We start from the raw sequence: 57,671 nt of genomic DNA, 5'->3' as shown, positions 1-57,671 counted from the left end.
CGCTGGCGACACCGTCGGGCAGGACCTCGCCGTCGACCTTGGCCTCCAGGTCGATGGTGACGACGTCGCCGTCCTGGGCGGCGCGCTCGACCGGGGAGGTCGAGGCGAAGCGCTCGCGGAGCTGCTCCACGGACTTCTCGACGTCCTCGTCGGTGACCTCGACCGGGTCGACGGTGACCTCGATGCCGGAGTAGTCCGGGATCTCGATCGCCGGGCGGATGTCCACCTCGGCGGTGAAGGCCAGCAGCTCGCCGTCCTTCAGCTCGGTGATGTCGACCTCGGGCTGGCCGAGCGGGTTGACCTCGGCCTCGTTGACGGCCTCGGTGTAGAACTTCGGGAGCGCGTCGTTGACGGCCTCTTCCAGCACGGCGCCGCGGCCGAACCGCTGGTCGATCACGCGAGCCGGGATCTTGCCCTTGCGGAAGCCCTTGACCGTGACCTGCTGGTTGATCTTCTTGTACGCCGCGTCGAGGCTGTCCTTGAGCTCCTCGAAGGGCACCTCGACAGTGAGCCGAACCCGGGTCGGGTTCAGGGTCTCCACGGCGCTCTTCACGGTTCGGTCTCCTTGTGGCTGATTCCTGGATTCCGCCGGGCCCGCGCGAAGCGGTTCCGGCCGATCGGCCCGGTCAGAAAGACACACGGGCACGCAGCTTGCATAGTAACCGCAAGCGGGAGGACGGCCACAACATGATCAAGAACGCCCGGGGCGGACATACGGTCGTCGTGGTCGGGGTGGCGGGATTTGAACCCACGGCCTTCCGCTCCCAAAGCGGACGCGCTACCAAGCTGCGCCACACCCCGTCGGTGCGACACGTAGGGTACATGCACGGGGACTGTCCGGCGCTCCCTCTTTCGCGGAGCGCGCTCCGGGTGTGCGAAGAGGGGTGCGGACCCGCTACCATGCTCTTCGTGCCGCGGTCCTGGTGACCTGCGGCGCGATGCTGTGCGGGTGTAGCTCAATGGTAGAGCACTAGTCTTCCAAACTAGCTACGCGGGTTCGATTCCCGTCACCCGCTCCACAGGTCCACGGCCCGGTTCGCCTCGCGCGATCCGGGCCGCGGTCGTCTCCCGGCCACGTACCGGCTCCGACCCGTCGGTCCGCGTTGTTCGCGCGCGCTCCCGCCCGGCCGGTGGCTACGTTCTCCCTGGTCGACCAGTCGTCGATCGACGGATCCGGGGAGGGGCCTCATGAGGAAGAGAACGAGAAGATCCACCGCGGTGGCCGCGCTCGCGCTGGCCTGCGCGGCGGGGCTGCTGGGCGGGGAGCCCGCGTTCGCGGCGGAGTTCCCGTACACGGCGGCCGAGCCGACGGCGCGGCCGGGCGGGTGCGTGACGGGCGGCGAGCTGCCCTGGGTGGGGAACACCGACGTCAGCCTGTCCGTCCGGACCGTGGGCGAGACGTCCGACGGGCACTCCCTGGACGCCCGGTTCCGGGTCTGGAAGGAGGGCGCCGCGGAGACTCCCGTCGTCGACGTCGCCGTTGCCACGTCGCTCGGATCGGTGGCCACCCTGGTGGTCCCCAAGGACCGGATCCCGGCGGAGGGCCCGTACTGGTGGCAGGCCCGGGTGGAGCGCGCGGGCGGCGCCTCGGCATGGACCGCGCCGTGCGGGTTCGGCACGGACCAGACCCGGCCCGCCGCTCCCGCGGTCGAGTTCCTGGACACGGCGTCGTACCCGAACGGAGCACCTTCCGGGACCGTCCGAACGGTGCGCGTCAGCCTGCCGGCGGGGACGGAGGCCGCGTACTTCTGCCTCGACCCGCTCGTCGCCACGGGCACCTACGGCTGCGCCGCCGACCGCCGCGTCCCGGTCGGCGCGGACGGCACCACCACCACGACGTTCGTGACCCCGGAGCGCACCGGACCCGCGAGCGTGTGGGTGCGGGCCTTCGACCGGGCGGGCAACCTCTCCGACACCGCGCATGCCGACTACTGGGTCACCTCCCCGTTCATCGAGCCGTTCGGCGACTACGACAGTGACGGCCGTCCCGATCTGCTCGGCGTCGACGCGGCGGGCCGGCTGACGCTGCTCGCGGGCCTGGAGGGCGGAGGCTTCGCGGCCCCGGCCGTGGCCGACACCCGGGACTGGACGGACACGCGGGTGGCACGGGCCGGCCGGCTGATCAACCGGTACGGGCAGCAGGAGGCGAACGATGTACGCAACGACCTCGTGGCGCTGCGGAACGGCCGGCTGTACGCGTACCCGGGCAACGGCGAGGGCGGTTTCGGTGAGCCGGTGGAGATCGCCGGGTTCGACTGGTCCGGCGTCACCCGGTTCGCGCTCAGCACCCAGGACTACGGGAACCCGGGCCTGGTCGTCGTGAAGAACGGGCAGTTGCTCCACTTCGACGTGCACACGAGCGGGAACGGCATCCGCGTCGCGGAGCCGGCGGTCCTCGCCGCGAGCGGCTGGGACACCAAGGAGCTCGTCGCCTCGGACACGAACCCGGGCGCCCTCCCGGGGACGTACTGGGCGCGGGACACCCGCAGCGGCACGCTGGAGTTCTTCGGCGTCGACTACGGGACGGAGACCCCGTACGCGCTGGTCGCGCCGGTGACGGTCGCCGCCTCCGGGTTCGGCGTCCGGCAGGTGCCGTCGCTGGTCGCCGTCGGGGACCTGACCGGGGACGAGCGCATCGACCTGGTCACCGGTGACCGGCGGGGCGGGCTCGCCCTGCGTCCGGTGCGGGCGGACGGGGCTCCGGCCGCCCCCGAGGCGGTCCGGGGCGCGGTACCGGCCGGGACGCGGCTGTTCTGAGCCGACCGGTCCCGCACGAAGGGCCCCGCCGGTCTCGGCGGGGCCCTTCGCCGTGCGCGCGACGCGCCCGCTCAGAACTTGATGGACGCGACCGTCTGCGTTATCGAGTCCAGGAAGCGCTGGATGTCGTCGGCCATCCCGGTGGAGGCGAGGAAGAAGCCGAAGAGGACCGCGACCACGGCGGGACCGCCCTTGAGGCTCCCCCCGCGGATCAGCACCACCATGATGATCGCCAACAGCAACACCACAGACAGCGAAATGGCCACAACAGATCACACCCTCGGTCGGTCCCGCCTTGCCGGCCGGAGGCCGCACGTCACCCGCGCCCCCGATGCCCCCATGGTGCCACCAACCACCCTGCCCGCGCCGCCCGGTGACGAAGCGTCGGGCCGCCGGGGAAACGGATCTCCTCCATGACCCCGGAGAGAGAAAAGGCACAATCACACAACCATGCCCGACTTACCCGCATATGAGGCTTAACCGACGGGAACAAATGACCTAGCAGCGCCCTGTTTGCGCGCATTGCCCCTCTTCGCTCAAGGGGTTCAACCGAAAGTACGGCGCGGTTAGGGTCCGCGAATGTCCTCCGCCACACAGCACAGCACCAGAGCGCCGCTCTCCGAGGAGCGGACGCCGGAGCACGCGCCGACCACGCCGGAACAGGCCGGAACCACCCGCACGCCCACCGCGCGCGATCCGTACTTCGACAACGCGAAGTACCTCGCGATCCTGCTCGTCGTCATGGGCCACGTCTGGCCCACGGTGATCGAGGGAAGCCGCGCCACGCGCGGGCTCTACATGCTGGTGTACACCTTCCACATGCCCGTCTTCATCCTGATATCGGGCTATCTGTCCCGCAGTTACACCGGCCGGCCCGACCAGCTCAAGCGCCTGCTCACCGGTGTCGCCGTGCCGTACGTCGTCTTCGAGGTCGCGTACACGCTGTTCACCCGGTGGGGGACGGGAGCTCCCCGGCCGATCAGCCTGCTCCACCCCACCTACCTGATGTGGTTCCTGATCGCGCTGTTCGCCTGGCGGCTGACCTCGCCGTTCTGGCGGGTCGTGCGGTGGCCGGTGGCGACCTCCCTGGTGATCGCCGGTCTCGCCTCGGTCACCCCGGCCATCGGCGGGGCCCTGGACCTGACCCGGGTGCTCCAGCTCCTCCCGTACTTCGTGATCGGGCTGTGCATGAAGCCGGAGCACTTCGCGCTCCTGCGGCGGCGGCCCGTACGGATCGCCTCGGCCGCCGTGTTCGCCGCCGCGGTGCCGTTCTTCTACTGGCAGGCGCCCGCCTTCTACCTCAACTGGTTCTACCGCTCCCGCAGCGTGCAGGAGCTGAACGCCGGTGTGGTGTGGGGCCTGCTCCTGGTCGGGGTCCTCTTCCTGGGCACGCTGGTGCTGATGGCCGCGTTCCTCTCCCTCGTCCCGGGCACCCGGCGCTGGTTCACGGTCCTCGGGTCCGGCACCATCTGCGGCTACGTCCTGCACGGCTTCCTCATCCGGGGCGCCGACTACCTGGACCTCTTCGAGGACCACCCGTGGCTCACCACGGCGCCGGGCCGGGTGGTGGTCACCCTGGTCGCCATGACGGCGATCACCCTGCTCTGCACCCCTCCGGTGCGCAAGGCCCTGAAGTGGGTGACGGAGCCCGACATGCCCTGGGCCTTCCGCAAGGAGACGGCGCCGGCCAAGCCGGCCTGACCCGCCCTTCCGTACGGCCCCGGACCCTCCCCGCGCGGGACGGTCCGGGGCCGTCGCCGTGTCCGGGGCCCGGGGCCCGGGGCGCCGCCCTCAGTGCGGCCGGCGGCTGATCAGCAGAAGCGCCCGGTCGTCGTTGACGTCCTTGGCGACGGCCTCGATGAGGTGCCGGGCCACGCCCTCGAAGCCCTCGGCGACGCAGCGGTCGGCCTCGCCGGTGAGCCGGTCGATGCCCTCGGCGATGTCCCGGTCGGCGGCCTCGACCAGCCCGTCGGTGAAGAGCATGAGGACGTCGCCGGGGCGCAGGGAGCCCTTGACCGGGTGGAACTCGGCGCCGTCGTAGACGCCGAGGAGCGGGCCCTCGGCGGCCTTCTCCTCCCAGCGTCCGCTGCCCGCGTGGAGCTGGAGGGCGGGCAGGTGCCCGGCGGAGTAGAGCTCGTAGTCGCCGGACTCCAGGTCGAGGACGAGGTGGACGGAGGTGGCGAAGCCCTCGTCCCAGTCCTGGCGCAGCAGGTAGCCGTTGGCGGCGGGCAGGAAGCCGTGCGGCGGGAGCGAGCCGAGGAGGCCGCCGAAGGCGCCGGAGAGCAGCAGGGAACGGGAGGCCGCGTCCATGCCCTTCCCGGAGACGTCGGTGAGGACGACCTCCAGGGTGCGTCCGTCGTGCGTGCGGGCGGCGACGACGAAGTCGCCGGAGAAGGACTGGCCGCCGGCCGGGCGCAGCGCCATCTCGCGGTGCCAGCCCGCGGGGAGCCGGGGCAGGGCACTCTGGACGCGGATGCGTTCGCGCAGGTCGAAGAGCATGGTGCCGCCGCGCCGCCAGGGCACGCCGACGCGGGCCCGGAACTGGGCGATGAGGAGTCCGAAGAAGCCGCAGGCGGCGACGACCAGGACGGTGCCGGGGGTGACCCGGGCGGGGCCCCGCGTGTACGGGCCGAGGACGACGGACTCGACGATGAGGGCGCCGGCGGCGGCCGCGTACAGGCCGAGCAGGCTGGCGGGGCGCAGCAGCAGGCCGCCGGCCACGATGGGCAGGGCGAGGGCGGTGGGCGCGCACCAGACGGGGTTCAGGAGGGTGCCGCAGGCGATGGCCGGGATCATGAGGAGGAGACCGGCGAAGGCGAGCCAGTCGGCGCCGTCCCCCCGGAAGTGGTCGACGGCGGATCTGCGCAGCACGGTGCGGACCCGGCGTGCGCGCCTGCGCGTCCGGGCCGCGTACGTGTCCACTCCCGTGCGGTGTCCCATTGGGCTGGACCCTATCCATCCCGGCCGGTGTCGCGTAGGGGTACCCCGGTGACGGAACGCGGAAGGGCGACGCGGAGGGGGCGTCGTGCCTCCGCTCCGGACCGGCGCCGCCCGCTAGCGGGTCTGGCAGCCGGGGCACCAGAAGAGGTTGCGGGCCGCCAGGCCGGCCGTGCGGACCGCGGTGCCGCAGACGAGACAGGGCAGGTGGGCGCGGCGGTAGACGTAGACCTCGCCGCCGTGGTCGTCGACGCGGGGCGGCCGGCCCATCGCCTCGGGGGTGTGCTCGGGCCGTACGGTGTCGATGCGGTTGAGCCGGACGCCCTCGCGCATCAGTGCGGCGAGGTCGGTCCAGATCGCGTCCCACTCCCCCGCCGTGAGGTCCTTGCCGGCGCGGTACGGGTCGATGCCGTGCCGGAAGAGGACCTCGGCGCGGTAGACGTTGCCGACGCCGGCGACGACCTTCTGGTCCATGAGCAGCGCGGCGATCGTGGTGCGGGACCTCGTTATCCGGCGCCACGCCCTGTCCGGGTCGTCGCCGTCCCGGAGCGGGTCGGGGCCGAGGCGGTCGTGGATCGCCCGCTTCTCGTCGTCCGTGATCAGGGCGCAGGTGGTGGGGCCGCGCAGGTCCACGTACGCCTCGGGGTTCGCCAGCCGCAACCGGACCGTGTCGGCGGGCGGCGGGGCCGGGGCGCCCCCGAAGGCCACCCGGCCGAAGAGGCCGAGGTGGATGTGGACCTGGCCGAGGCCCGCGAAGCCCAGGAAGAGGTGCTTGCCGTGGGCCTCGGTGGTCTCCAGGACGGCACCGTCCAGCAGGGCCGCCGAGTCGGCGAACCGGCCCTGGGGGCTGGAGACGCGCACGGGCCGGCCGCCGAACCGTTCGCGGTGGTCGGCGGCCAGCCGGTGGATGGTGTGCCCCTCGGGCATCAGGCGGTCGGCTCCTGCGGGTGGTGGGCCGGGATCGGGGGCAGCTCGCCGGTGTTCTCGTACGCGGTGAGCATGTCGATCCGGCGGGTGTGGCGCTCGTCGCCCGAGTACGGCGTGTTCAGGAAGATCTCCACGAACTTGGTCGCCTCCTCCCGGGTGTGCATCCGGCCGCCGACCGAGATCACGTTGGCGTTGTTGTGCTCGCGGCCGAGGGCGGCGGTCTGCTCGCTCCAGGCGAGGGCGGCGCGCACCCCCTTCACCTTGTTCGCGGCGATCTGCTCGCCGTTGCCGGAGCCCCCGATGACGATGCCCAGGGAGTCCGGGTCGGCGGCCGTCCGCTCGGCGGCGCGCAGGCAGAACGGCGGGTAGTCGTCGAGGGCGTCGTAGACGTGGGGACCGCAGTCGACGGGCTCGTGGCCGTGGGCCTTCAGCCACTCGACGAGGTGGTTCTTGAGTTCGTAGCCGGCGTGGTCGGAACCGATGTAGACGCGCATGGAGCCGAGTGTGGCACGTCCGGACCCGGGTATCCGGCAGCGGGGTCGGGTCCTCCGCCCGGCCCGGTACGGACCTTCGCCCTCCGGGGAACCGTCCGCGCAACAATCCGGAATGGGGTATTCCGATCATCCCCCTCCACGGGGTTGAATACCGGGGCTCGCGACCCGAGCACCCCCCAGACACGAGGAAGCGTCCATGAACACGCAACCGACCCTGACGAAGGACGGCGGGACGGCCGGCACCCCCGGAACGCCCGACTCCCCCGACGGCCTCAAGGCGGGCCTCAAGAACCGCCACCTCTCGATGATCGCCATCGGCGGCGTCATCGGCGCCGGCCTCTTCGTCGGCTCCGGTTCCGGCATCGCCGCCGCCGGGCCCGCGATCCTCCTCTCCTACGCCCTCGTGGGCGTCATGGTCGTCTTCGTGATGAGGATGCTGGGCGAGATGGCCGCCGCCCGGCCCTCCTCCGGCTCCTTCTCGGCCTACGCGGACCAGGCCCTCGGCCGCTGGGCCGGTTTCAGCATCGGCTGGCTGTACTGGTTCTTCTGGGTGGTCGTGCTCGCCGTCGAGGCGACCGCGGGCGCCAAGATCCTGGAGGGCTGGGTCCCGGCCGTGCCGCAGTGGGGCTGGGCGCTGATCGTGATGCTGGTACTCACCGCCACCAACCTCGCCTCGGTCGCCTCCTACGGCGAGTTCGAGTTCTGGTTCGCCGGCATCAAGGTCGTCGCCATCGGCGCCTTCGTCGTCGTCGGCCTGCTCGCGGCCTTCGGGGTGCTGCCCGGCTCGGACAACCCGGGCGCCGGGTTCGCGCACCTCACCGACACCGGGGGCTTCTTCCCGATGGGCGCGGGCGCGATCCTCACCGGCGTGCTGATGGTCGTCTTCTCCTTCATGGGCAGCGAGATCGTCACCCTGGCGGCCGGCGAGTCGGAGGACCCGCAGCGCGCGGTCTCCAAGGCCACCAACAGCGTGATCTGGCGGATCGCGGTCTTCTACCTGGGCTCGATCCTCGTCGTCCTGACCCTGCTGCCGTGGAACGACAAGGCGATCGTCGAGAAGGGCTCGTACGTCGCCGCCCTCGACTCCATCGGCATCCCGCACGCCGGCCAGGTCATGAACGTGATCGTCCTGACGGCCGTCCTGTCCTGCCTGAACTCGGGCCTCTACACCGCCTCCCGCATGGCCTTCTCGCTCGGGCGGCGCGGCGACGCGCCGAAGGCGTTCGCCCGCGTCAACAAGCGGGGCGTGCCCCGGGCGGCGATCCTCGGCTCGGTCGTCTTCGGCTTCGTCGCCGTCTTCTTCAACTACGAGTGGCCGGACACCGTCTTCGCCTTCCTGCTGAACGCCTCCGGCGCGGTGGCGCTCTTCGTCTGGCTGGTCATCTGCGTGACCCAGCTGCGGATGCGCGGGATCATCCTGCGCGAGTCGCCGGAGAAGCTGGTCGTGCGGATGTGGCTCTTCCCGTACCTGACCTGGGCGACGATCGGCATGATCGTCTTCGTCCTCGGCTACATGATCTACGACGGCGGCGACGCCCGGGAGCAGGTCCTGCTCTCGCTGCTCGTGGCGGCGCTCGTGGTCGCGGTGGCGCTGGTCAGGGAGCGGGTCGCGAAGACCTCCCCGAAGGCCCCCCTGGAGCGGTGACCGCGCCACCGCGCGTGAGAACCGCGTCCGTACGGACGTGAAGAGGGCCCCGGCGCGTTCCGCCGGGGCCCTCTTCACGTGCGTACGGGGCTCAGCCCCTGCGGCCCACGAGCTTCCAGGCGGCCGGGAGGACGCCCATCGCGAGGGCCGCCTTGAGGGCGTCGCCGATCAGGAACGGGGTGAGGCCGGCCGCGACGGCCTGGCCGGGGGTCATGCCGGTGGCGAGGGCCAGGTAGGGCACACCGACCGCGTAGACGATCGCGGAGCCCAGGACCATCGCGCCGGCCGTGCGGAGCACCGAGCGGTCGGCGCCGCGGCGGGCCAGGGCGCCGACGACGGTCGCGGCGAGGAGCATGCCGAGGACGTAGCCGAAGGACGGCATCGCGTAGCCCGACTTCGCCTCGGCGAACCACGGGACGCCCGCCATGCCGACCAGGGCGTACACGGCGAGGGAGAGGAAGCCCCGGCGGGCGCCGAGGGCGGTGCCGACGAGCAGGGCGGCGAACGTCTGGCCGGAGACCGGGACCGGGGAGCCGGGGACCGGGACCGAGATCTGCGCGGCGAGACCGGTGAGGGCGGCGCCGCCGACGACCAGGGCGATGTCGCGGGCGCGGCTCGCGGGGATCAGGTCGGCGAGGACGGTGCCCGCCCGGAGGGAGCGGACGGGGGCGGCGGCGGTGCTCATCGGTACTCCGCGGGGGTGAGGATGGAAGGGACAGGTTGACGCTATGCCAGGAGTGAACGTTCGATCACCGTCAGCGGCCGACAAAGCGGGAGGCGGCCGCTTCATGGAGTTCCGACAAAGAACGGTTCACACGCCGGGCGCCACGTGACCCTCGTCACTGGTCGATCGTCAGGAGACGTCCCTTTTGCGTCCGGGAGGCGTTGACGGGGAGACTGTGGAGTCTCCATAAAGCACCCTCTCCCGAGAACACGAGCCTCCCACCATGCGCGACGCCCCTCCGTCCCCTCCGGCCGCCGAACCGGAGCCCCTCTCCCACGGACTGAAGCGGCGTCACCTGACGATGCTGGGGCTCGGCGGGGTGATCGGCGCGGGCCTCTTCGTGGGGTCGGGCGCCGGCATCGCCGTCGCCGGGCCCGCCATCGTGATCTCGTACCTGATCGCCGGCGCGCTCGCGATGCTGGTGATGCGGATGCTGGGCGAGATGTCGGCGGCGATGCCCGCCTCGGGCGCCTTCTCGGTGCACGCGGAGCGGGCGCTCGGCCGGTGGGCGGGCTTCTCGGCGGGATGGCTGTACTGGTTCCTGCTCGTGGTGGTCCTGGCCGTGGAGGCGACGGGTGCGGCCCGGATCGCGCACGGCTGGGTGCCGGGGGTGCCGCAGTGGGGGTGGGTCCTCGTCCTCATGGTCGTGTTCACCCTCGCCAACCTGACGGCGGTGAAGAACTTCGGCGAGTTCGAGTTCTGGTTCGCCGCGCTCAAGGTCGGCGCGATCGTCCTCTTCCTGGTCCTGGGCGTCCTCGCGATCGCCGGGTGGCTCCCGGACACGGACCCGGTCGGGCTCGCGAACCTGACCGGGCGGGGCGGTTTCCTGCCGAACGGCTGGTCGGGGGTGGTGTCGGGCGTGCTCGTCGTCGTCTTCGCCTTCGGCGGCCTGGAGGTCGTGACGATCGCGGCGGCCGAGTCGGACGACCCGGCGCGGAACGTGGCGCGGGCGGTGCGCAGCGCCGTGTGGCGCATCCTCCTCTTCTACGTGGGGTCGATGCTGGTGATCGTGACGCTGCTGCCGTGGACGTCGATGCGGCCGGGCGAGTCGCCGTACGTGGCGGTCCTGGACGCGATCGGGGTGCCGGCGGCGGGCCGGATCATGAACGTGGTGGTGTTCGTGGCGCTGCTCTCGGCGCTCAACGCCAACCTGTACGGCTCCTCGCGGATGGTGTTCTCGCTGGCCGAGCGCGGGGAGGCGCCGAAGGGGCTGCTCACGGTGTCGGCCGGAGGGGTGCCGCGCCGGGCGGTGCTCGCCTCGGTGGCCTTCGGCTTCGTCTCCGTCCTGCTCAATCTGAAGTGGCCGGATTCCGTCTTCCTCTACCTGCTGAACTCGGTCGGCGCGGTGCTGCTCTTCGTGTGGGGCCTGATCGCGGTCTCGGAGCTGCGGCTGCGGCGCCGGATCGAGCGGGAGGCGACCGGGGCGCTGACGCTGCCCATGTGGGGCTTCCCCTGGCTGACCTGGGCGGCGCTCGCGGCGATGGGGGCGGTGCTCGTCCTGATGCTGTGCGACGGGGGCGCGCGGCCGCAGGTGCTGTGGTCGGGGGCGGCGACCGGGGCGGTGCTGGTGGTGGCGTGGGCGCGTGAGCGGCGCGCGAAGGGCGCGGACCGGGACGGGACGGCGGAGGGGTCCGGAACCGGGTGACGGGGCCGGGGCCGGGTGACGGGGCCTGGACCGGGCGGGGCCGAGACCGGGACCGGGCGGGGCCGGGTGACGGAACCGGAGCCGGGCGGCGGGGCCGGTGACGGAACCGGCCCGCGAACGGGTGCGCGCACGAAACGGAACCGGATCTTCACCTTGCGTGAAGCCCGTGCCCGCATAGCGGACACCTGTTCCTTCCCGGCGGTGCGCCCGCCCAGACTGAGGCGCGTTCCCCCGTCTCAGCCAGTGAACAGGGCGGCCCATGACCCGGACCACCGCGCCCGCGCCCGTCGACCGCGAGGGCGACGCCGCGCCCCCCGCTCAGGGGCTCTCCCCCGGCCTCAAGCAGCGCCACCTCTCGATGATCGCCCTCGGCGGCGTCATCGGCGCCGGGCTCTTCGTCGGCTCCGGCGCCGGCATCGCCGCCGCCGGGCCCTCGATCGTCATCGCCTACGCCCTCTCCGGCGTCCTCGTGATGCTGGTGATGCGGATGCTGGGCGAGATGTCGGCCGCCAACCCCGCCTCGGGCTCCTTCTCCGTCCACGCCGAGCGCGCCTTCGGCTCCTGGGCGGGCTTCACCTCCGGCTGGGCCTTCTGGTTCCTGCTCTGCGTCGCCGTCGGCCTGGAGGGCATCGGCGCGGCGCAGATCATGACGGGCTGGTTCCCCGGCAGCCCCGAGTGGGCCTGGGTCGCGCTCTTCATGGCGGTCTTCACCGTCACCAACCTGGCGGCCGTGAAGAACTTCGGCGAGTTCGAGTTCTGGTTCGCCGCGCTCAAGGTCGGCGCGATCGTCCTCTTCCTCGGCGTCGGCGTGCTCGCGATCACCGGCCTGCTGCCCGGTGCGGACGCCCCCGGCACCGCCCACCTCGCCGGGGACGGCGGCTTCTTCCCGCACGGCTCCGAGGGGCTGATCGTGGGCCTGCTGGCCTCGGTCTTCGCGTACGGGGGCCTGGAGACGGTCACCATCGCTGCGGCCGAGTCGGAGCACCCGGTCCAGGGCGTCGCCAAGGCCGTCCGTACGGCGATGTGGCGGATCGCCCTCTTCTACGTCGGCTCCATGGCGGTCATCGTCACCCTGGTGCCGTGGGACGACCCGGCGGTCGTCGAGAAGGGCCCGTACGTCGCCACCCTCGACCACCTGGGCATCCCGGCCGCCGGGCAGATCATGAACGTGGTCGTGCTCGTCGCCCTGCTCTCCGCGATGAACGCCAACATCTACGGCGCCTCCCGGATGGCCGGTTCGCTGGTCGCGCGCGGCCAGGGCCCGAAGGCGCTCGGCCGCGTCTCCGGCGGGGTCCCCCGCCCGGCCGTGCTCGCCTCCTCCGTCTTCGGATTCGGCTGCGTCCTGCTGAGCTACTGGCGGCCGGACGACGTCTTCGTCTGGCTGCTCAACACCATCGGCGCGGTCATCCTGGTCGTCTGGTTCTTCATCGCCGCCTCCCAGCTGGTGCTGCGCCGCCGCACCGAGCGCGAGGCGCCCGGGAAGCTGGTCGTACGGATGTGGGCCTTCCCGTACCTGACCTGCGCGGCACTGGCGGGCATGGCGGCGGTCTTCTTCCTGATGGCCCGCGAGGAGGGCACCCGGGTGCAGCTGTACTCGACGGGCGGCCTGACCGTCCTGCTCGCCGTCGTCGGCCTCGTACGCCAGAGGGCGGCGGAGCGCCGGGCCTCCTGACCGCGCCCCCGATCCGCCCGGAGCCCCCGGACCCCGCCCGGTCCGGGGGCTTCGCCGTGTCCGGACCCGTACGCGGGGACGGAGACAAAAAACACGGGGACACGGGGACACGGGACGAAAGAACGATCACCCACCCACCGCATCTGCTGTTAGCCTGCACCTGCACATAGGTTGCAATAAGCAGGAGCAGTCGAAGGGCCGGACGCATGGCGATCTACACACTTCCCGAGCTTCCGTACGACTACGCGGCGCTGGAGCCGGTGATCAATCCGCAGATCATCGAGCTGCACCACGACAAGCACCACGCGGCCTACGTCAAGGGCGCGAACGACGCCCTGGAGCAGCTGGCGGAAGCCCGCGACAAGGACCAGTGGGGTGCGGTCAACGGCCTGGAGAAGAACCTCGCGTTCCACCTCTCCGGCCACGTCCTCCACTCCATCTACTGGAACAACATGAACAGCCCGAAGGACGGGGGCGGCGGCGAGCCGCTGGCCGCCGACGGCGTCGGCGACCTCGCGGACGCGATCACCGAGTCCTTCGGCTCCTTCGCGAAGTTCAGGGCCCAGCTCACCAAGGCGTCCGCGACCACCCAGGGCTCCGGCTGGGGCGTCCTGGCGTACGAGCCGGTCGGCGGCCGCCTGATCGTCGAGCAGGTCTACGACCACCAGGGCAACGTCGGCCAGGGCTCGGTCCCGATCCTGGTCTTCGACGCCTGGGAGCACGCCTTCTACCTGCAGTACAAGAACCAGAAGGTCGACTTCATCGAGGCCATGTGGCAGGTCGTCAACTGGCAGGACGTGAACAGGCGCTACCGCGCCGCCAGGGCCTCGGTCCCGCTGATCTCCTTCTGAGCCGGGCCGCCGCCGGCCCCCCGTCGCCCCACTCGTGATCGTCTTCTCAACCTTCACGTGCGGGCGGAACGAGGAAGAACCCCCGCGATGACGTGAATCGCGGGGGTTCTTCCGTACGTACGGGGCCGGTGACTACTCGAAGCTCGGCGCCGCCGTCCGGGTGCGCTTGATCTCGTAGAAGCCCGGGGTGGACGCCACGAGCAGCGTGCCGTCCCACAGCCGGGCCGCCGCCTCGCCGCGCGGGGCCGGGGTGACGACGGGGCCGAAGAAGGCGACCTCCTCGCCGTCCGGGCCGGGCACCGCGATGACCGGGGTGCCGACGTCCTGGCCGACCTTGTCGATGCCCTCCTTGTGGGAGGCGCGCAGCTCGGTGTCGTAGGTGTCCTTGTCGGCGTACTCCACCAGGTCCTCGGGCAGGCCGACGTCCTTCAGCGCGCCGGCGATGGCCTCGCGGGTGGGGCCCTCGCCGTTGTTGTGGAAGCGGGTGCCGAGCGCGGTGTAGAGCTTGCCGACGACCTCGTCGCCGTGCAGCTCCCGGGCCGCGATCACGACGCGGACCGGGCCCCACGCCTTGGTCCGCAGCATCTCCTGGTACTCCTCCGGGAGCTCGTCGATCCGGTCCTCGTTGAGCACCGCCAGGCTCATGACCTTCCACCGCACGTCGACCGGGCGCTGCTTCTCCACCTCCAGCATCCAGCGGGAGGTCATCCAGGCCCAGGGGCACAGCGGGTCGAAGTAGAAGTCGGCGGTGGTCCTGTTCTCGGACATGTCACTCCTCGGTACGGCCGCGTGAAAAGAAGGTGGTGTGCCGAAAGGGAGGAACACGGCGGGTGCCCGGCGGCATTCCCGTGCGCCGGCGACAGTGGCACATGGGAGGATCGGTGCTGTTTCGAACGCGCCACGAAGGAGTGACCGTGCCCGGTGAGAACCTGTCCCGCGACGAGGCCCGCGAGCGGGCCGCGCTGCTGTCCGTCGACGGTTACGAGGTCGACCTCGACCTGCGCTCGGCGGTCGGCGACTCCGACGAGGCGGTGCGCACCTTCCGCTCGGTGACGACGATCCGCTTCCGCCGCACGGGGACGGGCACGAGCACCTTCGCGGACCTGATCGCCCCCTCGGTGGACGCGGTCACCCTGAACGGGCGCTCCCTGGACCCGGCGGAGGTCTTCGACGGCGCGCGGATCGCGCTCGACGGCCTGGAGGACGAGAACACGCTGGTGGTGGACGCGCGGTGCGCCTACAGCCGGACCGGCGAGGGCATGCACCGCTTCGTGGACCCGGAGGACGGCGAGGTCTACCTCTACACGCAGTACGAGCCGGCCGACGCCCGCCGGGTGTACGCCACCTTCGAGCAGCCCGACCTCAAGGCCCCGCACCGCTTCTCGGTGACCGCCCCGGAGGGGTGGACCGTCTGGTCGAACGGTGCCGGGGAGCGGGACGCCGAGGGGGTGTGGCGGTTCGCGGAGACGGTCCCGGTCTCCACGTACATCACCTGCGTGGTGGCCGGTCCGTACCACTACGTCACCGACACCTACCGGCGCGGCGACCTGGAGATCCCGCTCGGCGCGATGTGCCGCAAGGGCCTCGCGAAGCACTTCGACGCGGACGACGTCTTCCTGATCACCAAGCAGGGCCTCGACTTCTTCCACGACAACTTCGACTTCCCGTACCCCTTCGGGAAGTACGACCAGGCGTTCGTCCCCGAGTACAACCTCGGCGCGATGGAGAACCCGGGCCTGGTGACCTTCCGCGAGGAGTACGTCTTCCGGGGCAAGGTCACCCAGGCGTCGTACGAGGCGCGGGCCAACGTCGTCCTGCACGAGATGGCGCACATGTGGTTCGGCGACCTGGTCACCATGGTGTGGTGGGACGACCTGTGGCTGAAGGAGTCCTTCGCGGACTTCATGGGCGCCTTCGCGAACGCCGAGGCGACCCGCTTCACCCACAGCTGGGTGACCTTCGCCAACAACCGCAAGTCCTGGGCGTACCGCGCCGACCAGCTCCCGTCCACCCACCCGGTCACGGCCGACATCCGCGACCTGGAGGACGCCAAGCTGAACTTCGACGGCATCACGTACGCCAAGGGCGCCTCGGTGCTCAAGCAGCTCGTGGCGTACGCCGGGCGGGACGCGTTCCTGGAGGGCGCGCGCCGCTACTTCAAGCGCCACGCGTACGGGAACACGCGCCTGGGCGACCTGCTCGCGATCCTGGAGGAGACCTCCGGGCGCGACATGAGGGCGTGGGCGAAGTCCTGGCTCCAGACCTCCGGCGTGAACGTCCTGGCGCCGGACGTCACCTACGACGCCGGGGGCCGGATCACCGAACTCGCCGTCCTCCAGGAGGGCGACGAACTGCGTCCGCACCGGACGGCCGTGGGCCTGTACCGGGTGGGGGCGGACGGCGCGCTCACGCGGTACGCGCGGGCCGAGGCGGACGTCACCGGCGCCCGCACGGTCGTGGCCGCGCTCGCGGGCGAGGAGCGGCCCGACCTGGTGCTCGTCAACGACGACGACCTCACGTACTGCAAGATGCGCTTCGACGAGGGTTCGCTCGCCACCCTGCGGAAGCACCTGGGCGACGTCACCGACCCCCTGGCCCGCGCCCTGTGCTGGTCGGCGCTGTGGAACCTGACCCGTGACGGGCTGATGCCCGCCCGGGACTTCGTCGCCGTCGCGCTCGCCTTCGCGGGCCGGGAGACCGAGATCGGCGTCCTGCAGATGGTGCACGCCTGGGTGAGGTCGGCCGTCACCCTGTACGCGGCGCCGGAGTGGCGCGAGGAGGGCGGCCGGCTGCTCGCCGGGGGCGGGCTGCGCGAGCTGCGGACGGCGGAGCCGGGCAGCGAGCACCAGCTCACCTGGGCGCGGTTCTTCGCGGCGACGGCCTCCACGGACGCCGACCTCCAGCTCCTGGAGGGGCTGCTCGACGGTACGGCGCGGATCGACGGCCTGGACGTCGACCAGGAGCTGCGCTGGGCGCTCCTTTCGCCGCTCGCCGCGCACGGGCGGGCGGACGAGGTCCGGATCGGCGAGGAGCTGGCCCGGGACGACACGGCGACGGGCAAGCGCCACCAGGTGCGGCTGCTCGCCTCGCGCCCGTCGGCGGCGGTCAAGGCGCAGGCATGGGCGCAGGTGGTCGAGTCGGACACCCTGTCGAACGCGCTCGTCGAGGCGACGATCGCGGGCTTCGTCCAGCCCTCGCAGCGCGAGCTGATCGCCCCGTACGCGGAGAAGTACTTCGCGGCGATCGAGCGCCTGTGGGCCGAGCGGTCGATCCAGATCGGCATGGACGTGGTGCGGGGCCTGTTCCCGGCGCTCCAGGACGACGCGGCGACGCTGGCCGCCACGGACGCCTGGCTGTCGGCCCACGAGTCGGCCGCGCCGGCGCTGCGCCGACTGGTCCTGGAGGCGCGCGACGACCTGGCGCGGGCGCTGCGCGCGCAGGAGTGCGACCGCGCGGCGGTCTGACCCGGTGAACGGCGGGGGTCGCGGGCTCCGGGCCCGCGGCCCCCGCCGGCGTGTGCGGGGGTGGGGGAAACTCCCGCCGCCGGTGTGCGCGGGGTGGGGAAGCTCCCCCGCCGGTGCGCGGGAGAGGAGTGCTCCGCCCCTCGGCATTCGAACGCGCGTCCTTTAGGGCGGTCTTGTCCCCGATTGTCGACGGATGCGTAACAGAGGTTAGGGCAGCCTTCTGAAGCGGAAGACCCCCGGCATGAACCACAACGCCCCCCTCACCCCCCGCCCCCTCCCCCTCGCCTCCCGCACCGGACGTACGCAACGCCTCGCCACCGCCTCCCAGTTGAGGGCCCAGGGCATTCCCGCCGCCGAGGTCGCCGCGCAGTGCCGGCCCGGCGGCTGGCAGCAGCTCCTCCCCGGCGTCTTCCTGCTCCACCCCGGGCCGCCCACCGGCGAGGACAGGCTGCGCGCCGCGCTCCTCTACGCCCGCGGGCCCGGCGCCCTGCCGCGCCAGGAGCCCGAGGCGATGATCACCGGGTTCGCCGCCCTGGCCCTGCACCGCTTCCCCTCCGCTCCCCCGCTCACCACCCTGGAGCGGATCGACGTCCTGGTCCCGCGCACCCGGCGGCCGCGCTCGACCGGCTGGGTGCGGGTGGTGCGCGCCCCGGAGGCGCCGGAACCGGTGGAGCTGACCGGCGTCCCCGTCGCCCCGGTCGCCCGCGCCGTCGCCGACGCGGTGGCGGGCCTCTCGGAGACGGGGGAGGTCCGCGCCCTCCTGGCCGAGGCCGTGCGCGGCGGACACTGCGAACCGGGCGCGGTGGTGAGGGAGCTGAGCCGGTCGCGGCTGCTCTCCCGGCCGTACGTGGCGGACGCGGTGGACGTGCTGCTCACCGAGGGGCGCCCGCTCTCCGAGGAGCGGCTGTACGAGATGGTGCGGGACTTCGGCCTGCCGGACCCGCTGTGGAACGTGGACCTGCGGCTGCCGGGCGGCCCGCACCTGGGCGGGGTGGACGCCTACTGGCCGGACCAGGCGGTCGCGGTCGAGCTGGACACCCGGGCGCCCCGGCGGGACGACGAGGGGGAATGGTCCGAGCGCGCCCGCAGGCGCGAGCACCTGGAGCGGCTCGGGATCACGGTCGTCCACCTCACCCCGCGCAAACTGCGCGAGGCGGCGGACCAGCAGGCCACCGTGGTCCGCACGGCCCTGATGGCCGCGGCGGACCGGCCCCCCGCCGCGTACGTCGTCGTCCTGCCCCGGTGAGGACCGCTCCCCGGCCCTCCCCGGCCCCGAGCGGCCCCGCGCGTCCGCTTCCCGGGCCGGTCGTTCCCCGTCGCTCCCGGCCGTCCGCTCTCAGTCGTCCGCTCCCGGCCGTCGCCCTCAGTCGTCCGCCCTCAGTCGTCCCGCATGAGCGGGTCACCGAGCCGGGAGCGGCCGGTCGGGGGGCGTTCGCGCCACAGGTCGAGGCCGATGTCGACCAGTTCGACGCGGGGGAGGCCGGGGACGGCGGAGAGCGGGTGCCAGGCGGCGAGGTCCGTGGAGCCGTCGGTCTCCGCGCGCAGTTCGCCGCCGGTGATCCGGGCCTCGTAGACGATCCGGAGGCCCTGGAAGTCACCGGGTTGGCGGAGGCGGCGCGACCAGTTGCGGCGGATGGAGTCGATGCCGAGGAGGACGGTGGGCTCGGCGGTGTACCCGGTCTCCTCCTCGACCTCGCGGACGACGGTCCGTACGGGCTCCTCGCCGTGGTCCATGCCGCCGCCCGGCAGGGTCCACCGCCTGGTGCCGTCGTCCGCCACCCAGCGGGCGAGGAGGATCCGCCCGTCCCGGACACACACGGCGTAGGCCGCCACCCTCACGTCCCTCTTCATGCGAAGAGGGTAGGGCCGGCGCCCGGGGACGGGCGGTCCCGCGGCGCGGCCGGGCCGGACGACGGGGCCGTCCGGCCCTTGGACAATGGATTGGACAAACCGGCCGTGAGCACACGCATCATGGTCCGGCAGCACCCCGCCCATACGCCCCACAAGCACGGAGGAGTCCCCGTGAAGGTCGGAATCGTCGGAGCCACCGGTCAGGTCGGCACAGTCATGCGCGGCATCCTGGCCGAGCGCGCGTTCCCCCTCGACGAGCTGCGGCTCTTCGCCTCCGCCCGTTCCGCCGGCACCGTCGTGGACGGCATCACGGTCGAGGACGCCTCCACCGCCGACTACACCGGCCTGGACATCGTGCTCTTCTCGGCCGGCGGCGCCACCTCCAGGGCCCTCGCCGAGAAGGTCGCCTCGCAGGGCGCCGTCGTGATCGACAACTCCTCCGCCTGGCGCCGCGACCCCGAGGTCCCCCTCGTCGTCTCCGAGGTCAACCCGCACGCGGTCAAGGACCGCCCCAAGGGCATCATCGCCAACCCGAACTGCACCACGATGGCCGCGATGCCGGTCCTCAAGCCGCTCCACCAGGAGGCCGGCCTGACCGCGCTCGTCGCCACCACCTACCAGGCCGTCTCCGGCTCGGGCGTCGCCGGCGTCGCCGAGCTGGACGGCCAGGTCAGGGCCGTCGCCGGGAACGCCGCCGCGCTCACCCACGACGGCGGGGCCGTGGACTTCCCCGAGCCCGGCGTCTACAAGCGCCCGATCGCCTTCAACGTGCTGCCGCTGGCCGGTTCGATCGTGGACGACGGCACCTTCGAGACCGACGAGGAGCAGAAGCTCCGCAACGAGTCCCGCAAGATCCTGGAGATCCCGGACCTCAAGGTCTCCGGCACCTGCGTGCGCGTCCCGGTCTTCTCCGGCCACTCCCTCCAGGTCAACGCCCGCTTCGCGCGCCCGATCGGCGTCGAGCGCGCCCAGGAGCTGCTGAAGGACGCGGAGGGCGTCGAGCTGTCCGAGATCCCGACCCCGCTCCAGGCGGCGGGCAGGGACGCCTCGTACGTCGGCCGCATCCGCGTGGACGAGACCGTCGAGAACGGTCTCGCGTTCTTCGTCTCCAGCGACAACCTGCGCAAGGGCGCCGCGCTGAACGCCGTGCAGATCGCGGAGCTGGTCGCGGCCGAGCTGCGGGGCTGACACCCGCGCGTACGCCCGGAGGGGCGGCGTCCCGTCGGGGAAGCCGCCCCTCCGGCGTGTCCGTCCGTGCCAGAGTTCCCCCATGAACCGGATACCCGAGCGGGGCGACGTCCCGCTGCCCCCGGGGGCCCTCCACGTGGCGGTCGGCTGGCGCACGGGGCGCGGAGTGCCCGACGTGGACGTGTCGGCGCTGCTCCTGGGGGCCGGGGAGCGGGTGCGGGGCGACGCCGACCTGGTCTTCTACAACCACGCCCGGCACCCGTCCGGGGCCGTGCGGCACCTGGGGCGGTCCGCCCCCGGTGCGCCCGGCAGCCAGGCCGCCGACTGGCTGTGGCTGGACCTCGCGCGCGTGGAGCCGGAGATAAGGCGGCTCGTGATCGCCGCCTCCGCCGACGGGGGAGCCCTCGGACGGGTGCCCGGTCTCGACGTACGGGTCACCGACGCGGCCGGGGCGCCCCTCGTGTACCGCCCGCTCGGGGGCGCGACGACCGGGACGGCCCTCGTCGTCGGGGAGTTCCGCCGCGACGGCGGCGGCTGGGGCTTCCGCGCGGCCGACCGGGGGTACGCGTCGGGGCTCGCCGGGCTCGCGACGGACTTCGGGATCGTGGCGGAGCCCCCGCCGCCTCCCGTCCCGGGCCCCGGGTACGTCCCGCCGCCCGCTCCTCCCCCGCCGCGCGCCGCCCCGCCCGCGCGGACGTCCGACCCGTACGGCGGGGAGTTCCGGCCCGCCGCGTACCGGGGGCGCGGGCGGGAGACCGTGCGCTGCGGCCCGGACCTGCCGGCGGGCCGCTGGGTGCTCGTGGAGATCGAGTCGTACCACTCGCTCTCCACCACGGTCGAGGCGTGCGACGCGTACGGGCGGCCCACCGGGTACCTGCTCGCGGCGTACGAGGACGACGTCCGCGCCCGTACGGTCGCCCTCGTCCCGCGCGCCCGCCCGCTCTCCCTGCGGGTGGAGGCCGACGCGCCCTGGACGCTGCGGGTGCTGCCGCTCTCCCGGGCGCGCCGGTTCGACAGCCACGTCGAGGGCCTGGCGCACGACCTGGTGCGCTACGACGGGCCGGCCGCGGTCCTGGACTTCCTGCACCGCGGCGCGTCCCGCTTCACCGTGCACCGGCACGCCCCGCCGCCGGACCCGCTCCACGACGACGAGGAGCGGGAACTGCTGGTCGACGCGGCCGGCGGGACCGGCGGGGTCCGCGTGTCCGTCCCGGTCCCGGGCCCCGGGCTGCTGCGGATCGGCGGCGACGGGCCGTGGAAATGCGCCGTGCGTCCTTGAGCCGCCCCGTGGAAGGATGGGCCCCATCGTCATGAAACAGAGGAGTTGACCGGGTGCCTGGCACGAACCTGACCCGTGAAGAGGCTCGGCAGCGGGCGGCGCTGCTGACCGTGGACGCGTACGAGGTCGAACTGGACCTCTCCGGCGCGCAGGAGGGCGGCACCTACCGGTCCGTCACCACCGTCCGCTTCGATTCCGCCGAGGAGGGCGCCGAGACCTTCGTCGACCTCGTCGCCCCCGCCGTCCACGAGGCCGTCCTGAACGGGCACGCCCTCGACGTCGCCGCCGTCTTCCGGGACTCCCGGATCGCCCTGCCGCACCTGAAGAAGGGCCGCAACGAGCTGCGGGTCGTCGCCGACTGCGCGTACACCAACACCGGCGAGGGCCTGCACCGCTTCGTCGACCCGGTCGACGACCAGGTCTACCTGTACACCCAGTTCGAGGTGCCGGACGCGCGGCGCGTGTTCGCCTCCTTCGAGCAGCCCGACCTCAAGGCGACCTTCCGGTTCACCGTGAAGGCCCCGGCCGGCTGGACCGTCGTCTCCAACAGCCCGACGCCCGAGCCGGAGGACGGCGTGTGGGAGTTCGCGCCGACGCCGCGGATCTCCACCTACATCACGGCCCTGATCGCCGGCCCGTACCACTCCGTGCACGCGACGTACGAGGGCAAGGACGGGCAGACCGTCCCGCTGGGCATCTACTGCCGTCCGTCGCTCGCCGAGTTCCTCGACGCGGACCACATCTTCGACGTCACGCGCCAGGGCTTCGACTGGTTCCAGGAGAAGTTCGCGTACGACTACCCGTTCGCCAAGTACGACCAGCTGTTCGTGCCGGAGTTCAACGCGGGCGCGATGGAGAACGCGGGCGCGGTCACCATCCGCGACCAGTACGTCTTCCGCTCGAAGGTGACGGACGCGGCGTACGAGCGGCGCGCCGAGACCATCCTGCACGAGCTGGCCCACATGTGGTTCGGCGACCTCGTGACCATGGAGTGGTGGAACGACCTGTGGCTGAACGAGTCGTTCGCCACCTACACGTCGGTCGCCTGCCAGGCCGCCGTCCCCGGCACCCGCTGGCCGAACGCCTGGACCACCTTCGCCAACGCGGAGAAGACCTGGGCCTACCGCCAGGACCAGCTGCCGTCGACGCACCCGATCATGGCCGACATCAACGACCTGGAGGACGTGCTCGTCAACTTCGACGGCATCACGTACGCCAAGGGCGCCTCGGTCCTCAAGCAGCTCGTCGCCTACGTCGGGCAGGACGAGTTCTTCAAGGGCGTGCAGGCGTACTTCAAGGCGCACGCCTTCGGCAACACGCGCCTGTCGGACCTGCTGGGCGCCCTGGAGAAGACCTCCGGGCGCGACCTGGCCTCCTGGTCGAAGGCGTGGCTGGAGACGGCCGGCATCAATGTCCTCCGCCCGGAGATCGAGACCGACGCGGACGGCGCCATCACGGCCTTCGCGGTCCGCCAGGAGGCCCCGGCGCTGCCCGCCGGCGCCAAGGGCGAGGCCGTCCTGCGCCCGCACCGGATCGCGATCGGCTTCTACGACCTGGACGGGACCGGCCGCCTCGTGCGCACCGAGCGCCTGGAGCTGGACATCGCGGCGGCCGGGCTGACCGAGGTGCCGCAGCTCGTCGGCAAGGCCCGCCCGGCGGTCGTCCTCCTCAACGACGACGACCTGTCGTACGCCAAGGTCCGCCTCGACGACGTGTCCCTGGCGAACGTCACCGAGCACCTGGGCGACTTCGCCGAGTCCCTGCCGCGCGCGCTGTGCTGGGCCTCGGCCTGGGACATGACCCGCGACGGCGAACTGGCCGCCCGCGACTACCTGGAGCTGGTGCTCTCGGGCATCGCCAAGGAGTCCGACATCGGCGTGGTGCAGTCGCTCCAGGGCCAGGTCAAGGCGGCCCTCGACCTGTACGCGGCGCCGTCGTGGCGCGAGACCGGGCTCTCCCGCTGGACGGAGGCGACGCTGGCACACCTGCGCGCGGCCGAGCCGGCGAGCGACCACCAGCTCGCGTGGGCGCGCGCCTTCGCGGCGACCGCCCGCACCCCGCAGCAGCTCGACCTGCTCGCCGCCCTCCTGGAGGGGCGAGAGACGATCGAGGGCCTGGCGGTGGACACCGAGCTGCGCTGGGCGTTCGTGCAGCGGCTCGCGGCGGCCGGCGTCTACGACGAGGCGGAGATCGCGGCCGAGCTGGAGCGCGACCGCACGGCGGCGGGCGAGCGGCACGCGGCGACCGCGCGGGCGGCCCGTCCGTCCGAGGCGGCCAAGGCGGAGGCGTGGGCGTCGGTGGTCGAGGACGACAAGCTGGCGAACGCCGTGCAGGAGGCGGTGATCGGCGGCTTCGTCCAGTCCGACCAGCGCGAGCTGCTCGCCCCGTACACGGCGAAGTACTTCGCGGCGATCAAGGGCGTCTCGGAGACCCGCAGCCACGAGATGATCCAGCAGATCGTGGTCGGCCTCTACCCGGCGCTCCAGGTCTCGCGGGAGACCCTGGACGCGACGGACGCCTGGCTGGAGGAGCACGAGCCGGCCCCGGCGCTGCGGCGTCTGGTGACGGAGTGCCGCGCGGGCGTCGAGCGCGCCCTGAAGGCACAGGCGGCGGACGCGGCCGCGGCGGTCTGACCGCCGGGCCGGCAGCGGCACGGAGAAGGGGCGCCCTCCCCCGGGGGGCGCCCCTTCGTCGTGTCTTCCGGGGTGGAGGTCCGCCCGGCGGGCGGGCGTCGGCGCGCGGCCGCTCCGCCGGGCGGAGGCCGGTCAGCCGCCGAGGGCGGTGAACCGGGCGCGCAGGTCCGCCGCGCCCCGTTCCGTCAGGGAGCCGTGGAGCCGCATCCGGGCCACGCCGCCGTCGGGGAAGGCGTCGAGGCGGACGTGGGTGACGACGGCCTCGGCGGGCAGCTTGAAGCGGTGGAGGGTGTCGGGCTGGAGGCGGGTCCTGGGGACGACCTCGAACCACTCGCCCGTCTCGCCGTCGCGTCCCTGGAGCGCGATCCAGCCCGCCGCGTTGCCCTTGAGGCAGGCGGTGTCGATCTCGACGGCGCGGACGGCGCCCTGGGCGGCGAGCCGGAAGCGGACCCAGTCGTGGGTGTCCCGGACCCGGCGGCGGCGGTTCTCCCAGCCGTCGTCCATCTTCCGGGAGGTGCCGGGCAGGATGATCTGGGTGGGCGAGGAGTAGAACCGGTCCGAGGCGTCCTCGTACGTGCCGCCGTTGAGCACGGAGATCAGGTCGAGGGTGCCGAGGAGTTCCAGCCACTCGGGGTCGGGCACGACCTCGCCGTGGACGCGGAGGCGGGCGACGCCGCCGTCGGGGTGCTGGCAGAGGCGGACGTGGGTGAAGCGGCGCTCGGCGTCGATCGCGAAGCCGTTGGCGGCGTGGCCCCGGACGGGGGTGGGCGGGACCAGCTCCTCCCACGTCGCGTCGAGGAGTTCGGCGGGGCCGGGCGCGCCCTCGACGGCGGTGGCCTGGAGGGACACCCGCTGCGGGTAGTTGCCCCGGAAGTGGGCGGTGTCCACGACGACGCCCCGGATCACGCCGGGGGCGCCGAGGCGGACGATCGCCCAGTCGTGGTCCCCGGGCGCGGGGAAGACGTGCGCGGCGTCGGCGCCCCGGCGGCGGCGGGTCTCCCAGCCGTCCATGATCTTGCCCTTGTGGCCGAAGCGCTCCGGGTCGAAGACGGCGCGCTCGCGGACGAGCAGGTTCTCCCGCTCGGCGAAGAACTCGTCGTTGGCGGCGACGACTCCGGCGCCGAGACGGCGGTCGGCGAGGTCGACGAGGTCGGTGAAGGGGAAGTCACCGGCGCGGTAGTCGGCGTAGGGGTCTCCGCCGGCGTAGGGGGCGGCGTCGTTGGCGTGCGGGTCCTGGTGCGCGTCGGGGCTGCTCATGTCCCGACCCTCCCGCGCCGGGTCGTCCGGGTCCATCGAATGTTTTCGACGGTACCTTTCAGTTCCGGTGAACGGTGGGGGCCGGACCCGGGGTTCGGCCCCGCGGGGCGGTCTCGCGTTCCGCCGCCGCCCACTGGAGCGCGGTCAGGACGCGGGCCACCGCGGGGCCCTCCTCGGCGCCGCTCCGCACCGCCGCGACGACGTGGCGGCGCGGCTGGTCGGCGGCGAGGGCGCGCAGGACGACCCCGGTGCCGCCCCGGCGTTCGGCGGAGGCCATGCGGGGCACGAGCGCGACCCCCATCCCGGCCTCGACCATGGCGAGGATCGCGGTCCACCCGGAGGCGCTGTGGGCCTGTTCGGGCACGAAGCCGGCGGCCTCGCAGGCGGCGGTGGTGATCGCGGACCAGGGGCCGGAACCGCCGTAGATCCAGGGCTCGGCGGCGAGGTCCGCGAGCCGCAGGCCGGGCACGGCGGCGAGCGGGTGCCCGGCGGACAGGGCCACGTCGAGCGGGTCCGCGAGCAGCGGCACCCGGCTGAACCCGGGGTCGCGCGGGGAGGGCGCGTGGGCGGCGAGCGAGAGGGCGAGGTCGGCCTCGCCGGCCGCGAGCAGTTCGTACGCCTCCGCCGCCTCGGCCTCCCGGACGCGGACCCGGAGCCCGGGGCGGTCGGCCCGCAGCCGGCGCACGGCGGGGACGACGAGGGCGGGCACGGAGGTGGGGAAGGCCGCGACCCGGACCTGTCCGGCCTCGCCCCGCAGGTAGCCGTCGAGTTCGGCGTCGGCGCGCTCCAGCTGGGCGAAGGCCGCCTCCGCGTGACGCAGCACCAGGTGGGCGGCGTCGGTGAGCCGGACCCGGCGGCCCTGGGCCTCCAGGAGCCGTACGCCGAGCTGTCCGGCGAGGTTGGTGAGCTGCTGCGAGACGGCCGAGGGGGTCAGGTGCAGGGCCTCCGCGGCCGCGGTGACGGTGCCGCGGTCGCGGAGGGTGCGGAGGATGCGGAGCTTCTTGACGTCCCACTCGGTCATGGGGCGCAACCTACCGGCCCGGTCACCGCTCCCGGGCGGTGACCGCCGCGGGTTCCGGCGCGGCGCGGCCGGCCGTGCCGGGGGTCCGGGGGACGGGGACCCCCGGGGTGCGGGGTCCCCGCTGGCCCGCCAGGGTGGCGCCGGAGGCGATCGCCATGCCGAGCAGCTGGACCGGGCCGAGCGCCTGGCCGAGCGCGGCCCAGCCGATGATCGCGGCGGTGACGGGCGAGAGCGGGCCGAGGAAGGTGGCGGAGGAGGCGCCGAGGCGCTCGATGCCCCGGAACCAGAGGTAGTACGAGACCGCGGTGTTGCCGAGGGCCAGGTAGGCGTAGCCGGCGAGGTGGGTGCCGGTCAGGGCGGGCGGGGCGCCCTCGGCCAGGAGGGCGACGGGCAGGACGACCAGGCCGCCCGCGGTGAGCTGCCAGCCGGTGAGGGTCAGGGCGCCGACGCCCTCGGGGCGGCCCCAGCGCTTGGTGAGGACGGTGCCCGCCGACATCGACAGGGCGGAGAGCAGCCCGGCGGCGACGCCGACGAGGTCGAGCGCGGCCCCGGCCCTGAGGACGACCAGGCTGACGCCGAAGGCGGCGGCGACGGCGGTGAGCAGGGTCCGCGCGGTCGGCCGGTCGCCCAGGAAGAGGGCGGCGAGGCCGATGACGAAGAGCGGGCCGACGGAGCCGACGACGGCGGCGACGCCACCGGGGAGCCGGTAGGCGGCGAGGAAGAGCAGCGGGAAGAAGGCGCCGATGTTGAGCGCGCCGAGGGCGGCGGCCTTCCCCCACCAGGCGCCGCGCGGGAGCCTGCGGGTCAGCGCGAGGAGCAGGAGCCCGGCGGGCAGGGCGCGCATCAGGCCCGTGAAGAGGGGGCGGTCGGGCGGCAGGAACTCGGTGGTGACGAAGTAGGTGGAGCCCCAGGAGACGGGAGCGAGCGCGGTCAGCGCGACGGTGGCGGCTCTGCGGGACATGGCGGTTCCCCTCGGTGCGGGTGCCGGTGGCCGGGTCCGGGGCCGGATCCGGAGGCCAAAGCGGCTTGGCGTTGATTAACTTAGCACTAAGCTACTTATCCACAAGCGACTTTTTTGCCGACGAACGGCACGCGAGGAGAGACTGGACGGATGAACACGACCCCCCCGGGCCCCGGCCCGGCCCGCGACGCCGTCGACGCCATCACCGACCAGTGGGCGGCCGTCCGGCCCGATCTGGACACACTGCCGATGGCCGTCTTCGGCCGGATCTACCGGCTGTCCCAGGCCATGCGCGGCACGGTGGACAAGGCGTACGCGCCCTACGGCATGGGCCTCGGGGAGTTCGACGTGCTCGCGACCCTGCGCAGGTCCGGAGAGCCGTACACGCTCTCGCCGCGCGAGCTGGCCGCCACCCTGATGATCACCACCGGGGGCATGACGGGCCGCCTCGACCGGCTGGAGAAGGCCGGGCTGCTCAGCCGCAGCCCCGACCCGAACGACCGGCGCGGACTGCGGGTCACCCTCAGCCCGCGCGGCAGGGAGCTGGTGGACCTGGCGGTCGTGGACGGCCTCGCGCGACAGAGGGCGGCCCTGGAGGCGGCACTCGGCCCGGAGGAGGCGGAACAGCTCTCCGGACTGCTGCGGAAGCTGCTCGCGGCCACCGCGTGACGGACGGCCGGAGACGCGCGAGGGCGCCGCACGGCATGTCGTGCCGTGCGGCGCCCTCGACGGAGACGGAGGAAGGGGTCAGGCCTTCTTGGACTTGTCGAGCACCATCACCAGGCCGGCGATGATCAGGAACAGCACCAGCGGGGCGGCCACGAACAGGCCGAGGGTCTCGACGACCTCCAGCTTGGGGGCCGGGTCGTCACCGTCGTCGCGGGTGAGCGCGAGCGCGGGGGACGACATGAGCAGCATCATCAGCGTCGTACCGGCCGCGACGGAGCCGGCGCGCAGGGCGTTCTTCTTGTCCACGGAGCAAACGTAGCGAACGCCCGGAGGGGCCGCGCGCCCGGGGGTGCCGTACGGGCGTGCAGCTCGCTCAGCAGGGCGTGCGCGCGGGGCGAGGCGGCCAGTTGCTCCAGGGTGACCGGCTGCCCGTCGGGGCCGGCGAGCGGCAGTCGCCAGTTGGGGTACTCGTCCCAGGTGCCCGGCAGGTTCTGCGGCCTGCGGTCCCCCAGGGCGTCCGGCAGCCACACGCCCACCATCCGGGCCGGGGTGGCGAGCAGATAGCGGTGGACGGCCCTGATCTCGGCCTCCTCCCCCGGCCCCTCCGGGAGCAGCCCCAGCCGCTCGAAGAGGCCGCGCCACTCGGCGGTCTCGGTCCGGTCCGCCGCCCGCTCGCGCTCCAGGCCGCCGGGGAGCAGCCCGAGCCGGTGCCGCAGGGTGACGTGGTCGCCGGAGAGGCGGGCGGCGGTGGAGGGCAGGTCGTGGGTGGTGGCGGTGGCCACGCACTCCGCGCGCCACTCCTCCGGGGGCAGCGGACCGCCGGTGCCCGCCCAGTCCCGCTCGAACCAGAGCACGGAGGTCCCGAACACCCCGCGCCGGGCCAGTTCCTCCCGTACCCCCGGTTCGACCGTGCCGAGGTCCTCGCCGATGACCAGGGCGCCGGCGCGGTGCGCCTCCAGCACGAGGACGGCGAGCATCGCCTCGGCGTCGTACCGGACGTACGTGCCCTCGGTGGGCTCGCGGCCCTCCGGCACCCACCAGAGCCGGAAGAGGCCCATGACGTGGTCGACGCGCAGGGCGCCCGCGTGGCGGAGGAGTTCGCGCAGGACGCCCCGGTACGGGGCGTAGCCCGCGGCGGCGAGGGCGTCGGGCCGCCAGGGCGGCAGGCCCCAGTCCTGCCCCCGGGAGTTGAAGGCGTCGGGCGGGGCGCCGACCGACATGCCCGCCGCGAAGGCGTCCTGGCAGGCCCAGGTGTCCGACCCCTCCGGGTGGACGCCGACCGCCAGGTCGTGGACGATCCCGATCTCCATCCCGGCCTCGCGGGCGGCCCCGGCGGCGTCGGCCAGCTGCCGGTCCGTCAGCCAGGCGAGCCGGCAGTGGAAGTCGACCCGGGCGGCCAGGTCGGGGTCGGCGCGCACGGCCGCCTCCGCCCCGCGCGGGGTGCGCAGCTCCTCGGGCCAGGCGCGCCAGTGGGGGCCGTGGCGCTCCGCGAGGGCCTGGTAGGTGGCGTGGTCCTCCAGGGCGCGGCCCCGCGCGGCGAGGAAGTCGTGGAAGTCGGCGCGCCGGCCCGGACCCGGCTCGACGCCCGCGACGAGCAGCTCCAGGGCCCGCCGCTTGACCTCCCAGACCGCGTCCCGGTCGATCAGGGCGCCCTTGCCGAGGACCCGTTCCCGCAGCTCGGCGGCGTCCGCGAGGATCCGGTCGAGCTCGTCGCGGTGCCCGGGACCGAGCAGGGCGTACTCGGGGATCTCCTCGATCCGCAGGTGGACGGGGTCGGGGAAGCGGCGCGAGGAGGGGCGGTACGGGGAGGGGTCCGTCGGCGCGCCGGGCACGGCCGCGTGGAGCGGGTTGACCTGGACGAATCCGGCGCCGTGTGCCCGGCCCGCCCAGGTGACGAGCTCGCGCAGGTCGCCGAGGTCGCCCATGCCCCAGGAGCGGGTGGAGAGCAGCGAGTAGAGCTGCACGAGGAGCCCGTACGCGCGCCGGGCGGGCCCGGGGGCGCGCGCGGGGCTCACGATCAGGGTGCTGGTGGCCGTGCGTCCGTCGGGGGCCTCGGCCTCGACCGCGTGGACGCCGAGCGGCAGCCGCGCCCAGTCCTCCCCGATGACGACCGCGCCGTCCTCGGTGGTGACCTGGAGGCGGGTGCCGGGCGGCAGGCCGGACGGGGGGCGGAGGCCGGGCTCCCGCCACGGGACCGCGGCGTCGTGGTGGGCGAACCCCTCGCAGGTGGCGACCTCTTCGTACGGGGCCGCCCCGGCGCGCCCGTCGTACGGGTCCGCCGTTCCGGGCCCGTCGTACGGATCGGTCTCCGCGCGCGCGTCGTACGGATCCTCCGCTCCGCGCGGGCCGGGGCCGCCGTCCGTGTCCACGGCCCGCCAGTGGACCAGGGTGGGCGGCAACAGGCGCTCGCGGGCGGCCCGTTCCGCCGCGTCGAGGGCGGCGGCGACCGCCTCCGGCGTGGAGGCGTCGACGCCCAGGGCCGCGAGGACGGCCACCACGGTGGCGTCGGGCACGGGCACGTCGCCGCCGTCGGCGGGACTGTGGACGGTGGCGACGCCGTGCAGGGCGGCGAGACGGGCCAGGGTCACTTCACACTCCGGGGCACTCCGGGCCGCCCGCGCGGACGAGGGCGGTGGGTTCACTGGTCGGGGGAGCCGCCGCGGCCGGCGGCTCGCCGGTGAGGGGGGACGCGGCGGGCGGGGGCGGCGCGGCGGACGACGGCGTGCCGCCCGGTACCGGCCGCCGGGGGAGCCGTATTCCTCCGGCGGGGCGGGCGGTCGTGGTCACGGGGGCTCCCGGTTCGTCTCGTCGGGTGGGGCCTGGACAACTTCTGACACCTACCCACCGCACCTCGTTTTACCGGCGGAGGGGGACGAAGTGGCGTCACCCCGCCGACAGCTCACCGGGCAAAACCGACACATCGGCCCTGTGCGTTGACACGTGCGTGCGACGGATGGTGGGCTCGTGACCGACTCGTGACCAACGGCGGAGCAGCCGAAGGGAGACCCCGTGCGCCCCGGACCCAGGAAGCGCGGTGCGACGGCCCTCGTCGCCGTCGTCGTCGGCGGCCTCCTCGGCGGCGGCGCCCCCGGCGCGGCCCAGGCACTCCCGGAGGCGTCCGCGCTCCCGGGGAGCCGGACGTCCCCGGAGGCGCGCGCGTTCCCGGGGACGCACGCCCTTCCGGGCGCCCGGACGTCCCCGGAGCCGCCGGTGGCCTCCGCGCCCGCGGCCCCCGCGCGCGTGCCCGCGCCCGCCCCGCCGCCCGGACCGGGCACGGCCGGCCCCGGGACGGCCGCCGCGCGCGTGCCCGCCGTCTGGCCCCGGCCGCAGTCCCTGACGGCCGCCGGGCCCTCCGTACGGCTCGGGGACGAGGTGACGCTGCTGGCGAGCGCCGACGCCGACCCGTACGCCCTCGACGCCCTGCGCGGGCTGCTGCGGGCGGCCGGGGTGCGGACCGTCCACACCGGGCTCCCGGGCCGGGGCCCGGTGGTCCGGGCCGCCGGTCCCTCCGGGGAGGGCGCCGCCGAGGTGCTGACCGCGCTGCGCGTGCCCGAACGCCTCGACCTGCCGCGCGGCGGCTACCGGCTCGCGACCGGGCGCTTCCGGGGACGGGACACCGTCGTCCTGGACGGGGCGGGCGAGGACGGCCTGTTCCACGCCGTGCAGACGCTGCGCCAGCTCCTCGGCGGCGCGGGCGGCACCGGCCGGGAGGTCCCCGGGGTCGTCGTCCGCGACTGGCCGGGCACCGCCGAGCGCGGCGTCGCCGAGGGCTTCTACGGGAGCCCCTGGACGCGGGAGCAGCGGCTCGCCCAGATCGACTTCCTGGCCCGCACCAAGCAGAACCGCTACCTGTACGCGCCCGGGGACGACCCGTACCGCCAGACGCTGTGGCGCGAGCCCTACCCGGCCGGGCGGCGGGCGGAGTTCCGGGAACTCGCCGAACGGGCCCGCGCCCACCACGTGAGGCTCGGCTGGGCCGTGTCGCCCGCCCAGTCCATGTGCCTGGCCTCCGCCGCCGACGTGGCGGCGCTGACGCGGAAGCTCGACGCGATGTGGGCGCTCGGCGTGCGCTTCTTCCAGCTCCAGTTCCAGGACGCCTCCTACGACGAGTGGCACTGCTCCCGGGACGCCGACGCCTTCGGGCGCGGCCCCGAGGCGGCGGCCGGCGCCCACGCGCGCGTGGCGAACGCCGTGGCCCGGCACCTGGCCGAACGGCATCCGGGCGGCGACCCGCTGACGGTGATGCCGACGGAGTACTACCAGGACGGGGCGACCGCGTACCGCGCGAAGCTCGCCGAGGCGCTCGACGCGGACGTGCGGGTGGCGTGGACCGGCGTCGGCGTCGTGCCGCCCGCCATCACCGGCGGCGAACTGGCCGACGCGCGCGAGGCACTGGGCCACCCGCTGGTCACCATGGACAACTACCCGGTCAACGACTACGCGCAGGACCGGCTCTTCCTGGGTCCCGCGACGGGCCGGGAACCGGCCGTGGCCGCCGGGTCCGCCGCCTACCTCGCCCTCGCCATGGAGCAGCCCGCCGCCTCCCGCGTCCCGCTGTTCACGGCCGCCGACTACGCGTGGAATCCGAGGGGGTACCGGCCGGAGGAGTCCTGGCGGGCCGCCGTGGACGACCTCGCGGGCCCGGACCCGGCCGCCCGCGAGGCGCTGCGGGCGCTCGCCGGGAACGGCGCCTCCTCGCTGCTCGCCCCGGCGGGCGAATCGGCCTACCTGAAGCCGCTCCTGGCCGCCTTCTGGGACGCGCGCGCCGGGGCGGTCCCGGACACGCGCGCGCGGGAGCGGACGGCGCGCGGGCTGCGGGCCGCGTTCACCGTGATGCGCACCGCCCCCGAGCGCCTCGCGGCCACCGCCGGCGGCGCCCTCGGCGACGAGGCGGGGCCGTGGTTGGAGCAGCTGTCCCGGTACGGCCTGGCGGGCGGGACGGCCGTCGACATGCTGCTCGCCCAGGAACGCGGCGACGGCGCGGCGGCCTGGCGGGCACAGTGGGAGCTCTCCTCGCTGCGGAAGGCCCTGGGGGCGAGCCGGGTGACGGTCGGGGCGGGGGTGCTCGACCCGTTCCTCGCGCGCGCGGAGGCCGGGGCGGCGGCCTGGACCGGCGCCGACCGGGCCCGGTCGGTACGGGCCGAGCGGGCCCCCGGCTCGTACACCGTGCGTCTCGGCCGGGCGCGGCCCCTGGAGGCCCTGACGGTGATGACCGAGCCGTTCCCGGCGGACGGACGGGCGGGCGCGGGCGCGCGCGTGGAGGCGTACGTGCCCGGCGGGGGCTGGCGGCCGCTCGGCCCGCTGTCGCCGTCCGGGTGGACGCAGGCCGCGCCGAAGGGGCTGCGGGCCGAGGCGCTGCGGGTGGTGTGGGACGGCGACGGGCCCGCGCCCGCGGTGCGTTCCCTGGTGCCGTGGTTCGCGGACGTGCCGCGCGCCGGCGTCGCCCTCGCGCGTACGGAGACGGACGCGGTGATCGGCGGTCCGGCGCGGCGGGTGGACGTGGAGCTGACGAACCGCCGCACGGACGAGGTGCGCGGCGCGCTGACGGCGAGGGCCCCGAAGGGGATCACGGTCCGGCTGCCGGGGCGGGCCTCGGTGGGGCGCGGCGCCCGCGCGCGCGTCCCCCTGGAGGTGTCGGTGGCGGCGGACGTGCCGGTCGGCGCGTACCGGGTGCCGGTGTCCTTCGCCGGCGAGGAGCGGGTGCTCACGGTGCGGGCCTTCCCCCCGACGGGCGGCCCGGACCTGGCGCGGACGGGGACGGCCTCCTCCTCGGGCGACGAGACCCCGGACTTCCCGGCCGCCGCGGCGGTGGACGGCGATCCGGCCACCCGCTGGTCCTCCCCGGCGGAGGACGGGGCCTGGTGGCGGCTCGAACTGCCCGCGCCGGTCCGGCTGGGAGAGGTGGTGCTGCGCTGGCAGGACGCGTACGCCTCCCGCTACCGCGTGGAGGTCTCGGCGGACGGCCGGACGTGGCGCACGGCGGCGGCGGTCACGGACGGCCGGGGCGGCCGGGAGTCGGTCCGGACGGACGCGCCGGACACGCGCTTCCTGCGGGTGCGGGGCGAGAAGCGGGCGACCCGCTTCGGCTACTCGCTCTGGTCGGTGGAGGCGTACGCGGTGGCTCAGGGGTCGCCGTCACGGGCGGACGCGGCGAAGCCGGCGGCGCCCCCGGCGACGGCCGCCCCGAAGACCCCGGCGGCCACGACCGCGCCCCCGCCGCCGGACGCGGACAAGGGCACGGGCACGGGCACGGACGCGGGCGTGGGCGTGGGCGTGGACACCGGCACGGGAGCGGACGCGCCGGAGGAGCGGCCCGCCCCCTGAGGGGCGCACCGCCCGGCGGACCGCCGCGCGCGGGGAAGACCGCGTGCGCACGGGGAAGGCCCCGCGCGCACGGCGGCTCACCCCGTCGTCAGCGCCCCCGCGGGAGTCTCCGCGACGGAGTCGATCCGGGCCATCACGTCCCGCGCGCCGTACGCCTCCAGGTAGGGCAGCCAGCGCGGGTCCCGGTGGCCGGTCCCGATGATCCGCCAGGCCGGGCCGGTCGGCGGGGCGGGCTGGTGGCGCAGCCGCCAGCCGAGTTCGCGCAGGTGCCGGTCGGCCTTGACGTGGTTGCAGCGGCGGCAGGCCGCCACCACGTTGTCCCAGGCGTGCGTGCCGCCCCGGCTGCGCGGGACGACGTGGTCGACGCTGGTCGCGACGCCCCCGCAGTACGCGCAGCGCCCGCCGTCGCGGGCGAAGAGGGCCCGGCGGGTCAGAGGAACGGGCCCCCGGTGGGGGACCCGCACGAAGCGCTTCAGCCGCACCACGCTGGGCGCGGGGACGACTTGGGTCTCGCTGTGCAGGAAGGCGCCGGACTCCTCGAGGCAGAGGGCCTTGTCCTCCAGGACGAGGACGAGTGCGCGGCGGAGCGGTACGACGCCGAGCGGCTCGTACGACGCGTTGAGGACCAGGACGTGCGGCACGCATGCCTCCTATGACGCCGGCGGCGCGTGGCTCGCGCCGGGACGAACTGCTCTCAGTCTCTCCTCATGCCGGGCGGGAGCGCCACCACGTGACGGGACCGGAGCGAGGGCCCCCGGAGTGTTCCCGGCCACATCGGCATCACCTCCTTCATGCCCGGGTGAGGTCCGTCTCTCCCTCGAACACGGCTGCCGGACCACGCCCGCCGCCCCGTTACTGTGGATGACTTGCGTACGCGATGCCTGGAGGTTGTCCCGTGTCCTGGTCCGCCCTGGCGGCTGCCACCGAACCCGAACCCATGCCGGTGACCCTGGACGAAGCCGCGGAGCGCGCCACGAACGCCGCCACCTGGGTGGAGGAGAACTGGTCCACCTGGCTGAACACCGGGCTGCGCATCCTGCTCATCCTGGTCGTCGCGCTGCTCCTGCGGATGGCCGTCCGCCGGGCCCTGACGAAGCTGATCGAGCGGATGAACCGTTCGGCGCAGGCGGTGGAGGGGACGGCCCTGGGCGGTCTCCTCGTCAACACCGAGCGGCGGCGGCAGCGCTCGGAGGCCATCGGCTCGGTGCTGCGTTCGGTCGCGTCGTTCCTGATCCTGGGCACGGCCGGGCTGATGATCCTCGGCGCCTTCAAGATCGACCTGGCACCGCTGCTCGCCTCGGCCGGTGTGGCCGGTGTGGCGATCGGTTTCGGCGCCCGGAACCTGGTGACCGACTTCCTCTCCGGCGTCTTCATGATCCTGGAGGACCAGTACGGCGTCGGTGACTCGATCGACGCGGGCGTGGCCTCCGGCGAGGTCGTCGAGGTGGGCCTGCGGGTGACCAAGCTGCGCGGGGTGGACGGCGAGATCTGGTACGTGCGCAACGGCGAGATCAAGCGGATAGGCAACCTCAGCCAGGGCTGGGCCACGGCCGCCGTGGACGTGACGGTGCGGCCGACGGAGGACCTGGACCGGGTGCGGTCCGTGATCACCGAGGCGGCGGAGTCCATGGCGAAGGAGGAGCCGTGGAACGAGCGCCTGTGGGGGCCGGTGGAGGTGCTCGGCCTCAACGAGGTGCTGCTCGACTCGATGACGGTCCGGGTCGCGGCGAAGACGATGCCGGGCAAGGCGCTGGGCGTGGAGCGCGAGCTGCGCTGGCGGATCAAGCGGGGCCTGGACGAAGCGGGCATCCGGATCGTGGGCGGTCTCCCGGTGCCGGCCGAGGAGGCGGCGGCCGACCCGTCGGCGGGCGTGGCGGCGCCCTCGGTCTTCGCCAACACGTCCTCGCCCCAGTCGGCGGCGGCGACCCCGCTGCCGAAGTCGGACCTCTCCAAGTAACCGGTCCTCCCGGCGGGCGGTCCCCGTCCGACCGGGGCCCCTTCCGGGCGGACGGGGACCGCCCGCCGGGAGGGACCGGCCGCCGTCCCGTGCGCGGGCCCCCGCGGGTAACGCTTCGGTTGCCTTCGGGGGTCCTGTACGTGCCCGGGTATTGACGGTTCCGCGACGGGCGCCTTATTTTCCTCCCACGCAATAGGAAACTTTCCTAACAGTGCAAGGGCAGGTGCGATCGTCATGGCCGGTACGACCCAGAGGGTCCCGGGCGTTCCGGGAACTCCGGGAACCCCGGGCACGCCCCGCGTGCTGCGGGCCATGAACGACCGGGCCGCCCTGGACCTGCTCCTGGAGCACGGCCCGCTCTCGCGCACCCGGATCGGCAAGCTCACCGGCCTCTCCAAGCCGACCGCCTCCCAGCTGCTCGCCCGCCTCGAAGCGGCCGGACTCGTCGTCGCCACCGGCACCACCGAGGGCCGCCCCGGCCCGAACGCCCAGCTCTACGCGGTCAACGCGCGCGCCGCGTACGCCGCCGGACTCGACGTCACCACCCGCCGCATCCGCGCCGCCGTCGCCGACGTCACCGGCGAGATCGTCGGCGAGGCCGAGCTGCCGACCCCCGGACGCTCCGCCGCCGGGGTCGTCCGCCAGGTCACCGAAGCGCTCGACGGGGCCGTGGGGGCGGCCGGGATCGCCCGCGAGGAGGTGCGGCGCCTGGTCATCGGCACGCCCGGCGCCTTCGACCCGGCCACCGGCCGCCTGCGGTACGCCTCCCACCTGCCCGGCTGGCACTCCCCCACCCTCCTGGAGGAACTGGCCGCCGCCCTGCCCATGCCGTTCGAGTACGAGAACGACGTCAATCTGGTCGCCCTCGCCGAACAGCGCCTGGGCGCCGCCCGGGGCCACTCCGACTTCGTCCTGCTCTGGAACGAGGAGGGCATCGGCGCCGCCCTCGTCCTGGGCGGGCGGCTCCACCGGGGCTTCACCGGCGGCGCCGGCGAGGTCGGTTTCCTGCCCGTGCCCGGGACCCCGCTCGTACGGCAGGTCACCAAGGCCAACTCGGGCGGCTACCAGGAACTGGCGGGTGCGCAGGCCGTGCCCCGGATCGCCCGCTCGCTCGGCGTCGAGACGCCCGAGCAGCCGTACGCGCCGGTGGCGGCCGCACTGCTCGCGCACGCGGGCGCGGCGGCGGACGGGGACCCCCGGTACGCGGCCCTCCTGGACCGCTACGCCGAGCGCGTCGCCATCGGGCTCTCCTCCGTCGTCGCCGTCCTCGACCCCGAACTGATCGTGCTGTCCGGCGACGTCCTGGTCGCCGGCGGCGAGCCGCTGCGCGCCCGCGTGCAGTCCGAACTCGCCGACCTCGCCGCCTCCCGGCCGCGCCTCGTCCTCGCCTCCGTACCCCGCCGTCCCGTCCTGCGCGGCGCCCTCGAAAGCGCCCTCGCCGCCACCCGTGACGAGGTCTTCGACACCTCTCGCTGACCCCCGCCCGTCCGGGCCCGCGAACCGGCACCGCCCCCGTCCCCGTCCCGCACGTCCTCCGTCCCGCACGTCCTCCGTCCCGCACCCCCTCCGCCCAGGGAGACCGTCATGCCCGTCCGTCCGCGCAGAGCCGCCGCCGTGCTCGCCGCCACCGCCTCGATCGCCCTCTCCGCCTCCGCCTGTACCGGCTCCGCGGACAACGCGGCCGCCGACGACCCCCGGGCCGCGACGACGATCACCTTCTGGCACGGCTGGTCGGACCCCGCCGAGGTCAAGGCGATCGAGAACAACGTCGCCCGCTTCGAGAAGGCCCACCCGAACATCAAGGTGAAGGTCGTCGGCGACATCAGCGACGACAAGCTCGGCCAGGCCCTGCGAGCGGGCGGGTCGAACGGACCGGACGTCATCTCCTCGTCCACCACGTCCAACGTCGGCAAGTTCTGCGCCTCGGGCGCGCTCGCGGACCTCAAGCCCTTCATCGAGAAGTCCGGGCTGGACCTGGAGAAGACCTTCCCCAAGGTCCTCCGGGACTACACCCAGTTCGAGGGCAAGCGGTGCAGCCTGCCGCTGCTCTCCGACGCGTACGGGCTCTACTACAACAAGGACGCGTTCCGGAAGGCCGGTCTCGACCCCGAGGCCCCGCCGAAGACCTGGAGCGAGTTCACCGAGGTCGCCAAGAAGCTCACCAAGCCCAAGGGCGACTCCTACGAGCGGCTCGGCTTCATGCCGAACTACCTGGGCTACGAGACCTCCTTCTCGCACTACATGTCGCAGTGGAAGCACGCGTACTTCGACAAGGACGGCGCGTCGAACGTCGCCCGGGACCCGGGGTTCGCGAAGGCGATGACGTACCAGAAGTCCCTGGTGGACGCCCTGGGCGGGTTCCAGAAGCTCGACAGGTACCGCACCACCTTCGGCGACGAGTGGGGCGCCAAGCACCCCTTCCACACCGGGCAGGTCGCCATGCAGCTGGACGGTGAGTGGCGGCTGAAGTTCACCCAGCAGCACAAGGTCGGCTTCGACATCGGCGTCGCGCCGCTGCCGGTCGCGGACGACGAGGCGGCCGAGTACGGCAAGGGCTACCTCTCCGGCACGATCATGGGCATGGCGCCGCAGAGCAAGAAGCAGAACGCGGCCTGGGAGCTGATCAAGTACATGACCACGGACACCGACGCCGTGGTGGCCTTCGCCAACGAGATCGGCAACGTGCCCTCCACCCTGGAGGCGCTGAAGTCCCCGAAGCTGACGCTCGACCCGCGCTTCAAGACCTTCCTGGACATCGCGCGGCACCCCGCCTCCAGCACCTCGGACGGCGCGGTCAACGGCTCCGCCTACGAGGAGACCCTCCAGAAGTTCGCCCAGCAGTACGAGAAGGGCCAGGTCACCGACCTGAAGAAGGGGCTCGCCGACACGGCCGCCCAGATCGACCGCGACATCGCCGCGGCGAAGTGACGGCCGGACACCGCCCATGAGCACGGACACCCTGCCCGCGAAGGGGGCGGCCGTCCCGGCCGCCCCCTCCCCCGGGGGACGGAACACGGCACGGGCCAGGCGCCGCCGCGACGCGCTGCGCGCCCTGGCGTTCATGTCGCCCTGGCTGATCGGATTCGGCGTCTTCTTCGTCTATCCGCTCGTCTCCACCGTGTACTTCTCCTTCATGAAGTACGACGGCCTCAACCCGCCGGAGTGGCGGGGCACGGACAACTGGTCGTACGTCTTCACCGACTTCCCGTCGTTCTGGCCGGCCCTGCGGAACACGCTCTGGCTCTGTGTCGTCATGGTCGGCTGCCGGGTGGTCTTCGGCCTCGGCGTCGGCATGCTGATCACGAAGATCAAGAGGGGCGCCGGGATCTTCCGGACCCTCTTCTACCTGCCGTACCTGGCCCCGCCGGTGGCGGCCACGCTCGCCTTCGTCTTCCTGCTCAACCCCGGCACCGGCCCGGTCAACTCGCTCCTGGAGGCGGTCGGCCTGCCCGCCCCCTCCTGGTTCAACGACGCGTCCTGGTCCAAGCCGGCCCTGACGCTCCTGGCCGTGTGGGGCGTCGGGGACCTCATGGTCATCTTCATGGCCGCGCTGCTCGACGTGCCGAAGGAGCAGTACGAGGCCGCCGAGCTGGACGGCGCCTCGGCGTGGCAGCGGTTCCGCTACGTCACGCTGCCGAACATCTCGCCGATCGTCCTCTTCGCGGTCGTCACCGGGGTCATCGGCGCGATGCAGTACTACACCCAGCCGATCGTGGCCTCCAAGATCGCCTCGGGGGTGATGGGCGGCTCCGGCGTCACCTTCGTCCCCGGCTACCCGGACGACTCCACGCTCACCCTGCCGCAGCTCGTCTACAGCCTCGGCTTCAGCCAGTTCAACTACGGCGCGTCCTGCGTGGTGGCACTGGTGCTCTTCGTCCTCTCCACGGCCTTCACCGCGCTCCTGATGCGCCGGCGCGGCGGCCTGATCGGCTCGGGTGACCGGACATGACCCCCACCACCACGGCCCCGGACCCCACCGGGAGGCGGGCCCGCCGCAAGGCGCTGCTGCACTGGACGGCCGTGCACGCGCTCGGCATCGCCGCCGCCCTGTTCTTCGTGCTCCCGTTCGTCTTCGTCTTCCTGACCTCCCTCATGAGCGACGACCAGGCGCTCACCCGGGACCTCACGCCGAACACCTGGCACTGGGACAACTACGTCAGGGTCTTCCGGACCGAGGGCTTCCTCGTCTGGTGGCGGAACTCCCTCCTGTACGCCGGCCTCGGCACCGTCCTCGTCGTGGTCTCCTCGGTCCCCGTGGCGTACGCGCTCGCCAAGTTCCGCTTCCGCGGCCGGCACCTGTCGCTGCTCCTCGTGATCTCGATGATGATGCTGCCGCCGCAGGTCGTGATCATCCCGATGTACCTGTTCTGGGCGAAGCAGATGGACCTCTCCGGCACCCTGTGGCCGCTGATCGTCCCGATGGCGTTCGGGGACGCCTTCGCCGTCTTCCTGCTGCGCCAGTTCCTGCTCACGATCCCCGACGAGTACGTGGAGGCCGCGCGGATCGACGGGTGCGGCGAACTGCGCATCCTGCTCCGGATCGTGGTCCCGATGGCCAAGCCCGGCATCGCCGCCGTGGCCCTGTTCCAGTTCTTCTACTGCTGGAACGACTACTTCGGGCCGCAGATCTACGCCTCCGAGAACCCCGGCGCCTGGACGCTGAGCTACGGCCTGGAGTCCTTCAAGGGCGCGCACCACACCGACTGGAATCTGACCATGGCCGCGACCGTCCTGGTCATGGCCCCCGTGATCCTCGTCTTCTTCTTCGCCCAGAAGGCGTTCGTCGAGGGAGTCACACTGACCGGAGTGAAGGGCTGAACCACACATGAAGCTCGCTGTCGTGGGGGGCGGTTCCACCTACACCCCCGAACTGATCGACGGGTTCGCGCGGTTGCGCGACACCCTGCCCGTCACCGAACTCGTCCTCGTCGACCCGGCCGCCGACCGGCTGGAGCTGGTCGGCGGACTCGCCCGGCGGATCTTCGCCCGGCAGGGGCACGAAGGACGGATCGTCACCACCTCCGACCTCGACGCCGGGGTCGAGGGCGCCGACGCCGTCCTGCTCCAGCTGCGGGTCGGCGGTCAGGCCGCCCGCCAACAGGACGAGACCTGGCCGCTGGAGTGCGGCTGCGTCGGCCAGGAGACCACCGGCGCCGGCGGCCTCGCCAAGGCGCTGCGCACCGTCCCGGTGGTCCTGGACATCGCGGAGCGGGTCCGGCGCGCCAACCCGGACGCCTGGATCATCGACTTCACCAACCCCGTCGGCATCGTGACGCGGGCGCTGCTCCAGGCCGGGCACAAGGCCGTCGGCCTGTGCAACGTGGCCATCGGCTTCCAGCGGAAGTTCGCCGCGTTCCTCGACGTGGCCCCGTCGGACGTGCACCTGGACCACGTCGGGCTCAACCACCTGACCTGGGAACGGGCGGTGCGGATCGGGGGCCCCGAGGGTGAGAACGCGCTGCCCCGGCTGCTCGCCGAGCACGGCGACGCGATCGCGGACGACCTGCGGCTGCCGCGCCCGGTCCTGGACCGGCTCGGCGTCGTCCCCTCCTATTACCTGCGCTACTTCTACGCGCACGACGAGGTGGTGCGGGAGCTGGGCACCAAGCCGTCGCGGGCCGCCGAGGTCGCCGCGATGGAGAAGGAACTCCTGGAGATGTACGGGGACCCGGCGCTCGACGAGAAGCCGGCCCTGCTCGCCGGGCGCGGCGGCGCCTTCTACTCGGAGGCGGCCGTGGACCTGGCGGCCGCCCTGCTGGGCGGCGGCGGTTCGCCGTACCAGGTGGTGAACACGTACAACAACGGCACGCTGCCGTTCCTGCCGGACGACGCCGTCATCGAGACGCAGGCGGCGGTCGGGACCCACGGTGCCGCGCCGCTGCCGGTCGCGCCGGTGGACCCGCTGTACGCCGGTCTGATCGCGAACGTCACGGCCTACGAGGACCTGGCCCTGGAGGCGGCGCTGCGCGGCGGCCGGGACCGGGTGTTCAAGGCGCTGCTCGCCCACCCGCTGGTGGGCCAGTACGCGTACGCCGACGGCCTCACGGACCGGCTGATCGCCCACAACCGGGAGCACCTCCCGTGGGCGTGAACGGAGTGCTCCTCGCGATCGACGCGGGGAACAGCAAGACCGACGTGGCGGTCGTCTCCCGGGGCGGCGCCGTCCTCGGGGCGGCGCGCGGCGGCGGCTTCCAGCCCCCGGTGGTGGGGGTGGGGACGGCCGTGGACGCGCTCGCGGAGATCGTCGCGCGGGCGTGCGCCGAGGCCGGTGTCCCGCCGGAGTTCGCGCACGTCGCGGCCTGCCTGGCCAACGCCGACCTGCCCGTCGAGGAGACCGAGCTCCGGGACGAGGTGCTGTCCCGGGGCTGGAGCGGGTCCGTCCGCGTGCACAACGACACCTTCGCCATACTGCGGGCCGGGATCGACGAGCCCCGGGGCGTGGCCGTGGTGTGCGGCGCCGGGATCAACTGCGTCGGGATGACGCCGGACGGGCGGACCGCGCGCTTCCCCGCGATCGGGAAGCTCTCCGGGGACTGGGGCGGCGGCGGCGGCATGGCCGACGAGGCGCTGTGGTTCGCGGCGCGCGGCGAGGACGGGCGCGGCGAACCGACCGAGCTGTCGCGCGCGCTGCCCGCCCACTTCGGTCTGGACACGATGTACGCGCTGATCGAGGCGCTGCACCTGGGCCGGGTGCCGGCCGAGCGGCGGCACGAGCTGACACCCGTGCTGTTCCGGGTGAGCGCGGCGGGCGACCCGGTCGCGCTGGCGCTCGTGCACCGGCTGGCCGAGGAGGTCGTGGTCATGTCGACGGTGGCGCTCCGGCGGCTCGGGCTGCTCGACGAGCCGGCCCCGGTGCTCCTCGGCGGCAGCGTGCTGGCCGCGCGCCACCCGCAGCTGGAGGAGCGCGTCCGCGCGCTCTTCGCGGAGCGGGCGCCGAAGGCGGCGGTCGGTTTCGTGACGGCGCCGCCGGTCCTGGGGGCGGGGCTCCTCGCCCTGGACGAGTGGGCGGAGGGGCCGGAGGCGGCCGCCCGGCTGCGGGAGCACTACGGGGCGTGAGGACGGTGGGCCGCCGGGGGCGGGAACGGGAGGGGTGACCTCCCGGGGGGGTGCGGGGCGTTTCCGCCCGTCGGGCGGGGCGCCCCGCCGTCGTGGGGCGGGGGTCCGGGTGCGGGATTCCCTCCGAGAGGCACCCACGTTCACCTGTTCGAGCGATGTCCGGTGCGGAACCGATCCCGGCCAGGAGGCGTATTCATGACGAGGGGTTCTCCCGCAGACGCGGAAGAGGCGTGAGGCACGGCGGGGGCGGGCAGGAACAAGATCGCGCCAATCCCGGTGTGCGGAAGGCTCCCTGCGGCCATACTGCTGACCGGGCGGTTCTGTGCCGGAGCCGGTTCCCGCCGGTTCTCCGGGCGGACCGGCCGATGTCGACGACCGAGGGGGAGGTCACATGGCGCACCAGCCGAACGCGTCCGCCGCGCCGGCGGCGCGGAGCACGGCACCGGCGCCCGCGCGCCCGGCCGGCGTGCCCGCGCAGCCCTCACCCGTCCTTCCCGGGGCCCCGCCCGCCGGACGCGGGGCCTGGGCCGTGGGGCGGGAGCGGCTGCGGGCGGCCGCGACGACCGAACCCGGCCGGCTCCAGATCCTCGGGGCCGTACTGGCGCTGCTCGTCGTCGCGTTCGGGACCGTCACCGCCCTGGAGGTCCACGACCGGTTCTCCGTCACCACCGACGTGGCCGGCCGCAGCCGGCTGCTGAGCAACGACGCCGCCTCCGTCTACCGCGCCCTGGCCGAAGCCGACACCACCGCCGCCAGTGGCTTCCTCGCCGGCTCCCTGGAGCCCACCGCGTCGCGGAAGCAGTACGACGCGGACATCGCCACCGCCTCCCAGCTCCTCGTCAAGGCCGCCTCGAACACGGGCGGTTCGCAGGAGTCGATCCGCGAGATCACCCTCCTCAACGAGCAACTCCCCCGCTACACGGGGCTCGTCGAGCGTGCCCGGGCGGCCAACCGGCAGGGCCTGCCGCTGGGCGGCGCCTATCTGCGGTACGCCAACCACCGGATGACCACCGTCCTGCTCCCCGCCGCCAAGCGGCTGTACGAGGCCGAGACGGAGCGCCTCCACCGGGACGACAGGTCGGCCCGCGCCTGGCCGTACCTGTCGCTCGCGCTCGGCCTCCTCGCCCTCGCCGCCCTCGGCGGGGTCCAGCGCCGCGAGTACCTCCGCACCCACCGGGTCTTCAACCACGGGCTGCTCGCCGCCACCGCCGCCACCGCGGGCGTCCTGCTCTGGCTCGGTACCGCGCACGCCGTCGCCCGGGCCGGACTGGACGACGCGCGGACGCACGGGCAGGAGTCCCTCCAGGCCCTGACCACCGCCCGGATCAGCTCCCTCACCGCCCGCGCCAACGAGAACCTGGCCCTGGTCGCCCGGGGCGCCGTCCTCACCGAGGACGGCAAGAACGACAAGTACGAGGTGGACCACACGGCGAGCATGAACGCCCTGAAGGCGGCGCTCGCCCAGGCGGGAAGGCTCGCCGACGACGAGGCCGGGCGGGCCCCGGTCGACGACTCCGTCCGCCGCGTGGCGGAGTGGGAGGAGCGCCACAGGGACGCGCGCGCGAAGGACCGCGAAGGCTCCTACCAGGACGCCCTCGACCGGACCGTCGGACCGGGGGAGTCCACCAGTCGGTCCTTCAGCCGGATCGACGGGGCCCTGGACCGGGCCCTCAACCACGAACGGGCCGAGTTCACCCGCTCCGCCGAGGACGCCCGGGACGCGCTGGAGCCGCTGCCGCTGGGAGCGGCGGCCCTCGGGGTCCTGGGGGCGGCGGGCGCCGTGCTCGGCGTCAACCGCAGACTGTCGGAGTACCGGTGAGAGGGGGAGAGGTGCCCGAGGAGACGGAGCCGCCGGCGCGGCGGACGGAACGGCGGCCGCGTGGCTGGGGCGGGGTGGCGGCCATGGCCCTGGCCTGCGCACTCAGCGCCGGGTCGCTCGCCCTGCTCCCGGCGGCGCACGACGGGAACGGTGCCGCGGCCCCGCCCGGGACGGACGGGCCCGGAACGGTCGCCGGTGCCGGCGTCCGGGTCAGGGCGGACACCTGCCGGGACCCGGAGAAGTCCCTCGCCCCCTCCACCGAGGCCGGCCCGGCGGTCCGGGCGATCAAGGACCGCGGGAAGCTGGTCGTCGGCGTCGACCAGTCCAGCTACCGCTGGGGCTACCGGAACCCGGAGACGGGCGCCCTGGAGGGGTTCGACATCGCGCTGGCCGAGGCCATCGCCCAGGACATCTTCGGCGAGAAGGGGCACCTCGTCCTCCGCGCGGTTCCCACCAACCAGCGGACCGCCGCCCTGAAGAGCACAGCGGTCGACCTCGTCGTGCGCACCATGACGATCACCTGCGAGCGTCTCGGGGAGGTCGCCTTCTCCACCCCCTACTTCCGGGTCAAGCAGCAGGTCCTGGCACCCCGGTCCGACCGGAGCATCACCGGCTACGACTCCTCGCTGCGCGGCAGGCGGGTCTGCACCGCGGAGGAATCCATCGCCCACGAGACCCTGGAGAAGGAGTCCTACGGCGCGCTCTACAAGGACAAGGGCGACGGCACGAAGGACGACGAGGACCTGCTGACCGTCCCCAACCAGTTGGACTGCCTGGTCCGGCTCCAGATGGGCGAGGTGGACGCCATCGTCACCGACGACGCCCTCGCGGCCGGCCTGGTCGCCCAGGACCCGACGCTCGCGTTCAAGGGCGGACCGTTCCCCGAGGACCAGGAGGGGTACTACGGGGTGGCGGTCAAGCTGGGCAACGACGACCTGGTGCGCCGGGTCAACCACGTCCTGGAGGGCTACCGGCGGGGCCCCTGGCAGCAGGCGTACGAGAAGTGGCTGAAGGAGGACCTGCCCGGCATAACGGGACCACCCGAAATCCCGTACAAGTAGCGCCGATGGACGAGCGGCCCCGGGCACCGGGCCGCGGACAGCCCCGACGAACAACCCCTGTGTACAGGGCGGAAGAGGTGACCGATGGGCGTCACGGGACCCCCTGGGCCGGTGATGGACCGGGACGAGGTGGACCGTGTGCTGGCGCGCCTCGGTGCCGAGCACAAGGCGGTCGAGGACTCGCTCCTCGCACTCCAGGACCACGCGGGCCGCAGGCTCCTCGAAGGGGCCGAACTGACCGGCGTCACCCGGGAGCGCTGGGCGGCGGCGGAGCGGACCATCACCCTGCTCTGGACCTGCTTCGACGTGTACACCGCCGCGCTGCGGGACGCCCGCGAGGTGCGCGCGCGGCGCCGCTGGCCCGGCCGGGAGGAGCTGGCGGAGCTGACCGAACGGCTGCGCGGCGAGAGCGTCCTCGTCCCGGGCGGGGCGGGGGAACAGGCGCTGCTCACCGAGCGGTTCACGCTCGAGGGGCTGGTCCGGCGGATGAACGAGCTGTACGCCTCCTCGCTCGACCTGGTCGTCACCGCCGACGCCGTCTGGTCGGCGCTGCCCGCCCGGATAGACCTGCTCGCCGCCGAACTGGGCCGGACCCGCTCCCTGGCGCACTCGGTGGGCGTACGGCCCGGTGAGCACCCGGCCGGGGACGAGCTGGAGGAGATCACGGCCGAGCTGACCGGGCTGCGCTCCCAAGTGGTGACCGACCCGCTGGCCTTCTGGCGCCCGGCGGCGGGGAGTTCGGCCCCGGGCGGAGGCCGACCCGACACCACGCGGTACGACCGCGCCGCCCTGGCCCTGGAGGACGTCCGGCGCGAGATCGAGGCGGTCCTCGCGGTCCGTCAGGACTCCGAGGAACGGCTCCTCCGGCTGCGCGACGTGCTCTCGCGGGCGGACCGGACGCTCGCCGAGGCGCGGGCCGCGCGCGGCGAGGTCCTGGCGAAGATCGCCGCCTCCGAGGTGCCGGCCGTCAGCGGGCCGCCGACCGCGCTCCAGGAGCGGCTCGCCGCCGCCGCCGAGCACCGCAGACACGCCCGGTGGCACCGGCTCTCCCCGCTCCTGGACTCCCTGGAACGGGAGGCGGAGGAGGAACTGGAACGGGCCCGTGCGTCGTTGACGGCGGTCACCGCGCCGCTCGCGGTCCGGGCGGAGCTGCGCGGCCGGCTCGACGCGTACCGGGCGAAGGTGGCGCGGCTCGGCGCGGCGGAGGACCCGCTGCTCGTCGAGCGGTACGACACGGCCCGGCGGATGCTGTGGAGCGCGCCCTGCGACCTGCGGGTCGCGGAGCAGGCCGTCCTGCGCTACCAGCGGGCGGTGGCCGAGGTGCTGTCCGGGCCCGGGGACGCGAAGGACACGGGGAGCACGGAAGACGTGGACGGCGCGGGAGGACGGCGATGGTGAACGGGGAGAAGGGCGGGGGGAGCTGCCAGCGCCCCTCGTGCGACGGAGCGTACGAGGACATGGGCGGCGGCGAGCTGTACTGCGACACCTGCGGGCTCGCGCCGGTCGTCGCGCCCGGCGGTGAGATCGGCTCGATGCCGACCGGTGTGGCCGTGCCCGGCCGGTCCTCCCGCACGGGCACGGGGACCGGCGGACCGGACTCCGCCTCGTCCCGGACCGGTTCGCGGGCCTCCTCGCGCGCCTCGTCCGGCTCCTCGACCTCGCGCCGGTCGGTCTCCGGCCGTCTCTCGCGCTCCCTGTCCGGGTCCTCCGCGGGCCGCTCGGTGTCGGTGCGCAGTTCGGGCGCGTCGGCCGGGCGGTCCGCCCGGAACCGGCTGGGCGCGGGTCTGGTCACGATGCCCGGGGTGCCGCGCCCCGACCCCCGGACCGCCGTGATGGAGAACCCCGAGGTCCCCGAGCGGAAGCGTTTCTGCTCCCGTTCCGACTGCGGGGCCCCGGTGGGCCGCGCGCGCGGCGACCGGCCGGGCCGCACGGAGGGCTTCTGCACCGGCTGCGGGCACCCGTACTCCTTCGTGCCGAAGCTGAGGGCCGGGGACGTCGTCCGCGGCCAGTACGAGGTCGCGGGCTGTCTGGCGCACGGCGGCCTGGGCTGGGTCTACCTCGCCGTGGACCGGGCGGTCTCGGACCGCTGGGTCGTCCTCAAGGGCCTGCTCGACACCGGTGACCAGGACGCCATGGCGGCGGCGATCTCCGAGCGCCGCTTCCTCGCCGAGATCGAACACGCCAACATCGTCCGCATCTACAACTTCGTCGAGCACCTGGACCAGCGGACCGGCTCCCTGGACGGCTACATCGTCATGGAGTACGTCGGCGGCAAGTCGCTCAAGGAGATCGCCAACGAACGGCGGGCCCCCGACGGCCGGCGCGACCCGCTGCCGGTGGAGCAGGCGTGCGCGTACGGGATCGAGGCCCTGGAGGCGCTGGGGCACCTGCACAGCCGGAACCTGCTGTACTGCGACTTCAAGGTGGACAACGCCATCCAGACCGAGGACCAGCTCAAGCTCATCGACATGGGCGCGGTCCGGCGGATGGACGACGACGAGTCGGCGATCTACGGCACGGTCGGCTACCAGGCGCCCGAGGTGGCCGAGACCGGCCCGTCGGTGGCGAGCGACCTGTACACGGTGGCGCGCACGCTCGCCGTGATGGCCTTCGACTTCCAGGGCTACACGAACGTCTTCGCGGACTCGCTGCCCGACCCGGAGGACGTTCCGGTCTTCCGGACGTACGAGTCGTTCCACCGCTTCCTGGTCCGCTCCACCGACCCGGACCCGGCGCGCCGGTTCTCCTCCGCGCAGGAGATGGCCGAGCAGCTGACCGGCGTCCTGCGCGAGGTGGTGGCGGTCCAGACGGGGCGGCCGCGCCCGGCGCTCTCGACGCTGTTCGGCACGGAGACGCGGGTCACGGACACCACCCTGTTCGCCGAGCAGACGCAGGACGTGTCCCTGCTGGGCGCCCGGCGGAGGCGGGGGGCCGCGCGGGAGGCGGGCACCGGTGCCGCGCCGCCGGAGACCGGGCTCGAGGGGCTGCTCGCGCCGGTCGACGCGCCCGCCACCGCGCTCGCGCTGCCCGTGCCGCGCGTCGACCCGGACGACCCCAACGCCGGCTTCCTCGCCGGTCTGGCCGCCGCCGCGCCGGGCGAACTGCTCGGCGCGCTCCGGGCCGCGCCCGCGCCCTCCGCCGAGCTGCGGCTCCGTACCCTGCGGGCCCAGCTGGAGCTGCGCGACCTGCCGTCCGCCGCGCGGACCCTGGCCGGTCTGGAGGAGCGGGACCCGGACGACTGGCGGGTCGTCTGGTACCGGGGCGTCACCTCCCTGGTGGCCGGGGACCACGAGCACGCGGCCCTGGCCTTCGACGCGGTGTACGACGCCTTCCCCGGCGAGCCCGCGCCGAAGCTGGCCCTGGGGATCTGCGCCGAGGTGCTCGGCCGGCCGGACGACGCCGCCGAGTACTACCGCCTGGTGTGGTCGACCGACCCCGGTTTCGTCAGCGCGGCCTTCGGGCTCGCCCGGGTGCGGCTCGCGGCGGGCGACCGCGCCGGGGCCGTACGGACCCTGGAGTCCGTCCCGGAGGTGTCGATCCACTACACGGCGGCCCGGGTCGCGGCCGTGCGGGCGCGGCTGCGGCGGCGCCCGCCGTCCGAGCCGCTCGGCCCCGACCTGACGGCGGCCGCGGCGCAGGTCTCGGCGCTCCGGGGCTTCGGTCTGGACGCGGTGCGCCGGGAGCGGTTGACGGCGGAGGTCCTCGGGACGGCCCTCGACTGGGTACTCTCCGGGAGTCCCGGTGCGGCACCGGGCGGCGGAACGCTGCTGCTCGGGAGCGAGCTGGACGAGCGCGGACTGCGCTTCGCCCTCGAACGCTCGTACCGGGTGCTGGCCAGGCTCGCCCAGCGGGGCGAGGAGAGGATCGAACTGGTGGAGCGGGCCAACCGTTTCCGCCCCCGGACGTGGGTGTGAGGATGTCCCAGAAGCCGAAGCCGTCGCACGGACTCGCCGTCTGTCCGGGCTGCGCGGAACCGCTGGACGCGGGTGACCGTTTCTGCGGGGCGTGCGGTCACGACCTGTCGGCCGCACCGGCCGCCGGAGCCGGGCCCGACCGCCCGACCGCGGCGATCGGGACCCCCGTGACCTGGCCGGACGCGCCGTCGCGCGATCCCGGTTCGCTGTCGACCGCCACCCAGCACCCCGGGGACCTGCCGGGCACCGACTCCGGCGGTCGCGACCTGCCCGCGGCGGAGGGCCGCGCGGACGGACCCGGGCCCGGCGCCCGGCCGGCTCCCGGCGCGCCCGCCCCCGTCCCCGCTTCCGCTTCCGCTTCCGCCCCCGCTTCCGGCGGGGACTTCGAGCTGGCGGCCCCCGACCCCCGCGCCGCCGTGCGGGCGGACCCGGCCCCGGCCGCTCCCGCCGTGCACCCCGCGTTCTGCGTGGCCTGCCGGGCCGGGCGGGTGGACGCCGACGGGTACTGCGAGAACTGCGGGCACGCGCAGCCCCGCGAACGCGACCACGTGGAACGGGAGCTGGAAAGGGTGGCCGCCGTCAGCGACCGGGGGCTGCGCCACCACCGCAACGAGGACGCGTTCACGGTCTCCGCGACCACCCTGCCCGACGGCTCTCCCGCCACCCTGGCCATCGTCTGCGACGGCGTCTCCTCGGCGACCCGGCCCGACGACGCCTCCGCCGCCGCCGCCGAGGCGGCCGGGGCCTCGCTGCTCGCCGCGCTCCCCCGGGGCACGGACCCGCGCCAGGCGATGCACGAGGCCATCGTCGCCGCCGCCGAGGCCGTCAACTCCCTCGCGGAGGAGCCCGGGAGCGACGACGGGCAGACCCGGCGCAACGCCCCGGCGTGCACCATCGTCGGCTCCGTCGTCGCGGACGGCCTGCTCGTCGTGGGCTGGGTCGGCGACAGCCGCGCCTACTGGGTGCCGGACGACCGCAGCGTCCCGTCCGTCCGGCTCACCGAGGACGACTCGTGGGCCGCGCAGATGGTCGCGACGGGCCTGATGAGCGAGGCCGAGGCGTACGCGGACGAACGCGCCCACGCGATCACCGGCTGGCTCGGCGCCGACGCGTACGAACTCGACCCGCACACCTCCGCGTTCAAGCCGGACCGTTCCGGCGTGGTGGTGGTCTGCACGGACGGCCTGTGGAACTACGCGGAGGGCGCCGACGACATGGCCCGGGTCGTCCCGGCCGACGCGGCGGACCGCCCGCTGCACGGCGCCCGGGTCCTGGTCGGCCACGCCCTGGACGGCGGGGGCCACGACAACATCACGGTCGCGCTCGTCCCGTTCCCCTTCCCCGCCCGGGAAACGGGCCCGGCCTGAACGGCCCGGTCCCGCCCCTCTCCCGTCCCGCCGTCCCTGCCCGAGGAGCCGAACAGATGGCGAACTTCTCCAAGCCGACCGCGCCCCGGTTCTCGGTGGACGTCTACCAGAACGAGTTCCTGCCGGAGGGCGGCAGGGACGTCAGCGCGATCGTCACCGTCACCTCGACCGGCGGCGGCACCGGCGGCCCGGCGGGGACCGGGGACTCCGGCGGCGCCGGCGTCGTGATCATGGTCGACTGCTCGGGCTCGATGGAGTACCCCTCCACCAAGATGCGCGGGGCGCGGGAGGCGACCGCCGCCGCCGTCGACACCCTGCGCGACGGCACCTCCTTCGCCGTCGTCGCCGGTACGCACGTGGCGAAGGAGGTCTACCCGGGGAACGGGCGGCTCGCCGTCGCCGACGCCCGCACCCGGGACGAGGCCAAGGGGGCGCTGCGCCGGCTCTCCGCGGGCGGCGGCACCGCGATCGGCACCTGGCTGCGGCTCGCGGACCGGTTGCTCTCCTCCACCGAACTCACCATCCGGCACGGCATCCTGCTCACCGACGGGCGCAACGAGCACGAGTCGCCGGAGGCGCTGCGGGCCGCGCTCGACGCCTGCGCCGGCCGGTTCACCTGCGACGCGCGGGGCGTCGGCACCGACTGGGAGGTCAAGGAGGTCACCGGGATCGCCTCGGCGCTCCTCGGCACCGCCGACATCGTCGCCGACCCGGCCGGTCTCGCCGCCGACTTCACGGCGATGATGGAACAGGCGATGGGCAAGGGCGTGGCGGACGTGGCGCTGCGGCTGTGGACGCCGGTCGGGGTGGAGATCGCGTTCGTGAAGCAGGTGGCGCCGACGGTCGAGGACCTCACCGGCCGGCGCACCGAGGCCGGGCCGCGCGCCGGGGACTACCCGACGGGCTCGTGGGGCGACGAGTCCCGCGACTACCACGTGAGCGTGCGGGTCCCGCGGGCCTCGGTCGGCCAGGAGATGCTCGCCGCCCGGGTCTCCCTGATCGTTCCGGGCCCGGTGGGCGGCGAGCCGCGCCCGCCGGCCCAGGGGCTGGTGCGGGCGGTGTGGACGGACGACCTGGCGATGTCCACGTCGATCAACCCGCAGGTCGCGCACTACACCGGCCAGGCCGAACTGGCGGACGCCATCAGGGAGGGCCTGGACGCCCGCAAATCGGGCGATCACGACGGCGCGACGGCCAAACTGGGACGCGCCGTGCAGCTCGCGGCGGCCTCCGGCAACGCGGATACGGCGAAACTGCTTTCGAAGGTGGTCGACGTGGTCGACGCGGCGGCGGGTACTGTGCGGTTGAAGGCGAAGGTCGCCGACGCGGACGAGATGACACTCGAGACCCGTTCCACGAAGACCGTTCGCGTCACGAGGTAGCCCGGCCACCGGGCCGGACGACGAGAGGGGGAAGCACCGACATGCCGACCTGCCCGAACGGACACCAGTCGGTCTCCGACGACTGGTGCGAGGTCTGTGGCCATCGCATGGCCGGGGCGGGCGCGCCGACGGGTGCCGTACCGCCGCCTCCCCCGCCGCCCCCCGCGTACGGACACCCCGGCTCCCCCCGGCCCCCGGCCGGCCCTCCGCCGGGCGCTCCCGGCGGCTTCGGCCCCGGGGGCGACCCGAACGCGACGGCCCAGGCACAGCTCTGCCCGCAGTGCCGTACGCCGCGCGAGCACATGGCGCCGTTCTGCGAGGAGTGCCGCTGGAACTTCCTCACGAACACGGCGACCTCGTACACGCCGGTGGCGCCGCCCGACTCCCCGCCGCGCCGGCCCGGACCGCCGCCCGGCCCGAACCTGCCGCCGGGCTTCCAGACCCCGCCGCCGGGACCGCCGCCGCAGCAGCAGCCGGACCCGTTCGGTTACCAGGGCTCGCGGCCCTCGCAGGTGAACCGGCCGGCCGAGCCGCTGGGCGCCGAGCCCACCCACCACCGGACTCCGCAGCAGCAGCCGCCCGCGTACCGGGCGTCCGCCCAGGCCCCGGCCCCGCCCGCGCCGCCGCAGCCGCGCGCGGACGACGACTGGCTCCTGCCGCCCCCGTCGGCGCACCAGGACCCCCAGCGCCAGGGCCCGCCGCCGCACCAGGAGCCCCCGCACCGGGGTCCCCAGCACCAGGGGCCGCCGCCCGGGGTCCCGCAGCAGCCGCCCGCCCCGCAGCACCAGGCCCCGCCGCACCACCAGGACCCGCAGCAGCACCACCAGCAGCAGCAGGGTCCGCCGCAGCCTCCCCGGCACCAGGGTCCCCCGCAGCACCAGCAGCACCACCAGGACCCGCCGCAGCAGCACCGGCCGCCCCGGAACTGGACCGCGGTCATCGGTCCGGACCGCGAGTACTTCATGGCGATGATGCAGCGCAGCGGCCCGGAGGCCACGGGCCTGAACCTGCCCGCGTACTCGCCGGACAGGCACCTGCCGCTCCAGGGCAACCAGGTCTCCGTGGGCCGCCGCCGGCACTCCACCGGCGAGTCCCCCGACATCGACCTGTCGGTGCCGCCGGAGGACCCGGGCGTCTCGCACCAGCACGCGGTGCTGGTGCAGCAGCCGGACGGTTCGTGGGCGGTGGTGGACCAGAACTCCACCAACGGCACCACGATCAACGGCGGCGAGGAGCCGATCCAGCCCTACGTCCCCGTCCAGCTCCAGGACGGCGACCGGGTGCACGTCGGCGCCTGGACCACGATCACGATCCGCCTGGGCTGACCGCCGTCCGGGCCCGGGGGGGCCGGGGGTCCTAGACCTCCGGTCCTCGGCCGGGCATCTGAGACGATGGAACGGTGAACGAGATTCCCGGGGAAGCCGTACAGGAGCAGACCTTCTACGAGCAGGTCGGCGGCGAGGAGACCTTCCGCCGTCTCGTCCACCGCTTCTACGAGGGCGTCGCGGCGGACCCGTTGCTGCGCCCGATGTACCCGGAGGAGGACCTCGGTCCGGCCGAGGAGCGCTTCGCCCTCTTCCTGATCCAGTACTGGGGCGGCCCCCGCACCTACAGCGAGCACCGGGGCCACCCCCGCCTCCGCATGCGCCACGCCCCGTTCGCCGTGGACCGGGCCGCGCACGACGCCTGGCTCCGCCACATGCGGACCGCCCTGGACGACCTCGGCCTCGCGCCCGCGCACGAGGCGGAGCTCTGGCGCTACTTCACGTACGCCGCCGCCTCGATGGTGAACACGGCGGGCTGAGCCCCCCTCGGGCCGCGAGCCCCTCTCGGGCCGCGCGGTCGGCACGGCACGGCCGGGGGCGGCGCCGCGTGTACGAAAGGGCACCACCGGGGGCAACACCGAGGGCCGGACGGGCGCATTCCGGAGTCGGGGCGCCGGATAACGGTCACAATCCCATCAAGGTGGGTCCGCAAGCGGTTTCCACCGGACCGTCCCCTCTGAAAGCATCCGGGAAGTCTTTCGGGAGCGTTCGGAAAGCGTTCGACACGCGCACCGTGACCGTGATGGCCAGGGGGATGGGTGACGGGGTTCGTTTTTCTGCGTGTCAGGGCGCACCGGCTGCTGCTCGGTGCGGCGCTGCTCTCCGTGCTCCTGACCACCTCGGTGCTCGCCACCCTCGCCGCCTTCTCCGGCGCGATCGGTGACGCCTCGCTCCAGGCCGGCCTGCGGGGCCGGTCGGCGGCGGCCGCCTCGCTGCTCGTCGGCGGGCAGGTGCCCCCCGACCGGCGGGCGGACGCCGACGCCGCCGTCCTCGACGGGGCGCGGAAGACCTTCGACGGGCTGCCGGTGACCGTACAGCGGCTCGAACGCTCGGGGCCGTACGCCCTGCCCCGGGACCTCCAGCCGCCCGACGCCCGCAAGGGCGACCCGGACCTGGCCCACTTCGCCGCGCTCGACCGCTCGCGGCTCGCGCTCGTGCGGGGTGCCTGGCCCTCGGCCGCCCGGACCGGCGGCGCGATCGAGACGGCGCTGCCCGAGGAGGCGGCCCGGCGGCTGCGGGTCGCTCCCGGCACCGTCCTCGACCTCGCCGACCGGCTCACCGACCGGCGGGTGCGGGCCCGCGTCACCGGCGTCTACCGGCCCCTCGCCACCACCGACCCGTACTGGCAGCTGGACCCGGCGGGCGGGCGCGGCGTGCGGACCGTGGCGTTCACGACGTACGGCCCGCTGCTCACCGACCCGGCCGTCCTCGCCTCCGGGGCGCTGAGCCCCGGTGAGACCACCTGGCTCGGCTCCGCCGACTTCACCGGTCTCACCACCGACCGGATGGACTCCCTGCGCGCCGCCGCGACCGACGTCCCGAAGGCGCTGGCCGAGAACCGGGCCGCGTTCGGCACGACGGTCTCGGTGTCCACCGCGCTCCCCGGCGTCCTCGACCAGACCGCGCGGGCCCTGCTCGTCTCCCGCTCCACCCTGCTGATCGTCGCCGTGCAGCTGGTGCTGCTCGCCGCGTACGCGCTGCTGCTCGTCGCCCGGCTGCTCAGCACCGAGCGCTCCGGGGAGACGGCCCTGCTGCGGGCCCGCGGCGGTTCGCGGCGCCGGATCGCCGGGCTGGCCGCCACCGAGGCGCTGCTGCTCGCCCTGCCCGCCGCGCTCGCCGCCCCGCTCCTCTCCGGACCGCTGACCCGGCTCTTCGCCGAACGGTCCGCGCTCTCCTCGCTCGGCGTGCGCGTCGACACCTCGCCCTCGCTCCAGGTGTGGCTGGTCGCCGCCCTGGTGGCGCTGTGCTGCGCGGCGGCCGTGGTGGCGCCCGCGCTCGCCGCCGGCGACGGTGCCGCCGTCTCCCTGCGCAAGGCCCGTTCGTCCTCGCTGCCCGGTCCCGTACGGGCCGGCACGGACCTCGGCCTCCTCGCCGTCGCCGCCGTCGCGTACTGGCAGCTCCAGCGGCCCGGTGCCGCCGGCGGCACCCTCGGCGCGGACGAGACCGGCGGGGGCTCCGTCGATCCGGTGCTCGTCGCCGCCCCCGCCCTCGCCCTGCTCGCCGGCACCGTCCTGACGCTGCGCCTGCTGCCGCCCGCCGCCAAGCTGGCCGAGCGGCGCGCGGCCGGCGGGCGCGGGCTCTCCGCCGCCCTCGCCGGCTGGCAGTTCAGCCGCCGGCCGCTGCGCGGCGCGGGCCCCGTCCTCCTCCTGGTCCTCGCCGTGGCGATGGGCATGCTCGCCATCGGGCAGAGCGGCTCGTGGGAGCGTTCGCAGCGCGACCAGGCCGACTTCCGGACCGGCACGGACGTCCGGGTCCTGAGCGCCGGCCCCGGCGAACCCACGCGGACCGAGCAGCTGGGCGCCGTACCGGGCGTCGAGGCCGTGGCCCCCGTGCACCGCGCCACCACGGACGTGGCCGGCAGGAACGCCACCGTCCTCGCCGTGGACACCCGGAAGGCCGCGGGCGGCCTGCTGCTCCGCCCCGACCTCGCCGGCACCGACGCCCCGGCCCTGCTCGCGCCCCTGGCCCCGCGGGCCGGCACCCGCCCCGGGCTCCCGCTGCCCGCCGGGACCCGCGCGCTCACCGTGGACCTGCGGGCCACCGCGCCGAACGGCAGCGGGGACTCCCGGGTGACGGCCGTCCTGGAGGACCCGAGCGGCGTCCCCTACCGGCGGACCCTGGGCACGCTGCCCTCCGACGACCGCGTCCACCGGCTGGCCCTCGACCTCGGCGCCCTCACCGCCGAGCCCGGCTCCGGCGGCCGCGGCTCCGGCGGCCTGCTCACCCTCACCGGCCTGGAGTTCGACGGCGGGATCGCCGACGGCGCGCACCACACCCGGACCGTCCACGTCGAGCGCCTCGCCACCACCGGGGCGGACGGCGGCACGCGCGCGCACGCCCCCGCCGGGGTCCTGGCCGCCTGGTCCTTCGGCGTCGAGCAGACCGAGAACGGCGAGGGACGCGAGGAGAGCGTCGCGGGCGGCAGCCCCGGCACGGCCGGACCCGGCGGCGGCCCCGCCCCGTACTCCGTCTCGTTCGCGGTCACCGGTGCGCGCGCCGGGGACTTCCGCGTGCCCCCGGAGACGTACGTCCTGCGCATGGAGGCGCCCGCCCCGAAGCCGCCCGAGCGGCTGCCCGCCGTGGCCACCGAGGCGTTCATGACGGCGACGGGGTCCAAGCCCGGCGAACTCGTCGAGGTCACCGTCGACGGCCTGCGGCTCCGCGTCACCGTCGGCCGGGTGGTCGGGGAACTGCCGACCACCGGGCCGGGCGCCCGGACGGTCTCCGCCACCACGCCCGTCGCCACCCCCGAGGACGGCGGAGCGATCCTC

The 57,671-nt window shown here is 74.3% G+C and carries 43 protein-coding genes and 2 tRNA genes (2 of these 45 cut by a window edge); 30 read left to right on the top strand and 15 right to left on the bottom strand.

Going from position 1 to position 57,671, the window contains the following annotated elements:
• Together tig and ACFYZY_RS13770 are read right to left on the bottom strand one after the other, a co-directional pair.
• A protein-coding gene (gene tig / locus ACFYZY_RS13775) for a trigger factor (RefSeq protein WP_388693110.1) crosses the window boundary here: on the bottom strand, positions 1 to 553 show its beginning. The gene continues 827 nt to the left of window position 1, outside the view; only the first 553 of its 1,380 coding nucleotides appear in the window; the start codon lies at positions 551 to 553; the stop codon falls past the left edge of the window.
• Positions 554 to 724: 171 nt separating this feature from the next.
• Positions 725 to 801, bottom strand: a tRNA-Pro gene (locus ACFYZY_RS13770).
• A 144-nt stretch (positions 802 to 945) separates the two neighbouring features.
• On the opposite strand from ACFYZY_RS13770, the gene ACFYZY_RS13765 reads away from it, so the two are divergent.
• Together ACFYZY_RS13765 and ACFYZY_RS13760 are read left to right on the top strand one after the other, a co-directional pair.
• Positions 946 to 1,019: transfer RNA gene (locus ACFYZY_RS13765), tRNA-Gly, on the top strand.
• A 169-nt stretch (positions 1,020 to 1,188) separates the two neighbouring features.
• Positions 1,189 to 2,757 (top strand): hypothetical protein, encoded by a 1,569-nt coding sequence (locus ACFYZY_RS13760; protein WP_388693108.1) that lies wholly within the window; start codon positions 1,189 to 1,191, stop codon positions 2,755 to 2,757.
• A gap of 71 nt (positions 2,758 to 2,828) precedes the next feature.
• Here ACFYZY_RS13760 and ACFYZY_RS13755 read toward each other — a convergent pair whose 3' ends face one another.
• Positions 2,829 to 3,023: a hypothetical protein gene (locus ACFYZY_RS13755; RefSeq protein ID WP_190156661.1), complete on the bottom strand. Its 195-nt coding sequence runs from the start codon at positions 3,021 to 3,023 to the stop codon at positions 2,829 to 2,831.
• A 313-nt stretch (positions 3,024 to 3,336) separates the two neighbouring features.
• Here ACFYZY_RS13755 and ACFYZY_RS13750 point away from each other — a divergent pair, with 313 nt between their 5' ends.
• A complete protein-coding gene (locus ACFYZY_RS13750) occupies positions 3,337 to 4,458 on the top strand; it encodes an acyltransferase family protein (protein ID WP_388693105.1) in 1,122 nt (373 codons plus the stop codon).
• A gap of 90 nt (positions 4,459 to 4,548) precedes the next feature.
• Here ACFYZY_RS13750 and ACFYZY_RS13745 read toward each other — a convergent pair whose 3' ends face one another.
• From ACFYZY_RS13745 to ACFYZY_RS13735, 3 genes are all read right to left on the bottom strand, one after another.
• Positions 4,549 to 5,697, bottom strand: a complete 1,149-nt coding sequence (locus tag ACFYZY_RS13745; RefSeq protein WP_388693104.1) for a PP2C family protein-serine/threonine phosphatase — start codon at positions 5,695 to 5,697, stop codon at positions 4,549 to 4,551.
• A gap of 114 nt (positions 5,698 to 5,811) precedes the next feature.
• Positions 5,812 to 6,621, bottom strand: coding sequence for an Fpg/Nei family DNA glycosylase (locus ACFYZY_RS13740; RefSeq protein WP_388693102.1), 810 nt, complete (start codon positions 6,619 to 6,621; stop codon positions 5,812 to 5,814).
• The gene (locus tag ACFYZY_RS13735; protein WP_386334915.1) at positions 6,621 to 7,115 is read right to left on the bottom strand and encodes a ribose-5-phosphate isomerase; all 495 of its coding nucleotides are present in this window, start codon (positions 7,113 to 7,115) and stop codon (positions 6,621 to 6,623) included. Before ACFYZY_RS13735 ends, ACFYZY_RS13740 begins: the two co-directional genes overlap by 1 nt.
• A 196-nt stretch (positions 7,116 to 7,311) precedes the next feature.
• Here ACFYZY_RS13735 and ACFYZY_RS13730 point away from each other — a divergent pair, with 196 nt between their 5' ends.
• Positions 7,312 to 8,760: an amino acid permease gene (locus ACFYZY_RS13730; protein WP_388693100.1), complete on the top strand. Its 1,449-nt coding sequence runs from the start codon at positions 7,312 to 7,314 to the stop codon at positions 8,758 to 8,760.
• Between the two features lie 91 nt (positions 8,761 to 8,851).
• Here ACFYZY_RS13730 and ACFYZY_RS13725 read toward each other — a convergent pair whose 3' ends face one another.
• The gene (locus tag ACFYZY_RS13725) at positions 8,852 to 9,445 is read right to left on the bottom strand and encodes a biotin transporter BioY (protein ID WP_388693098.1); all 594 of its coding nucleotides are present in this window, start codon (positions 9,443 to 9,445) and stop codon (positions 8,852 to 8,854) included.
• Positions 9,446 to 9,707: 262 nt separating this feature from the next.
• Between ACFYZY_RS13725 and ACFYZY_RS13720 the strand changes: the two genes are divergently transcribed.
• The 3 genes from ACFYZY_RS13720 (at position 9,708) to ACFYZY_RS13710 (ending at position 13,652) form a co-directional block, all read left to right on the top strand.
• Positions 9,708 to 11,129 carry an amino acid permease gene (locus ACFYZY_RS13720; RefSeq protein WP_388693097.1) on the top strand — a complete coding sequence of 474 codons (1,422 nt, stop codon included), beginning with the start codon at positions 9,708 to 9,710 and terminating at the stop codon, positions 11,127 to 11,129.
• Positions 11,130 to 11,388: 259 nt separating this feature from the next.
• On the top strand, positions 11,389 to 12,801 hold the full coding sequence (locus ACFYZY_RS13715) for an amino acid permease (protein ID WP_388693095.1): 1,413 nt from the start codon (positions 11,389 to 11,391) through the stop codon (positions 12,799 to 12,801).
• 206 nt (positions 12,802 to 13,007) lie between these two features.
• Complete coding sequence (locus ACFYZY_RS13710; RefSeq protein WP_388693093.1) at positions 13,008 to 13,652, top strand: superoxide dismutase; 645 nt, start codon at positions 13,008 to 13,010, stop codon at positions 13,650 to 13,652.
• Between the two features lie 132 nt (positions 13,653 to 13,784).
• Here the strand turns inward: ACFYZY_RS13710 and ACFYZY_RS13705 are convergent, their stop codons facing one another.
• Positions 13,785 to 14,420: a DsbA family protein gene (locus tag ACFYZY_RS13705; RefSeq protein ID WP_388693091.1), complete on the bottom strand. Its 636-nt coding sequence runs from the start codon at positions 14,418 to 14,420 to the stop codon at positions 13,785 to 13,787.
• Positions 14,421 to 14,566: 146 nt separating this feature from the next.
• Between ACFYZY_RS13705 and pepN (ACFYZY_RS13700) the strand changes: the two genes are divergently transcribed.
• Entirely contained in the window at positions 14,567 to 17,116 is a 2,550-nt protein-coding gene (gene pepN / locus ACFYZY_RS13700; RefSeq protein WP_388693089.1) for an aminopeptidase N, read from the top strand.
• Between the two features lie 241 nt (positions 17,117 to 17,357).
• Complete coding sequence (locus ACFYZY_RS13695) at positions 17,358 to 18,362, top strand: hypothetical protein (protein WP_388693087.1); 1,005 nt, start codon at positions 17,358 to 17,360, stop codon at positions 18,360 to 18,362.
• Between the two features lie 131 nt (positions 18,363 to 18,493).
• Here ACFYZY_RS13695 and ACFYZY_RS13690 read toward each other — a convergent pair whose 3' ends face one another.
• The gene (locus ACFYZY_RS13690) at positions 18,494 to 18,967 is read right to left on the bottom strand and encodes an NUDIX hydrolase (RefSeq protein WP_388693085.1); all 474 of its coding nucleotides are present in this window, start codon (positions 18,965 to 18,967) and stop codon (positions 18,494 to 18,496) included.
• Between the two features lie 171 nt (positions 18,968 to 19,138).
• Here ACFYZY_RS13690 and ACFYZY_RS13685 point away from each other — a divergent pair, with 171 nt between their 5' ends.
• The 3 genes from ACFYZY_RS13685 (at position 19,139) to pepN (ACFYZY_RS13675) (ending at position 24,067) form a co-directional block, all read left to right on the top strand.
• A complete protein-coding gene (locus ACFYZY_RS13685; protein ID WP_388693083.1) occupies positions 19,139 to 20,155 on the top strand; it encodes an aspartate-semialdehyde dehydrogenase in 1,017 nt (338 codons plus the stop codon).
• Between the two features lie 82 nt (positions 20,156 to 20,237).
• Positions 20,238 to 21,434, top strand: a complete 1,197-nt coding sequence (locus tag ACFYZY_RS13680) for a TerD family protein (protein ID WP_388693081.1) — start codon at positions 20,238 to 20,240, stop codon at positions 21,432 to 21,434.
• 53 nt (positions 21,435 to 21,487) lie between these two features.
• Positions 21,488 to 24,067 (top strand): aminopeptidase N, encoded by a 2,580-nt coding sequence (gene pepN, locus ACFYZY_RS13675; RefSeq protein ID WP_388693079.1) that lies wholly within the window; start codon positions 21,488 to 21,490, stop codon positions 24,065 to 24,067.
• Positions 24,068 to 24,199: 132 nt separating this feature from the next.
• On the opposite strand, the gene alc is transcribed toward pepN (ACFYZY_RS13675), so the two are convergent.
• From alc to ACFYZY_RS13660, 3 genes are read right to left on the bottom strand one after another with little or no spacing between them, the layout of a single operon-like run.
• Positions 24,200 to 25,324 carry an allantoicase gene (gene alc, locus ACFYZY_RS13670; protein ID WP_388693077.1) on the bottom strand — a complete coding sequence of 375 codons (1,125 nt, stop codon included), beginning with the start codon at positions 25,322 to 25,324 and terminating at the stop codon, positions 24,200 to 24,202.
• 58 nt (positions 25,325 to 25,382) lie between these two features.
• Positions 25,383 to 26,345: a LysR family transcriptional regulator gene (locus tag ACFYZY_RS13665; protein ID WP_388693075.1), complete on the bottom strand. Its 963-nt coding sequence runs from the start codon at positions 26,343 to 26,345 to the stop codon at positions 25,383 to 25,385.
• 22 nt (positions 26,346 to 26,367) lie between these two features.
• Complete coding sequence (locus ACFYZY_RS13660) at positions 26,368 to 27,306, bottom strand: EamA family transporter (RefSeq protein WP_388693073.1); 939 nt, start codon at positions 27,304 to 27,306, stop codon at positions 26,368 to 26,370.
• Between the two features lie 150 nt (positions 27,307 to 27,456).
• Between ACFYZY_RS13660 and ACFYZY_RS13655 the strand changes: the two genes are divergently transcribed.
• A complete protein-coding gene (locus ACFYZY_RS13655; RefSeq protein WP_388693071.1) occupies positions 27,457 to 27,975 on the top strand; it encodes a MarR family winged helix-turn-helix transcriptional regulator in 519 nt (172 codons plus the stop codon).
• Between the two features lie 78 nt (positions 27,976 to 28,053).
• Here ACFYZY_RS13655 and ACFYZY_RS13650 read toward each other — a convergent pair whose 3' ends face one another.
• Both ACFYZY_RS13650 and malQ read right to left on the bottom strand, forming a co-directional pair.
• The gene (locus ACFYZY_RS13650; RefSeq protein ID WP_388693069.1) at positions 28,054 to 28,281 is read right to left on the bottom strand and encodes a hypothetical protein; all 228 of its coding nucleotides are present in this window, start codon (positions 28,279 to 28,281) and stop codon (positions 28,054 to 28,056) included.
• On the bottom strand, positions 28,227 to 30,563 hold the full coding sequence (malQ, locus tag ACFYZY_RS13645; RefSeq protein WP_388693067.1) for a 4-alpha-glucanotransferase: 2,337 nt from the start codon (positions 30,561 to 30,563) through the stop codon (positions 28,227 to 28,229). Before malQ ends, ACFYZY_RS13650 begins: the two co-directional genes overlap by 55 nt.
• Before the next feature lie 421 nt (positions 30,564 to 30,984).
• On the opposite strand from malQ, the gene ACFYZY_RS13640 reads away from it, so the two are divergent.
• Entirely contained in the window at positions 30,985 to 34,299 is a 3,315-nt protein-coding gene (locus ACFYZY_RS13640) for a beta-N-acetylglucosaminidase domain-containing protein (protein WP_388693065.1), read from the top strand.
• A 77-nt stretch (positions 34,300 to 34,376) separates the two neighbouring features.
• On the opposite strand, the gene ACFYZY_RS13635 is transcribed toward ACFYZY_RS13640, so the two are convergent.
• Positions 34,377 to 34,940, bottom strand: a complete 564-nt coding sequence (locus ACFYZY_RS13635; protein ID WP_388693063.1) for an HNH endonuclease — start codon at positions 34,938 to 34,940, stop codon at positions 34,377 to 34,379.
• Positions 34,941 to 35,176: 236 nt separating this feature from the next.
• On the opposite strand from ACFYZY_RS13635, the gene ACFYZY_RS13630 reads away from it, so the two are divergent.
• From ACFYZY_RS13630 to ACFYZY_RS13555, 16 genes are all read left to right on the top strand, one after another.
• Positions 35,177 to 36,256 (top strand): mechanosensitive ion channel family protein, encoded by a 1,080-nt coding sequence (locus ACFYZY_RS13630; RefSeq protein WP_388693062.1) that lies wholly within the window; start codon positions 35,177 to 35,179, stop codon positions 36,254 to 36,256.
• Positions 36,257 to 36,490: 234 nt separating this feature from the next.
• A complete protein-coding gene (locus ACFYZY_RS13625; protein ID WP_388693060.1) occupies positions 36,491 to 37,732 on the top strand; it encodes an ROK family protein in 1,242 nt (413 codons plus the stop codon).
• A 108-nt stretch (positions 37,733 to 37,840) separates the two neighbouring features.
• Entirely contained in the window at positions 37,841 to 39,184 is a 1,344-nt protein-coding gene (locus ACFYZY_RS13620; RefSeq protein ID WP_388693058.1) for an ABC transporter substrate-binding protein, read from the top strand.
• Positions 39,185 to 39,317: 133 nt separating this feature from the next.
• Entirely contained in the window at positions 39,318 to 40,205 is an 888-nt protein-coding gene (locus ACFYZY_RS13615) for a carbohydrate ABC transporter permease (RefSeq protein WP_388693219.1), read from the top strand.
• The gene (locus ACFYZY_RS13610; protein WP_388693057.1) at positions 40,202 to 41,074 is read left to right on the top strand and encodes a carbohydrate ABC transporter permease; all 873 of its coding nucleotides are present in this window, start codon (positions 40,202 to 40,204) and stop codon (positions 41,072 to 41,074) included. Before ACFYZY_RS13615 ends, ACFYZY_RS13610 begins: the two co-directional genes overlap by 4 nt.
• Positions 41,075 to 41,081: 7 nt before the next feature.
• A complete protein-coding gene (locus ACFYZY_RS13605) occupies positions 41,082 to 42,347 on the top strand; it encodes a 6-phospho-beta-glucosidase (protein ID WP_388693056.1) in 1,266 nt (421 codons plus the stop codon).
• Entirely contained in the window at positions 42,338 to 43,312 is a 975-nt protein-coding gene (locus tag ACFYZY_RS13600; protein WP_388693054.1) for an N-acetylglucosamine kinase, read from the top strand. The genes ACFYZY_RS13605 and ACFYZY_RS13600 overlap by 10 nt, the downstream gene beginning before the upstream one ends.
• Before the next feature lie 391 nt (positions 43,313 to 43,703).
• Positions 43,704 to 45,131 (top strand): hypothetical protein, encoded by a 1,428-nt coding sequence (locus ACFYZY_RS13595; RefSeq protein WP_388693052.1) that lies wholly within the window; start codon positions 43,704 to 43,706, stop codon positions 45,129 to 45,131.
• Positions 45,132 to 45,142: 11 nt separating this feature from the next.
• The gene (locus ACFYZY_RS13590) at positions 45,143 to 46,192 is read left to right on the top strand and encodes a glutamate ABC transporter substrate-binding protein (RefSeq protein ID WP_388693051.1); all 1,050 of its coding nucleotides are present in this window, start codon (positions 45,143 to 45,145) and stop codon (positions 46,190 to 46,192) included.
• A gap of 84 nt (positions 46,193 to 46,276) precedes the next feature.
• Positions 46,277 to 47,590 (top strand): hypothetical protein, encoded by a 1,314-nt coding sequence (locus ACFYZY_RS13585; protein WP_388693049.1) that lies wholly within the window; start codon positions 46,277 to 46,279, stop codon positions 47,588 to 47,590.
• A complete protein-coding gene (locus ACFYZY_RS13580) occupies positions 47,584 to 50,106 on the top strand; it encodes a tetratricopeptide repeat protein (RefSeq protein WP_388693048.1) in 2,523 nt (840 codons plus the stop codon). The genes ACFYZY_RS13585 and ACFYZY_RS13580 overlap by 7 nt, the downstream gene beginning before the upstream one ends.
• A gap of 2 nt (positions 50,107 to 50,108) precedes the next feature.
• On the top strand, positions 50,109 to 51,473 hold the full coding sequence (locus ACFYZY_RS13575; RefSeq protein WP_388693046.1) for a PP2C family serine/threonine-protein phosphatase: 1,365 nt from the start codon (positions 50,109 to 50,111) through the stop codon (positions 51,471 to 51,473).
• A 56-nt stretch (positions 51,474 to 51,529) separates the two neighbouring features.
• Entirely contained in the window at positions 51,530 to 52,855 is a 1,326-nt protein-coding gene (locus ACFYZY_RS13570; RefSeq protein WP_388693044.1) for a VWA domain-containing protein, read from the top strand.
• 41 nt (positions 52,856 to 52,896) lie between these two features.
• Positions 52,897 to 54,180: an FHA domain-containing protein gene (locus ACFYZY_RS13565; RefSeq protein ID WP_388693042.1), complete on the top strand. Its 1,284-nt coding sequence runs from the start codon at positions 52,897 to 52,899 to the stop codon at positions 54,178 to 54,180.
• 74 nt (positions 54,181 to 54,254) lie between these two features.
• Entirely contained in the window at positions 54,255 to 54,659 is a 405-nt protein-coding gene (locus ACFYZY_RS13560; protein WP_388693040.1) for a globin, read from the top strand.
• 279 nt (positions 54,660 to 54,938) lie between these two features.
• Positions 54,939 to 57,671, top strand: partial view of an FtsX-like permease family protein gene (locus ACFYZY_RS13555; RefSeq protein ID WP_388693038.1) — the 5' portion only. Its footprint extends 630 nt past the window's final position; only the first 2,733 of its 3,363 coding nucleotides appear in the window; its start codon is at positions 54,939 to 54,941; its stop codon lies beyond the right edge, outside the window.

Source organism: Streptomyces sp. NPDC001744 (assembly GCF_042892575.1).
Classification (GTDB): Bacteria; Actinomycetota; Actinomycetes; order Streptomycetales; family Streptomycetaceae; genus Streptomyces.
Note: the sequence above shows the minus strand (reverse complement) of the source record. Positions and strands in the feature narration are given on the sequence as shown.

Coding starts and splice junctions, on each gene's coding strand:
- ACFYZY_RS13760 (WP_388693108.1), top strand. CDS start 1,189: ATGAGGAAGAGAACGAGAAGATCCACCGCGGTGGCCGCGCTCGCGCTG.
- ACFYZY_RS13750 (WP_388693105.1), top strand. CDS start 3,337: ATGTCCTCCGCCACACAGCACAGCACCAGAGCGCCGCTCTCCGAGGAG.
- ACFYZY_RS13745 (WP_388693104.1), bottom strand. CDS start 5,697: ATGGGACACCGCACGGGAGTGGACACGTACGCGGCCCGGACGCGCAGG.
- ACFYZY_RS13740 (WP_388693102.1), bottom strand. CDS start 6,621: ATGCCCGAGGGGCACACCATCCACCGGCTGGCCGCCGACCACCGCGAA.
- ACFYZY_RS13735 (WP_386334915.1), bottom strand. CDS start 7,115: ATGCGCGTCTACATCGGTTCCGACCACGCCGGCTACGAACTCAAGAAC.
- ACFYZY_RS13730 (WP_388693100.1), top strand. CDS start 7,312: ATGAACACGCAACCGACCCTGACGAAGGACGGCGGGACGGCCGGCACC.
- ACFYZY_RS13725 (WP_388693098.1), bottom strand. CDS start 9,445: ATGAGCACCGCCGCCGCCCCCGTCCGCTCCCTCCGGGCGGGCACCGTC.
- ACFYZY_RS13720 (WP_388693097.1), top strand. CDS start 9,708: ATGCGCGACGCCCCTCCGTCCCCTCCGGCCGCCGAACCGGAGCCCCTC.
- ACFYZY_RS13715 (WP_388693095.1), top strand. CDS start 11,389: ATGACCCGGACCACCGCGCCCGCGCCCGTCGACCGCGAGGGCGACGCC.
- ACFYZY_RS13710 (WP_388693093.1), top strand. CDS start 13,008: ATGGCGATCTACACACTTCCCGAGCTTCCGTACGACTACGCGGCGCTG.
- ACFYZY_RS13705 (WP_388693091.1), bottom strand. CDS start 14,420: ATGTCCGAGAACAGGACCACCGCCGACTTCTACTTCGACCCGCTGTGC.
- ACFYZY_RS13695 (WP_388693087.1), top strand. CDS start 17,358: ATGAACCACAACGCCCCCCTCACCCCCCGCCCCCTCCCCCTCGCCTCC.
- ACFYZY_RS13690 (WP_388693085.1), bottom strand. CDS start 18,967: ATGAAGAGGGACGTGAGGGTGGCGGCCTACGCCGTGTGTGTCCGGGAC.
- ACFYZY_RS13680 (WP_388693081.1), top strand. CDS start 20,238: ATGAACCGGATACCCGAGCGGGGCGACGTCCCGCTGCCCCCGGGGGCC.
- alc (WP_388693077.1), bottom strand. CDS start 25,324: ATGAGCAGCCCCGACGCGCACCAGGACCCGCACGCCAACGACGCCGCC.
- ACFYZY_RS13665 (WP_388693075.1), bottom strand. CDS start 26,345: ATGACCGAGTGGGACGTCAAGAAGCTCCGCATCCTCCGCACCCTCCGC.
- ACFYZY_RS13660 (WP_388693073.1), bottom strand. CDS start 27,306: ATGTCCCGCAGAGCCGCCACCGTCGCGCTGACCGCGCTCGCTCCCGTC.
- ACFYZY_RS13655 (WP_388693071.1), top strand. CDS start 27,457: ATGAACACGACCCCCCCGGGCCCCGGCCCGGCCCGCGACGCCGTCGAC.
- ACFYZY_RS13630 (WP_388693062.1), top strand. CDS start 35,177: ATGCCTGGAGGTTGTCCCGTGTCCTGGTCCGCCCTGGCGGCTGCCACC.
- ACFYZY_RS13625 (WP_388693060.1), top strand. CDS start 36,491: ATGGCCGGTACGACCCAGAGGGTCCCGGGCGTTCCGGGAACTCCGGGA.
- ACFYZY_RS13620 (WP_388693058.1), top strand. CDS start 37,841: ATGCCCGTCCGTCCGCGCAGAGCCGCCGCCGTGCTCGCCGCCACCGCC.
- ACFYZY_RS13615 (WP_388693219.1), top strand. CDS start 39,318: ATGTCGCCCTGGCTGATCGGATTCGGCGTCTTCTTCGTCTATCCGCTC.
- ACFYZY_RS13610 (WP_388693057.1), top strand. CDS start 40,202: ATGACCCCCACCACCACGGCCCCGGACCCCACCGGGAGGCGGGCCCGC.
- ACFYZY_RS13605 (WP_388693056.1), top strand. CDS start 41,082: ATGAAGCTCGCTGTCGTGGGGGGCGGTTCCACCTACACCCCCGAACTG.
- ACFYZY_RS13595 (WP_388693052.1), top strand. CDS start 43,704: ATGGCGCACCAGCCGAACGCGTCCGCCGCGCCGGCGGCGCGGAGCACG.
- ACFYZY_RS13585 (WP_388693049.1), top strand. CDS start 46,277: ATGGGCGTCACGGGACCCCCTGGGCCGGTGATGGACCGGGACGAGGTG.
- ACFYZY_RS13580 (WP_388693048.1), top strand. CDS start 47,584: ATGGTGAACGGGGAGAAGGGCGGGGGGAGCTGCCAGCGCCCCTCGTGC.
- ACFYZY_RS13575 (WP_388693046.1), top strand. CDS start 50,109: ATGTCCCAGAAGCCGAAGCCGTCGCACGGACTCGCCGTCTGTCCGGGC.
- ACFYZY_RS13570 (WP_388693044.1), top strand. CDS start 51,530: ATGGCGAACTTCTCCAAGCCGACCGCGCCCCGGTTCTCGGTGGACGTC.
- ACFYZY_RS13565 (WP_388693042.1), top strand. CDS start 52,897: ATGCCGACCTGCCCGAACGGACACCAGTCGGTCTCCGACGACTGGTGC.